Origin of the sequence: Glutamicibacter sp. (genome assembly GCF_035257265.1) — a bacterium.
Lineage (GTDB): Bacteria > Actinomycetota > Actinomycetes > Actinomycetales > Micrococcaceae > Glutamicibacter.
In genome coordinates this window covers 115343-173013 of record NZ_DATEXC010000038.1, presented here as the reverse complement: position 1 = coordinate 173013, position 57671 = coordinate 115343, and the positions used below count along the sequence as shown (strand labels likewise).

At 55.3% G+C, this 57671-nt stretch carries 57 protein-coding genes (2 of these 57 running past the window's edge); 39 read left to right on the top strand and 18 right to left on the bottom strand.

The genetic code is table 11. From position 1 onward, the window contains the following. The 5 genes from VJ369_RS09540 to VJ369_RS09520 form a co-directional block, all read left to right on the top strand. A protein-coding gene (locus VJ369_RS09540) for an ABC transporter family substrate-binding protein (RefSeq protein ID WP_324091840.1) crosses the window boundary here: on the top strand, window positions 1-1240 show its 3' portion. The gene continues 566 nt to the left of window position 1, outside the view; 1240 of the gene's 1806 nt are visible here — the last part of the coding sequence; its start codon lies beyond the left edge, outside the window; its stop codon occupies window positions 1238-1240. A gap of 164 nt (window positions 1241-1404) precedes the next feature. Next, entirely contained in the window at window positions 1405-2922 is a 1518-nt protein-coding gene (locus VJ369_RS09535; RefSeq protein WP_324091839.1) for an ABC transporter permease, read from the top strand. A 50-nt stretch (window positions 2923-2972) separates the two neighbouring features. After that, entirely contained in the window at window positions 2973-4028 is a 1056-nt protein-coding gene (locus VJ369_RS09530; RefSeq protein WP_324091838.1) for an ABC transporter permease, read from the top strand. Continuing rightward, window positions 4025-5701 (top strand): ABC transporter ATP-binding protein, encoded by a 1677-nt coding sequence (locus VJ369_RS09525; RefSeq protein WP_324091837.1) that lies wholly within the window; start codon window positions 4025-4027, stop codon window positions 5699-5701. Before VJ369_RS09530 ends, VJ369_RS09525 begins: the two co-directional genes overlap by 4 nt. A 151-nt stretch (window positions 5702-5852) precedes the next feature. Next, window positions 5853-6332, top strand: coding sequence for a hemerythrin domain-containing protein (locus VJ369_RS09520; RefSeq protein ID WP_324091836.1), 480 nt, complete (start codon window positions 5853-5855; stop codon window positions 6330-6332). A 187-nt stretch (window positions 6333-6519) separates the two neighbouring features. Here the strand turns inward: VJ369_RS09520 and VJ369_RS09515 are convergent, their stop codons facing one another. Then, window positions 6520-6774, bottom strand: coding sequence for a type II toxin-antitoxin system RelE/ParE family toxin (locus VJ369_RS09515; protein WP_324091835.1), 255 nt, complete (start codon window positions 6772-6774; stop codon window positions 6520-6522). Window positions 6775-7160: 386 nt separating this feature from the next. Between VJ369_RS09515 and VJ369_RS09510 the strand changes: the two genes are divergently transcribed. After that, a complete protein-coding gene (locus VJ369_RS09510; RefSeq protein ID WP_324091834.1) occupies window positions 7161-7310 on the top strand; it encodes a hypothetical protein in 150 nt (49 codons plus the stop codon). A gap of 160 nt (window positions 7311-7470) precedes the next feature. Here the strand turns inward: VJ369_RS09510 and VJ369_RS09505 are convergent, their stop codons facing one another. The 5 genes from VJ369_RS09505 to VJ369_RS09485 form a co-directional block, all read right to left on the bottom strand. Continuing rightward, a complete protein-coding gene (locus VJ369_RS09505) occupies window positions 7471-7944 on the bottom strand; it encodes a hypothetical protein (RefSeq protein ID WP_324091833.1) in 474 nt (157 codons plus the stop codon). A gap of 302 nt (window positions 7945-8246) precedes the next feature. Further along, a complete protein-coding gene (locus tag VJ369_RS09500) occupies window positions 8247-8588 on the bottom strand; it encodes a hypothetical protein (protein ID WP_324091832.1) in 342 nt (113 codons plus the stop codon). Window positions 8589-8591: 3 nt separating this feature from the next. Next, window positions 8592-9047, bottom strand: a complete 456-nt coding sequence (locus VJ369_RS09495) for a prevent-host-death protein (protein WP_324091831.1) — start codon at window positions 9045-9047, stop codon at window positions 8592-8594. A 329-nt stretch (window positions 9048-9376) separates the two neighbouring features. Next, the gene (locus VJ369_RS09490; RefSeq protein ID WP_324091830.1) at window positions 9377-9841 is read right to left on the bottom strand and encodes a GNAT family N-acetyltransferase; all 465 of its coding nucleotides are present in this window, start codon (window positions 9839-9841) and stop codon (window positions 9377-9379) included. A gap of 72 nt (window positions 9842-9913) precedes the next feature. Beyond that, window positions 9914-10528 carry a TetR/AcrR family transcriptional regulator gene (locus VJ369_RS09485; RefSeq protein ID WP_324091829.1) on the bottom strand — a complete coding sequence of 205 codons (615 nt, stop codon included), beginning with the start codon at window positions 10526-10528 and terminating at the stop codon, window positions 9914-9916. 218 nt (window positions 10529-10746) lie between these two features. Here VJ369_RS09485 and VJ369_RS09480 point away from each other — a divergent pair, with 218 nt between their 5' ends. From VJ369_RS09480 to VJ369_RS09415, 14 genes are all read left to right on the top strand, one after another. Beyond that, window positions 10747-11901, top strand: a complete 1155-nt coding sequence (locus VJ369_RS09480; RefSeq protein ID WP_324091828.1) for an acyl-CoA dehydrogenase family protein — start codon at window positions 10747-10749, stop codon at window positions 11899-11901. A 119-nt stretch (window positions 11902-12020) separates the two neighbouring features. Further along, window positions 12021-13244: a 1-deoxy-D-xylulose-5-phosphate reductoisomerase gene (dxr, locus tag VJ369_RS09475; RefSeq protein ID WP_324091827.1), complete on the top strand. Its 1224-nt coding sequence runs from the start codon at window positions 12021-12023 to the stop codon at window positions 13242-13244. After that, the gene (locus VJ369_RS09470) at window positions 13241-14587 is read left to right on the top strand and encodes a M50 family metallopeptidase (protein ID WP_324091826.1); all 1347 of its coding nucleotides are present in this window, start codon (window positions 13241-13243) and stop codon (window positions 14585-14587) included. Before dxr ends, VJ369_RS09470 begins: the two co-directional genes overlap by 4 nt. Before the next feature lie 24 nt (window positions 14588-14611). Beyond that, on the top strand, window positions 14612-14911 hold the full coding sequence (locus tag VJ369_RS09465; RefSeq protein ID WP_324091825.1) for a YciI family protein: 300 nt from the start codon (window positions 14612-14614) through the stop codon (window positions 14909-14911). 216 nt (window positions 14912-15127) lie between these two features. Next, window positions 15128-15682: an NAD(P)H-dependent oxidoreductase gene (locus VJ369_RS09460; protein ID WP_324091824.1), complete on the top strand. Its 555-nt coding sequence runs from the start codon at window positions 15128-15130 to the stop codon at window positions 15680-15682. Window positions 15683-15810: 128 nt separating this feature from the next. Beyond that, complete coding sequence (gene ispG / locus VJ369_RS09455) at window positions 15811-16977, top strand: flavodoxin-dependent (E)-4-hydroxy-3-methylbut-2-enyl-diphosphate synthase (protein WP_324091823.1); 1167 nt, start codon at window positions 15811-15813, stop codon at window positions 16975-16977. 28 nt (window positions 16978-17005) lie between these two features. Next, window positions 17006-17818, top strand: a complete 813-nt coding sequence (locus tag VJ369_RS09450; RefSeq protein ID WP_324091822.1) for a GNAT family N-acetyltransferase — start codon at window positions 17006-17008, stop codon at window positions 17816-17818. An 88-nt stretch (window positions 17819-17906) separates the two neighbouring features. Next, a complete protein-coding gene (locus VJ369_RS09445) occupies window positions 17907-18608 on the top strand; it encodes a hypothetical protein (protein ID WP_324091821.1) in 702 nt (233 codons plus the stop codon). 72 nt (window positions 18609-18680) lie between these two features. Continuing rightward, the gene (locus VJ369_RS09440; protein WP_324091820.1) at window positions 18681-19415 is read left to right on the top strand and encodes a hypothetical protein; all 735 of its coding nucleotides are present in this window, start codon (window positions 18681-18683) and stop codon (window positions 19413-19415) included. Window positions 19416-19709: 294 nt separating this feature from the next. Beyond that, window positions 19710-20444, top strand: a complete 735-nt coding sequence (locus VJ369_RS09435) for a hypothetical protein (RefSeq protein ID WP_324091819.1) — start codon at window positions 19710-19712, stop codon at window positions 20442-20444. A 177-nt stretch (window positions 20445-20621) separates the two neighbouring features. Beyond that, entirely contained in the window at window positions 20622-21794 is a 1173-nt protein-coding gene (locus VJ369_RS09430) for a helix-turn-helix domain-containing protein (protein WP_324091818.1), read from the top strand. A gap of 141 nt (window positions 21795-21935) precedes the next feature. Beyond that, the gene (locus tag VJ369_RS09425) at window positions 21936-23705 is read left to right on the top strand and encodes an NAD(P)/FAD-dependent oxidoreductase (protein WP_324091817.1); all 1770 of its coding nucleotides are present in this window, start codon (window positions 21936-21938) and stop codon (window positions 23703-23705) included. 627 nt (window positions 23706-24332) lie between these two features. Beyond that, window positions 24333-26120 carry a proline--tRNA ligase gene (locus VJ369_RS09420; RefSeq protein WP_324091816.1) on the top strand — a complete coding sequence of 596 codons (1788 nt, stop codon included), beginning with the start codon at window positions 24333-24335 and terminating at the stop codon, window positions 26118-26120. A gap of 25 nt (window positions 26121-26145) precedes the next feature. After that, window positions 26146-26973 carry a sulfite exporter TauE/SafE family protein gene (locus VJ369_RS09415; RefSeq protein WP_324091815.1) on the top strand — a complete coding sequence of 276 codons (828 nt, stop codon included), beginning with the start codon at window positions 26146-26148 and terminating at the stop codon, window positions 26971-26973. A gap of 469 nt (window positions 26974-27442) precedes the next feature. On the opposite strand, the gene VJ369_RS09410 is transcribed toward VJ369_RS09415, so the two are convergent. From VJ369_RS09410 to VJ369_RS09400, 3 genes are all read right to left on the bottom strand, one after another. Continuing rightward, complete coding sequence (locus tag VJ369_RS09410) at window positions 27443-28168, bottom strand: response regulator transcription factor (protein ID WP_324091814.1); 726 nt, start codon at window positions 28166-28168, stop codon at window positions 27443-27445. 16 nt (window positions 28169-28184) lie between these two features. After that, complete coding sequence (locus VJ369_RS09405) at window positions 28185-29366, bottom strand: sensor histidine kinase (RefSeq protein WP_324091813.1); 1182 nt, start codon at window positions 29364-29366, stop codon at window positions 28185-28187. Between the two features lie 309 nt (window positions 29367-29675). Further along, window positions 29676-30737, bottom strand: coding sequence for a hypothetical protein (locus VJ369_RS09400; RefSeq protein ID WP_324091812.1), 1062 nt, complete (start codon window positions 30735-30737; stop codon window positions 29676-29678). 164 nt (window positions 30738-30901) lie between these two features. On the opposite strand from VJ369_RS09400, the gene rimP reads away from it, so the two are divergent. The 7 genes from rimP (at window position 30902) to VJ369_RS09370 (ending at window position 37809) form a co-directional block, all read left to right on the top strand. Continuing rightward, complete coding sequence (gene rimP, locus VJ369_RS09395) at window positions 30902-31468, top strand: ribosome maturation factor RimP (RefSeq protein WP_324091811.1); 567 nt, start codon at window positions 30902-30904, stop codon at window positions 31466-31468. Window positions 31469-31470: 2 nt separating this feature from the next. Next, window positions 31471-32454: a transcription termination factor NusA gene (gene nusA, locus VJ369_RS09390; RefSeq protein ID WP_105678643.1), complete on the top strand. Its 984-nt coding sequence runs from the start codon at window positions 31471-31473 to the stop codon at window positions 32452-32454. A 172-nt stretch (window positions 32455-32626) separates the two neighbouring features. Further along, window positions 32627-32947, top strand: a complete 321-nt coding sequence (locus VJ369_RS19170) for a YlxR family protein (RefSeq protein ID WP_096257859.1) — start codon at window positions 32627-32629, stop codon at window positions 32945-32947. A 167-nt stretch (window positions 32948-33114) separates the two neighbouring features. Then, window positions 33115-36105: a translation initiation factor IF-2 gene (gene infB / locus VJ369_RS09385; protein WP_324091810.1), complete on the top strand. Its 2991-nt coding sequence runs from the start codon at window positions 33115-33117 to the stop codon at window positions 36103-36105. Between the two features lie 96 nt (window positions 36106-36201). Then, the gene (gene rbfA / locus VJ369_RS09380; protein ID WP_324091809.1) at window positions 36202-36636 is read left to right on the top strand and encodes a 30S ribosome-binding factor RbfA; all 435 of its coding nucleotides are present in this window, start codon (window positions 36202-36204) and stop codon (window positions 36634-36636) included. Window positions 36637-36836: 200 nt separating this feature from the next. After that, complete coding sequence (locus VJ369_RS09375) at window positions 36837-37283, top strand: YdeI/OmpD-associated family protein (RefSeq protein WP_324091808.1); 447 nt, start codon at window positions 36837-36839, stop codon at window positions 37281-37283. Between the two features lie 28 nt (window positions 37284-37311). After that, entirely contained in the window at window positions 37312-37809 is a 498-nt protein-coding gene (locus VJ369_RS09370; protein ID WP_324091807.1) for a GNAT family N-acetyltransferase, read from the top strand. A gap of 71 nt (window positions 37810-37880) precedes the next feature. On the opposite strand, the gene VJ369_RS09365 is transcribed toward VJ369_RS09370, so the two are convergent. The 3 genes from VJ369_RS09365 to VJ369_RS09355 all read right to left on the bottom strand — a co-directional run bounded on the left by VJ369_RS09365 (window position 37881) and on the right by VJ369_RS09355 (window position 41594). Continuing rightward, window positions 37881-39674 (bottom strand): cytochrome b/b6 domain-containing protein, encoded by a 1794-nt coding sequence (locus VJ369_RS09365; RefSeq protein WP_324091806.1) that lies wholly within the window; start codon window positions 39672-39674, stop codon window positions 37881-37883. 79 nt (window positions 39675-39753) lie between these two features. Further along, entirely contained in the window at window positions 39754-40746 is a 993-nt protein-coding gene (locus VJ369_RS09360; RefSeq protein ID WP_324091805.1) for an electron transfer flavoprotein subunit alpha/FixB family protein, read from the bottom strand. Between the two features lie 68 nt (window positions 40747-40814). Further along, the gene (locus VJ369_RS09355) at window positions 40815-41594 is read right to left on the bottom strand and encodes an electron transfer flavoprotein subunit beta/FixA family protein (protein ID WP_324091804.1); all 780 of its coding nucleotides are present in this window, start codon (window positions 41592-41594) and stop codon (window positions 40815-40817) included. A 366-nt stretch (window positions 41595-41960) separates the two neighbouring features. On the opposite strand from VJ369_RS09355, the gene VJ369_RS09350 reads away from it, so the two are divergent. Continuing rightward, entirely contained in the window at window positions 41961-42557 is a 597-nt protein-coding gene (locus tag VJ369_RS09350; protein WP_324091803.1) for a class I SAM-dependent methyltransferase, read from the top strand. A 99-nt stretch (window positions 42558-42656) separates the two neighbouring features. Here the strand turns inward: VJ369_RS09350 and VJ369_RS09345 are convergent, their stop codons facing one another. Next, window positions 42657-43040, bottom strand: a complete 384-nt coding sequence (locus tag VJ369_RS09345) for a hypothetical protein (RefSeq protein WP_324091802.1) — start codon at window positions 43038-43040, stop codon at window positions 42657-42659. 215 nt (window positions 43041-43255) lie between these two features. On the opposite strand from VJ369_RS09345, the gene truB reads away from it, so the two are divergent. The 9 genes from truB (at window position 43256) to VJ369_RS09300 (ending at window position 50768) form a co-directional block, all read left to right on the top strand. Next, entirely contained in the window at window positions 43256-44233 is a 978-nt protein-coding gene (gene truB / locus VJ369_RS09340; protein ID WP_324091801.1) for a tRNA pseudouridine(55) synthase TruB, read from the top strand. A 36-nt stretch (window positions 44234-44269) separates the two neighbouring features. Further along, the gene (locus tag VJ369_RS09335; RefSeq protein ID WP_324091800.1) at window positions 44270-44647 is read left to right on the top strand and encodes a hypothetical protein; all 378 of its coding nucleotides are present in this window, start codon (window positions 44270-44272) and stop codon (window positions 44645-44647) included. Beyond that, window positions 44644-45114 (top strand): hypothetical protein, encoded by a 471-nt coding sequence (locus VJ369_RS09330; protein WP_324091799.1) that lies wholly within the window; start codon window positions 44644-44646, stop codon window positions 45112-45114. The genes VJ369_RS09335 and VJ369_RS09330 overlap by 4 nt, the downstream gene beginning before the upstream one ends. 62 nt (window positions 45115-45176) lie before the next feature. Continuing rightward, window positions 45177-46130, top strand: a complete 954-nt coding sequence (locus tag VJ369_RS09325; protein WP_324091798.1) for a bifunctional riboflavin kinase/FAD synthetase — start codon at window positions 45177-45179, stop codon at window positions 46128-46130. 3 nt (window positions 46131-46133) lie between these two features. Beyond that, complete coding sequence (locus VJ369_RS09320) at window positions 46134-46922, top strand: class I SAM-dependent methyltransferase (RefSeq protein WP_324091797.1); 789 nt, start codon at window positions 46134-46136, stop codon at window positions 46920-46922. A 107-nt stretch (window positions 46923-47029) separates the two neighbouring features. After that, window positions 47030-47299, top strand: coding sequence for a 30S ribosomal protein S15 (rpsO, locus tag VJ369_RS09315; RefSeq protein ID WP_096257846.1), 270 nt, complete (start codon window positions 47030-47032; stop codon window positions 47297-47299). A 253-nt stretch (window positions 47300-47552) separates the two neighbouring features. Next, window positions 47553-48650: an alanine--glyoxylate aminotransferase family protein gene (locus VJ369_RS09310; protein WP_324091796.1), complete on the top strand. Its 1098-nt coding sequence runs from the start codon at window positions 47553-47555 to the stop codon at window positions 48648-48650. Window positions 48651-48726: 76 nt separating this feature from the next. Beyond that, a complete protein-coding gene (locus VJ369_RS09305) occupies window positions 48727-50112 on the top strand; it encodes a plasmid pRiA4b ORF-3 family protein (RefSeq protein ID WP_324091795.1) in 1386 nt (461 codons plus the stop codon). Between the two features lie 215 nt (window positions 50113-50327). Continuing rightward, window positions 50328-50768, top strand: coding sequence for a DUF4282 domain-containing protein (locus VJ369_RS09300; protein WP_324091794.1), 441 nt, complete (start codon window positions 50328-50330; stop codon window positions 50766-50768). An 84-nt stretch (window positions 50769-50852) separates the two neighbouring features. Here VJ369_RS09300 and VJ369_RS09295 read toward each other — a convergent pair whose 3' ends face one another. Genes VJ369_RS09295 through VJ369_RS09280 form a run of 4 tightly spaced genes read right to left on the bottom strand, consistent with a single transcriptional unit; the run spans window position 50853 to window position 54393 of the window. Then, a complete protein-coding gene (locus VJ369_RS09295) occupies window positions 50853-51254 on the bottom strand; it encodes a universal stress protein (RefSeq protein WP_105678628.1) in 402 nt (133 codons plus the stop codon). Further along, window positions 51251-52873 carry a tripartite tricarboxylate transporter permease gene (locus tag VJ369_RS09290; protein WP_324091793.1) on the bottom strand — a complete coding sequence of 541 codons (1623 nt, stop codon included), beginning with the start codon at window positions 52871-52873 and terminating at the stop codon, window positions 51251-51253. The genes VJ369_RS09295 and VJ369_RS09290 overlap by 4 nt, the downstream gene beginning before the upstream one ends. Then, window positions 52874-53377: a tripartite tricarboxylate transporter TctB family protein gene (locus VJ369_RS09285; RefSeq protein ID WP_096257836.1), complete on the bottom strand. Its 504-nt coding sequence runs from the start codon at window positions 53375-53377 to the stop codon at window positions 52874-52876. Further along, on the bottom strand, window positions 53374-54393 hold the full coding sequence (locus VJ369_RS09280) for a tripartite tricarboxylate transporter substrate binding protein (protein ID WP_324091792.1): 1020 nt from the start codon (window positions 54391-54393) through the stop codon (window positions 53374-53376). The genes VJ369_RS09285 and VJ369_RS09280 overlap by 4 nt, the downstream gene beginning before the upstream one ends. 249 nt (window positions 54394-54642) lie before the next feature. On the opposite strand from VJ369_RS09280, the gene VJ369_RS09275 reads away from it, so the two are divergent. Next, window positions 54643-56220, top strand: a complete 1578-nt coding sequence (locus tag VJ369_RS09275) for a sensor histidine kinase (protein WP_324091791.1) — start codon at window positions 54643-54645, stop codon at window positions 56218-56220. A 10-nt stretch (window positions 56221-56230) separates the two neighbouring features. Beyond that, window positions 56231-56902 carry a response regulator gene (locus tag VJ369_RS09270; protein WP_324091790.1) on the top strand — a complete coding sequence of 224 codons (672 nt, stop codon included), beginning with the start codon at window positions 56231-56233 and terminating at the stop codon, window positions 56900-56902. A 149-nt stretch (window positions 56903-57051) separates the two neighbouring features. Here the strand turns inward: VJ369_RS09270 and VJ369_RS09265 are convergent, their stop codons facing one another. Beyond that, window positions 57052-57671, bottom strand: the end of a protein-coding gene (locus tag VJ369_RS09265) for an NAD(P)/FAD-dependent oxidoreductase (RefSeq protein WP_324091789.1). The gene runs 781 nt beyond the window's last position; only the last 620 of its 1401 coding nucleotides appear in the window; the start codon falls outside the window, past its right edge; it ends in the stop codon at window positions 57052-57054.

Below are 57671 nucleotides of genomic sequence, written 5' to 3'. Positions count from 1 at the left end.
TATCGCTGGCAAGGAATTCACCGTTGAATTCTCGGCTCCGGATCCAGACTGGGCCCTGCAGTCCTGGCTACTGCAGCCAGCACACGTGGTAGCTAAGGAAGCAGGCATGAGCACCGAAGAACTGGCTAACGCCATCCTCGCCGGTGAATCAGACAAGCTCAAGAAGGCCGCCAAGTTCTGGAACGAAGGCTGGAACACTAACCCGGGCACTCTTCCAAAGGAAGAAATCATGCCAGTCTCCGGGCCATATAAGCTCGGCTCATGGAAAGCCGGCGAATCGGTGACCATCGTAGCAAATGAGAACTACTACGGTACCCCAGCTGCTACCAAGCAGCTGAACTTCCGCTTTGTTGAAGACGCAGCCATGGTCCAGGCACTGCAGAACAAGGATATCGATGTCATTGGCCCACAGCCAACGGTCGATACCTTGGCTCAGCTTGAGGCACTTGGCGATCAGGTGGCCATCCAGCAGGGTGACACCTTGACCTGGGAGCACTTGGACTTCAACTTCCGAGGAAAGAATGCTTTCAAGAACTTGGAACTGCGCAAGGCATTTGCCATGTGTGTTCCACGTCAGAACATCGTCGACAACTTGGTTAAGCCTCTGAACCCAGAAGCAGTGGTCATGAATGCTCGCGAAGTATTCCCATTCCAGGACAACTATGAAGATGTTGTCTCAGCTTCCTATGACGGACGCTACGATCAGGTTGACCTCGAAGGCGCAAAGAAGATCCTCGAAGCCGAGGATGCAGTGGGAACCAAGGTACGCATTGGTTACTCCGCTCCAAACGAGCGTCGCACCAACGAAGTTGCTGCCATCAAGTCTTCCTGTGATGAAGCCGGCTTCAAGGTCGAAGACGCTGGAGATCCGAAGTTCTTCGCGCCAGGCGGAACCCAGGAACGCGGCGACTACGACGTAGCACTGTTTGCTTGGGCAGGTTCGGGCCAGATCTCTTCGGGCCAGAACATCTACGCAACCGGTAAGCCACAGAACTACGGCCAGTACTCCAACAAGCAGGTTGACGCCGAGTGGAAGACCTTGGCAAGTTCACTGGACCCAGCGGTACACCAGGAGCAGATCAAGAAGATCGAGAAGCTCTTGTGGGATGACCTGTACGGCATCCCAGTATTTGCCCACCCAGGGCTGAGTGCCTCGGGTTCAGATATCCAGAATGTCCGCCACACTGCGACGCAGAACGGAATCGTCTGGAACGCCGAACAGTGGGTACGTGCAGAGTAATTGCCGCTAGGCACTGAGCTCAATCACCGTGAGTGAACGACTGCGGGGCCCGATAAACCGTCGGGCCCCGCAGTGTGTCCACCACACCCCACAATGATTCGATCACACCACCACCCCAGGTGAACGAATCCTCCGGTGAGAAACGAAAGTAGGACAAAAACGCCGTGTTGAAATTCATCGCCAAACGACTTGGATCGGCCATCGGTGTGCTGTTTGCAGCCTCGTTGCTGCTGTACATCCTGGTCATTAATTCGGGTGACCCGCTGAAGGACCTGCGTGAAAGTAACGCAGATAACCGCGAATACCTGATGGCACAGCGTATCGATTACATGGAGCTAGACCAGCCCTGGTACCTTCGCTACTGGGACTGGCTGACCGGCGTTTCCAAGTGCTTCGTTGGACAGTGCGACTTAGGCCGTAATATCAACGGCGTGGAAGTCTCCGGCCTGCTTGCCAATGCTGCCGCCTCGACCTTGCGCCTGGTGCTCATCGCCACGGTGATCGCCGCAATCCTCGGTATTGCCATCGGCGTGCTCACCGCGGTGCGTCAGTACTCCGGACTTGACTACATCGTCACCTTCCTGACCTTCCTCTTCTTCTCACTTCCAGTCTTCTGGGCAGCGGTATTGCTGAAGGAATACCTGGCCATTGGTTTTAACGACTGGATAGCCTCGCCAGACATATCCTTGGGTACCTCCATACTCATCGGCATAGTCCTGGGCCTGATTATGCAGATGTTCTTAGGCGGCTCGCTCAAACGCCGTGCTCTGACCTTCGTCGCAGTAGCGATCTTTGTGCCCTTGGTCTTGCAATACTCGCTCTGGCTGAACTTCTACCGTTTCCCGCAAATGGGCCCGGCAATCGTGGTCATCTTGACCTTGCTGGTGGCACTCTCCGCCACCGCGATGACAGCTGGCCTGAAGGAAAAACGTGTGCTTTATCCGGCACTGATCACCGTGGTACTCGTGCTTGCCGCCTACTACGCGACCTTCTATCTGATGTCCGAACCGAACACCTGGATCCTTCTGGGCGGGCTGATCCTCGCCGTAGCGATCCCGGCCCTGGTTGGACGCCTTATGGGTGGACGACTGCGTAAGAACGCAGCCAGCGTAGCCATGGTGACAGGTTTTGTCGGCGCGGCGCTCACCGTTATCGACCATATATTCCGTGCTTGGCCAGGCTTCCTGGACAACAAGGGCCGCCCAATTTCCACCATTGGATCCTCTACCGCTAACTTTGAGGGCGGTTATTGGGATCACTTCTTGGATAACGGCACCCAGTTGCTGCTGCCCACCATTTTGCTGGCAATCATTTCGCTGGCAAGCTACTCACGCTACACCCGCTCCTCAATGCTGGAAGTACAGCAGCAGGATTACATTCGTACCGCCCGCTCTAAGGGACTAAGCGAACGTACGGTGATTTTCCGTCACGCATTCCGCAACGCGATGATCCCCATCGCCACTATCGCGGCCTTCGACTTCGCGGGGCTCATCGGTGGTGCGGTGATTACCGAGCGCGTCTTCGGTTGGAAAGGCATGGGCGAAATGTTCGCCACCGGCCTGGACCATGTGGACGCTAACCCGGTCATGGCCTTCTTCCTGGTCACCGGTACCGCAGCGATCATTTTCAACCTGCTGGCAGACATTGTCTACGCCATGCTCGACCCACGCATTCGCGTCTAGGCGGCCATGACAATCATCAGCAATCGTGTCTGGGACATTAAGGACAAACGATGAGTAACACCAACGACAATCTGCCGCAGAACCTCACCTCCATAGCCGAGGTCGAGGACGCGAAGCTGGCGCGCCAGTCCGAAGATTCAAAAAGCCAAGGCCGCATCGTTATCGGACGGTTCGTCAAGCACAAGCTAGCCATGACCTCCAGCGTGATCCTAGTTTTTATCACCATTTTTGCTTTCAGCTCCGTAGGGTGGGGAGTAATCCCCGGATGGTGGGACAAGTCCTATCTAGACGCTGGCGCGGTCATCAATGGTGGCAAGCCAACGCTGAGCCTGGTACCTACCTGGTTGGGTGGGGAAGGAATCCGCTGGGGAGAAAATCCATTCGGCCAGGATTCCATCGGCAAAGATTACTTTGCCCTGGTGATGACCGGAACACAGAAGTCCATCATCATCGGCGTGGTAGTCGGAACCGTGGCTACATTCCTCGGAGCAATTATCGGCGCGGTTGCCGGTTACTTCCGCGGTTGGGTTGATGAAGTACTGATGCGCATCACCGACCTGTTCATCGTCATCCCGCTGTTGGTGCTGGCCGCTGTGTTAGGCCAGATCGCCGGTGCGAGCTCAGGCTCGATTATCACCTTGGCCTTCGTCTTGGGTCTGGTTACCTGGACGGGCTTGGCCCGTCTGGTTCGCGGCGAGATTCTCTCGCTGCGTGAACGCGAATACGTGGCGGCAGCTCAAGCCATGGGCTCCAAGACCTCGCGTGTAATTTTTAAGCACTTGCTGCCTAACACCATCGGCGTGATTGTGGTCAACGCGACCTTCGCCATCGCTGGCGCGATCCTGCTGGAATCTTCGCTGTCCTACCTGGGCTTCGGCGTCCAGCCACCTGAATCCTCACTGGGCCTGCTCATTAGCCAGTACCAGAATGCGTTCACCTCTCGTCCGTGGCTCTTCTGGTGGCCAGGCATGATCATCGTTGCCATCGCGCTGAGCGTGAACTTCCTCGGCGATGGCCTGCGTGATGCTTTTGACCCACGTCACACCGGCAAGAAGCGCCGCCGAGCCGGGCTCTTCGCCCTGCCAACTCGTAAGGAGAAGCCATGAGCACCGAAGCAGCAGAAAATTATGCACTGAGCTTCACCGACCTGAAGGTCACCTTTGAAACCGCCGGACCTGACGTGCATGCGGTTAAGGGTTTATCCCTGGCTGTACGCCCTGGCGAAGTTGTTGCCTTGGTGGGCGAGTCCGGTTCGGGTAAGTCCGTCACCTCCACCGCTGCCATGGGATTACTTCCGGAGAACGCGTACATCACTGGCGAAGCCAGAGTTGGCAACGTAAACGTGGTGGGCTTGGACCAAGGGAAGATGCGCAAGATGCGCGCTACCGACATCGCCATGGTGTTCCAAGAGCCCATGACGGCATTGAACCCGGTACTGACCATTGAACGCCAGCTCACCGAAGCACTAGAGCTGCACGACGTGGCATACGGTAAGGAAGCTACCGACAGGGCAATCGAGCTGCTGACCCTGGTGGGCATCCCGGATCCAGCCAAGCGGATTAAGCAATACCCACACCAGTTTTCCGGTGGTCAGCGTCAGCGCATCGTGATCGCCATGGCGATCTCCTGCGATCCGAAGGTCATTATCGCCGATGAGCCAACCACCGCGTTGGACGTCACCGTGCAGGCAGAAATTCTTGACCTGCTGCGTGAGCTCAAAGACCGGCTGAACACCGGTATCCTGCTGATTACCCACAATATGGGTGTCGTGGCAGATATGGCAGACCAGGTCGCGGTGATGTTCCAGGGAAACTTGGTGGAAACCGGCGACGTTCAACAAGTGTTGCTACACCCGCAACACGAATACACGCAGCGTCTGCTTTCCTCGGTACCCCGGCTTTCCCCGGTGATCATCGATGAGAACGCCCCACGCAGTGAACCGACCACCCCGGTGGAACGGGAGCTGGTGCTGGAAGCCAAAGATCTAGTGCTGGAATACAACATGCGTGGCAAGATCTTCCGTGCGGTGGAGAACGTTAGCTTCGACGTCGCTAAAGGCGAGGTGCTGGGCATCGTGGGCGAATCCGGCTCTGGTAAGTCGACCATTGCCAAGGCGGTACTCGGGCTGCTTCCGGTCGCTTCGGGAACACTCGCGGTCAAGGGACACAACCTGCCTAAGCTCTCGACGCGTCAGGCACGCGCTGTGCGCAAGGACATCGGTGTGATCTTCCAGGATCCTGCCGCGTCATTAAATCCGCGTTTCCCTATTGGCGACTGCATTACCGAACCAATGGTGGTGCACAAGGTCGGAAATAAGGCCTCTCGAACGAAGCGCGCCTTGGAGCTGCTGGATGCGGTCAAGCTGCCACGCAACGTGATCAACCGTTACCCGCATGAGCTTTCCGGGGGTCAGCGCCAGCGTATTTGCATCGCTCGTGCGCTGACTATGAATCCAGAATTGCTCATAGCTGACGAGCCAACCAGCGCGTTGGACGTATCTGTTCAGGCAGTTGTGCTGGAAATGCTCCAAGATTTGCAGCGCGACTTCAATTTTGCGTGCCTTTTCGTCAGCCATGACCTGGCCGTGGTGGATATGCTCGCCGATTCAGTGGTCGTCATGCAAAATGGCAAGGCCGTAGAACAGGGGCGTGTTGATACCGTATTGCACGCACCTACCCACGATTACACTCGTCGCTTGTTGGCCGCCGCTCCGGTGCCGGACCCAATCGAGCAGGCCGTACGTCGTGATGCGTGGAGAATTTTGAACAGCACCAAGTAGCCAAAGAGCGCTGCATAGATAAGGGGCTGGTTTGCCGAGAAATTACTTGGCAGGCCAGTCCCTTTCGTATTTGTCTATCCCTGCCTAGAGTGGAATCAGAATCTGCTGGCCCCCAGCGAGATACCGAAGCGAGGTTGTTTTGCCTGTAAATATGTCGAGTGTCCCCGACGGGTCTTTAGCGGAAGCCTTTGCTAAAGAACATCATGAAATTGACGCGGCGATTGAAAAATACATGGCCTCGACTGATGAGCACCCAGAACTGCGGGCCAAGATGCTGCTGGAAGCGGTTAGCGCGTTGCGGCGGCATATTTTTCTTGAAGAGGAGGTCGTATTCCCACATCTAACTCGGGCCACCCTGATGATGCCGTTGATGGTGATGGACCGGGAACACGGTGAACTGTGGCGTCGGATGGATGCCCTAGAAGTATCATTGCAAAGCGGAAGCGCTGATGAACAGTTGGCGACTGACTGCCAAGAATTGTTGTCCTTGTTGGAAAACCATAATTCTAAAGAAGAACCGATCATCTATCCGCAGATGGACACCGCACTCAGTGTGCAGGAACAACAACAGGTCGCCCATCTGTTGGCTGGGGGAGTGCTTCCCGAAGACTGGATCTGCCAAGACGCCTAATTGGGTTGGGTCGCCATTAAAACCATCGTTTTTGGTGTCCGCCTTGCTCAGCTGGGCAAAGTGCGGTCAAGAACCAAGATAGATTTCTTCACCGATAAGCCTGCAGCAGGTTACGTCTGCGGGCTGTAGCTGGGGTGCGTGTAGTGGCACACCGAGAGCGTTTCCTTGAACAGCGAGGCCGTCGAGGTTACCTATGGATTTCGCGGCGAGGACCATCATCGACGATGATGACCCTCAGCACTGCGTCATCGATTCGATAAAGAACTCGATAGCCGCCGCGGCGTACTCGCCACTCCGGGCGCGCGGTGAGTTTCTTCGCCGATGGCGGTCGAGCGTTTTCGCTAAGAAGCTCGATCATCGCTTGCACGCGGCGTTGTGCTTCTGGGGGAATCTTTCGGATTGCTCGGGTTGCGAAGGGAAGGACCTGAACCGCGTATGTCACGATAGTCCGAGGTCGCGTTTCACGTCCTCCCAGGGAATGGGAGTCTCACCACCGCGCTCTGTTTCTTCCCACGCCGCATCGGCTGCCCGGATGTCCGCAAGTTCGTCGGCGTCTGCCAAAACAGTCTGTGCAGCTGGTCGTTGTCGATGATCGCGGCGACAGGACGCTTCCTGTGGGTTAGGTACACCCGTTCGCCCCTCGCGGTGTCGATGATCGACGCAAGGCGCCCGCGCGCATCCGTGATTGCTATTTAAGTCGTGACGGCAGTGTAGCGCAAAACTAACATAATGATCGGAATATTGCCCATCAGAGGTTCCCTATGTGGGTATCGACGGGGAACGCTGAACGATTTCGGTCTCATGTGTCGCAAACGATACCCTGAGCTGATGAATGATAATCAGAAGCTCATGCTCATTGCTGGCGTAGTGTTTGTGGTGTTTATTGTTGTCATGATGGTTCTGACATCTGGTGTATCGGCTTTCATCTTTGACCCGGAACCTGAAGCTACATTGCGGCAGATTTTCAGTACGGTTTAAGGCCCCTGTTGAAGAATGTTGATCTGTACTCCGGTACGCGATGGCTATGACACCAAATATGGAGACCGGATAGGGTTCCCATTGGGGCACTGTGAAACTAGCGAAACTTGGAATGGAAACGGGGTGCAGTCCCGGATGTTCCTAGGAACAGGGGTGCCCCTCAGCTTCGGCCGATAAGTTCGATGACTTCCTGGGCAGTCTTAGGCGTGAAATCCAGTAGCGTATGGCCGTCCTCGATCGTCTCCATGACTACGACAGCTGCCTCAATTTCGCCATCCACCTTAATAAGCAGACGTGCAGACTCTCCAGCTTTAGCAGCTTCCTCAGTGACTTCACGGAAGATCTTCGTCCCTGCATCGCTGAATATCACGTTGACTGTGTTCGGTCCCTGTTCTGCAGCGACAGTAGCATCATCAACGACGGCCCGTTCGAAAGTGGACGGCAGCACAAGCTGTTCACCGTCCAATGAAATACATTTCGAATCTGATTCCCTGGCACAAACGTGCGTGACCGCCAGCTCGATAACACCGACTGTGGTGCGCTCCGGCCCATTGCTACTGGCCTCGGCAGAGCAGGCACTCAGAGATAGAAGGAGTGCCGCGAATATAGACGTCTTGATGATTCGAGAAGTCACGGGGGAATTTCCTTCGTTGGTTTTTCTGGGTCACGCTGGTTCCTGAGTTTCAATCCTAGGTGAATGCTTAAACTATTTACAGTACTAAATAGTCACTCAAGAACCTGTGTTCTAGAAATGGATTGCCACAGTGGAGGGTTCGGCTTTCGGAACGATAGGGCTTCTTAGGTTTGTTACTCTCCTGCCGTGGGGTGGTTCTCCACTGAAAAGCTGTTGAACCGCTTTCTTCAGCCGGTATGCGGCGTCATGGAGAGGTGTTTGAGAGTTGGAACTTACGCCGGAGGTTTCCTCTACCCATGCCGTTATTTGGTCTTGTTGGGATGCTTGGCGTGGACCTGTTCCAGATAGATTACCGGGCCTTCGACGTAGAACCAGATGCGTGCATGGCCTTTGAGTGTCGGCTTGTGCTGCCATCGTTCATGGGTGGAGCCATTACGTGTAACGATGCCGCGCTCGCCACGCAAGTGGTAGTTAGTCGGAGTAACAACCAGTGGCGTCTTCGTCAGGAAGTCCCAGGCATCGGTCAAGGGACCCTTGATGGTGGCCTTTAGATTCATCCAGCCGCGCTGCGCATGGGTAGAAGCGAAGCGAATCTCATATTCGGAGTTCTTTGTTGGCCTCTCGACCTTCAGGTTCTTTGCCATCCCTTAGGGCCGCTCAACGACCAAAGAATCGTCGAGCCATTCCACTGGCTCCTGGCCGAGGCCGGCGGCCATTACCGTTGCTGTTTCGCGCCACGCGGTAAGTTCGGCAATGGCCAAGTGTGGCTGGTTGGTGGCAAACGACGCGCGAGCTGCAGTCAAGATATCGTTGGCGCAGGTCTGCTGGTCAGCCACGCTCAGCGCCAGCATCCAAGGGAACCGGGCAATCATGCGCGTGACGAGAGTTCCGTCGGTGTTCGTTGAGACTGCAACTAATTGGGCTGCCAGCTCCAGGAGGGCGGTGCGCGCTCGATCTGCGCTGTCGGACATGAGTACCAGGGATTCGCCATCGCGCCGAGTTACCTCAACAGGATGATCTGCTGCTGCCGCGAAGACCTCGGCTGAGGAACGGCTCAATTCAGAAGACCGGAATGCGGTTCGGGATCGTGCAAGTGTACTCATGCTCCGAGTCTAGTTCAGAACGTATTCAGAAGTCCACTGGTTTGATGGCCGCTATCCCCCAAAAAAGGTCCCGCAGAGGGTTCCCGTTACCCTTGCGCGACACTAGAACCATGGATTCTGGGAATTGTATTGCTTCTCGAGTCTTAGGGGATCAGGACGCAACTCCAACGGCTCGAAGCAATGCGAAGTGCAGACCGTTAACGTCTTGTACCAAGCACCTGAGAATTGTGGGCGATGAATGGGCTGCACTTTTCCGGAGGCAACTTAAAAAACTAGCCGTGGTTCACTCTTCATTGAGTGAACCACGGTTAGTTTGAAAGCTCCGAAAATTAGTCGTTGAGTTCTAAGACGATCTCGGTGACAACTGCGGCGCGTGCGTTGGAGAAAATCTGCTCCGTGCCAACCTGCTTAAATCCGCGACGCTCTAAGACCTTCAGTGAACCAAGATTGTCCTGAACAACGTGAGCGGTCAATGGACGCTTGGTGAATTCTGCCAGGAAGGCGTCTACCGCGCTGGTGGTGATTCCCTTCCCCCAGAACTTGGTGGAGGTCCAGAAATTGATTTCTGGCTTCGCGCCATCAAAAACCAAGATTGATCCGGCAACATCGCCCTCGTGTTCGATGGTGCGAACCAGCACCGATTCGTCGTTGAGGATGGAGCTCCAGTGATGATCAAATACCGCACGGTCTGACGGATTACGCGCCTGGTATGCGGCCATGAGGTTCGCCTCGGGCTCTTGCTGATGAGCAAAGAAGGCGTCCAAGTCGGAAGGGCGGACTTCACGTAGTTGCACGATAAAGACCTTTCTTTCGTGAGGTGGTACGCGCCCGATTGAACGCGCCCAAAGATGTGTGGGACTTAGGTTCTAGACTACCGGGGATGTTAGTGCCGCGAGTGCCATATTGGACAGTAACGGTTTTAACCCTGATTTTTTGGTACGTGGTGAGTGTGCGGAGTGCGCCGTCGAGTTCAACAGCCCGAACACCGCATGAGCCCTGAAACGGTGCGATTGCGGATTGCCGGTGGGGTGCATTTTGGCCAGCTGTTCGGTCCATAAAGAGATATAACTATTTTGAAGTTTACGGACTAAAGCGAGTTCCGACTTTGGTAATGACTTCAAATCTCGGTCCTGCACCTGAAGGATATCGGGCCGGGAGAGTGAAAAATCGGTGTGAAAATCTACTAAACGTGACAAGACCTGAAGCGGATCCCCACCGTTTTCAGCAGCTTCCAGCCCACCGGCGTAGATATCTTTCGACATGTCCACGAGCAAAGCAATGAGCAAAGCCTGCTTACCTGCGAAATGCCGATACACCGCAGGGCCAGAAATGCCGCAGGCAGCGCCTAGATCTTCTAGGGAAACTCCTGCGTATCCGTGCAACGCAAAAAGCCGGGTAGCTTCGCGTAGCAGCGCGTCACGGCGTTCTGCCTTGGCGCGCTCGCGATCTGTTGGCTCAGTGAGAGATTGATATCTACTCAATGCATTTACTCCTTAGGAACCCCGCCCACAACTGGACAACTATGATCTACGCCACTAATGTCAAAATGTAGGTAGAAAACACAGTTAATAAGAATTAACCATACGCGCCGGACAGTCAGCTTCCAAGGTATTGCGTCCGCGTTCCGTATAACCCGTCATCGCAGACGACATCACAAGGGTCATCTCGGTGAGGACAACCTCGAAAGAAGAGAGTGCCCGTGATTGATCTCGAACTCGACGAACTGTACCAAGACCTGGTCGATGTCGTGCGTGAATTTGCCCAGCAAGTCGTTGCTCCCGTTAGCGCCAAGCACGATGCGGAACATAGTTTCCCGTATGACGTGGTCGCACAAATGGGTGAATTGGGGCTATTTGGTCTTCCAATCTCCGAAGAGTATGGCGGATCTGGAGGTGACTACTTCGCTTTAGCCCTGGCACTAGAAGAACTCGGCCGAGTCGATCAATCAGTAGCGATTACGTTGGAAGCAGGTGTGTCCCTCGGCGCTATGCCGATCTACCGCTTCGGTAACGAAGAACAAAAACAGCTTTGGCTACCAGATCTAGCAGCTGGCAAAAAACTCGCAGGTTTCGGGCTGACCGAGCCTGGGGCAGGCTCTGATGCTTCGGCCTCACGGACCAGGGCGAAAATTGAGGATGGCCAATGGGTTATCGACGGTTCGAAGGAGTTCATCACGAACTCCGGCACAGATATTACCTCTCTAGTCACGGTTAGCGCGGTGACGGGGGTTGACGAATCCACCGGCAAAAAAGAAATCTCCACAATCATCGTTCCAACCGGGACCGAAGGATTTACCGCGGAACCTGCCTATAACAAGGTCGGTTGGCACGCCAGCGACACTCACCCGCTCAGCTTCAACGGGGCCCGAGTACCCGAAGAAAATCTGCTGGGGGAGCGCGGACGTGGCTACGCCTACTTCCTGGAGATCCTAGACGAGGGCCGCATTGCTATCGCAGCACTGGCAACCGGCGCTGCTCAGGGCTGCCTGGATGAGGCAGTGACCTACGCGAAGACCCGCCAAAGCTTCGGTGCAGCCATTGGTAAAAACCAGGCGATTTCATTCATGATTGCCCGCATGGCTTCACGGGTACACACTTCACGTCTGGCCTACTATGCGGCCGCCGCGAAAATGCTTGCAGGTAAGGACTTCAAGATCGAAGCCGCTCACGCAAAACTCGTGGCCAGCGAAGCTGCCATGGACAACGCACGTGATGCGACTCAGATCTTTGGCGGATACGGTTTCATCAATGATTCTTTGGTGGCACGCCACTACCGGGACTCGAAGATCCTAGAAATCGGTGAAGGCACTACCCAAGTGCAATTGATGCTGATTGCCCGCAGCCTCGGACTGTAAAAGTATCTAAATACTCGGACCGGTGAATAGCGCTTATCCGCGGTTATTCACCGGTCCGAACTTTTTATTGATGCTCCATTGGATTGTCACTTTGGGACCTCACAGTTAAAACGACCATAATGGATTGGGTGAGCACCCAATCTTCTTTTAAAACTGCGGATGGTCCCCGCCGTGTCACACTGATCGGTTCTACCGGATCAATTGGTACTCAGGGTCTAGACGTCATCCAGAATGCGCCGGAACAATTTAGCGTGGCAGCACTTAGCGGCGGTTACAACCTGGCGCTGTTGGCCGAGCAAGCAGTCACCTTCCGCCCCGAGGTGGTTGGCGCCGCAGTGGAGAATGTTGACGAATTGGCTACCGCGATTTCTTCAGCCGCGCGAACGGCGGGCGTGACCGGCTATGCTCCACAGCTGCTCAGTGGAGCCGATGCCGCGACGCAGATAGCTGGATACAACGAAGCCGACGTAGTTCTCAACGGTATTACCGGAGCGATTGGGTTGGAACCAACCATTGCGGCGCTTCAAGCCGGACACCTGCTGGCGCTGGCAAATAAAGAGTCGCTGATTATCGGTGGACAAGTCGTCAAGCAGATCGCGGCCCCCGGTCAGATTTCTCCGGTCGACTCCGAACATTCCGCGCTGGCTCAGGCACTGCGTTCTGGGACCCCGGAAGAAGTTTCCAAATTGATTGTCACCGCGTCAGGTGGCCCCTTCTTCGGTTGCAGCTATGAACAACTGCGTGAGGTGAGTCCAGCACAAGCATTGGCGCACCCAACGTGGGATATGGGACGCATGGTGACCACGAATTCGGCGACCATGGTCAACAAAGCATTGGAAGTTATCGAAGCCCACCTGCTCTTTGATGTGCCACTAGAACGCATCGAACCCCTAGTTCACCGCCAATCCATTGTGCATTCAATGGTTGAGTTCATTGACGGTTCGGTGATAGCTCAAGCGTCGCCGCCGGATATGCGTCTGGCAATTGCGCTGGGCATCAATTGGCCACACCGCGTCGCTGGCGCCGCAGAACCCTGTGATTTTTCCACCGCCTCCTCCTGGACCTTTGAACCATTGGATGAGTCAGTGTTTACCGCGGTGAAGTTGGCGAAACAGGCAGCTGCCGCCTCCGGGACCCACATGGCTGTGTACAACGCGGCAAATGAGGTCGCCGTTGAAGCCTTCCATGAAGGCCGGATTCGTTTCACAGATATCGTTGAAACCATTGACCGGGTACTTGAGGCTTATACGCCGGTGAACGCGGAGCTTTCGGCTGAAGTAGTTCTCCAGACAGATCAGTGGGCGCGTGCCCACGCCACCGCGATGCTGAAGGAAAAAGCATGAACGTACTAATGTTCCTTGGCGGCGTGCTCTTCATGGTCGTTGTCATTGCCTTGTCTATTGCTTTGCATGAGGTGGGCCACCTGATTCCTGCCAAAAAATTTGGATTGCGTGTTCCGCAATACATGATTGGCTTCGGCAAAACGATCTTCTCTTTCAAGCGAGGAGAAACCGAATACGGGCTCAAAGCGCTGCCCCTAGGCGGCTACATCTCTATGGTGGGTATGTATCCGCCACGCCCGGTCGCTGAAGCAGGGAAGCAGAAGAAGCCAGGATTCTTTAACAAGATTTTTGGCCAAATGGTGGACGACGCCCGCTCACAAGCCAACGAAAATGTTGAAAGCAGCGACGAGGGGCGGCTGTTCTACCAGCTGCCCATTTACAAGCGCGTGATAATCATGCTTGGCGGCCCATTTGTAAACCTCTTGCTGGGATTTTTGCTCATTGGCGTGGTGATTACCGGTTTTGGTGTTCCTACAACAACCACCACAGTTTCCGAGGTATACCAGTGCATTGCAAGCGCAGAAAATACGGATGCAACCGAATGCACGGCTAGTGACACTGAGGCTCCCGCCTACGCCGCTGGTTTACTCCCGGGGGACACTATCACTTCGGTCAATGGGACCGCCGTGGCTCACGACGCATGGTATGAGCTCACTGGTGTGATTCGCGATCATCCTGGCCAGAGCATCAGCCTGACTTATACCCGTGGAGGAGTGGAACACCAGACCACGCTCAAGCCACATTTGACCGACCGCCCGGTGCTAGATGACCAGGGTTACCCGGTTACTGATGAAAATGGCAACACGAAAACTGCGCAGGTAGGCTTCGTGGGGATGAGCTCGCAGGTTGAGAATATAGCTCAACCAGTCACCGAAGTTCCTAGCGTGGTGGGAAACCAGCTGCTGACGATTGGCAACGTTATTCTGCACCTACCGCAACGCATGGTTGACGTTGCGCAGGCTGCCTTCGGGACGGAAGAACGAGACCCCAACGGCCCAGTTTCTATCGTGGGTGTGGGCCGTATCGCCGGTGAAATCAATGCCCACGAAGGAATCGCGATCGGCGACAAGATTGCCTCGTTGCTTTCCCTAGCGGGCGGATTAAACCTCGCATTGTTCGCGTTTAACCTGATTCCACTGTTACCACTAGATGGTGGGCACGTGATTGGTGCCTTATATGAGGGCGTGAAGCGAACCGTGGCACGCATCTTCGGCCGCAAAAATGTGGCTCCGGTAGACACCATTAAATTGTTGCCACTGACCTACGTGGTGGCTGCCGCGATGTTGCTGATGGGCGGTCTCTTAATATACGCGGACATTTTCAAACCAATAAGCATCTTCTAGCCCTGAAGGAAATAGGCTGTAGCCATGACTGTTTTTGCTGTTGAATACGAGTATGCGCAGGACTCTACAGAACTGCGCAACGAGCACCGTCCGGCCCACCGGGCTTTCCTCACTGAGTACTTGGGCGAGGGTAGCGTTCGGCTGTTGGCTTCTGGTCCCACCCCGGTATTTGACGGTGCGTTGCTGATATTTGCCGCTGCGAGCGAAGCTGCGCTGGAAGAAGTACTAGCCGTTGATCCGTTCAACAAGGTCGGTGGCCTGGCTAAGACCACCATCACCGAATGGAATCCGGTTATTGGTTTGCTTTCCGAGTTCGCTTCCTAACCCACCCGTGTGGAAAACCCCAACGTTTGCTTCTGCAACGTTGGGTTTTTTCTTTGGAAAAGTTGCCGCGCCTCGCAAAAATGCAGTTACTGGTCTAGTCGGCACAGTGCTTCATGTCACGTAAGGTTTCGGAATTGAATTGCGGAAGTGCTCGTTGGAGTAGATGAAGCGTCAGCTTTATTTACTTTTCGATTCGTTAAATAGGAGCAACACAATATGGCTACTAAGGTCCTTACTCTGGTCGGTTCCCTTCGTGCAGGTTCGACAAATCTGCAGCTTGCTGAAGCAACCGCATTGAACTCACCAGAAGGCGTTGAAGTCAGTGTTTACTCGGGCCTTGACAGCCTGCCGTTTTACAACGAAGACCACGATGTTGAGGGATCTGTGCCAGCAGCTGCTCAGGCGCTTCGCGATGCAGCCGGTGAAGCTGACGCGCTCTTGCTGATTTCCCCTGAATACAACGGCACCATGCCAGCGGTACTCAAGAACGCCATCGACTGGCTGTCGCGTCCCTTCGGTACTGGTGCTGTGAAGGACAAGCCATCTGCGGTCATTGGTACCGCTTTTGGCCAGTACGGTGGCGTGTGGGCTCAGGATGAGGCTCGCAAGGCACTGACCATCGCCGGAGCAAACGTTTTGGAAGACGTGAAGCTTTCCATCCCTAATTCAGTTGTTCGTTTTGCTGAACTTCACCCCAAGGATGACGCCGAGGTTGTTGGGCAGGTTGCCGAAGTTCTGGCAAACATTCGCACGGTAGCCGAAGCTAACTAAGTTTTTATGCGTGAATTTGCGAGAAAAGCCCCGGCTTCGTCGTGGCTTTTCTCGCATCCTTACCACTAGCACGCCAGACGGTGCGATACTTGGTATAGAAAAACCTACAATCACTTCGGAGGCATCCATTGACTTCGGTCAAACTCGGCATGCCGGCGGCACCACCGCCGGTAATTACTCCACGTCGTAAGACTCGTCAGTTTAATGTCGGCAGTGTGGGCATCGGTTCGAACTCGCCAATCAGCGTACAGACGATGACCACCACTAAGACTTATGACATCAACGCAACATTGCAGCAGATCGCCGAGGTGACGGCCGCCGGTTGCGATATCGTGCGTGTCGCATGCCCGACCGATAAAGATGCCGAGGCGTTGCCGATTATTGCGATGAAATCGCAGATCCCGGTTATTGCTGACATCCACTTCCAGCCAAAGTATGTTTTTGCTGCGATCGAAGCCGGCTGCGGAGCTGTTCGTGTAAACCCAGGCAACATTCGCAAGTTTGATGACCAAGTCAAAGAAATCGCAGCTGCTGCGAAGGATCACGGTACGTCGATCCGTATCGGTGTCAACGGTGGATCGCTGCACCCGAAACTTCTGAAAAAGTATGGCAAGGCGACCCCAGAAGCATTGGTTGAATCAGCCATTTGGGAAGCTTCCCTCTTTGAAGAGCACGGGTTCCACGACTTTAAGATTTCGGTCAAGCACAGCGACCCGGTCATCATGGTTCGTGCCTACGAGCTTTTGGCCGAATCTGGAGATTGGCCATTGCACCTAGGCGTGACCGAAGCTGGTCCTGCCTTCCAGGGAACTATCAAGTCCTCTGTGGCTTTTGGTTCCTTGCTCTCGCGTGGCATTGGTGACACCATTCGTGTCTCGCTCTCGGCCCCTCCTGTCGAAGAGGTCAAGGTGGGCAACCAAATTCTTGAATCGTTGAACTTGCGCCCGCGTAAGCTCGACATTGTTTCTTGCCCTTCGTGTGGTCGTGCTCAGGTAGATGTTTACACCTTGGCTGAAAAGGTCACCGCTGGCCTGGAAGGCATGAAGGCTCCACTACGCGTCGCCGTGATGGGTTGTGTTGTCAACGGTCCAGGTGAGGCCCGTGACGCTGACCTTGGGGTAGCCTCCGGTAACGGTAAGGGACAGATCTTCGTCAAGGGAGAGGTCATCAAGACCGTGCCTGAAGACCAGATCGTCGAGACACTCATTGAAGAAGCTAATCGTTTAGCTGAACAAATGGATCTGGACAATGACGAGAATCCTACCTCGGGTTCTCCCGTGGTCTCCGTCAGCTAGACAGAGCCCACCAGGGGAAGTCCGAGTCTTGGGCCGCAGGGACACTGCGGCCCTACTCGCATTGCTTGATCAAGACCCAGTCGTTAATATCTTTACCCGTTCTCAGCTTGCCCTGCACCGTTCTGCCGTCCCGGATGGGTTCGCGCACTTGCTGGGCATTAACGGCGAGGACGGGTTGGAATCAGCCTGCTGGGTGGGTGCAAATATTGCGCCTACAGCCATGACTGATGAACATGCTCGTGCTTACGCCCAATATGCGTTAGACACCAGACAACGCTTCGCTTCGGTCTTCGGGCCAGCTCAAACCGTCTTGGCTATGCGTGAAGTACTTGCCACCGGCCCGCAAGATTTTTTTGACGTAAGAGAAAATCAACCAATGATGAGTATCCGCCGTCGCTCTGAAGCCGCGGCGATACGTTCCTTGCGTGTGGCTACCTTGCAGGACTTTGACCTCGTCTTACCGGCCAGCGCTGCCATGTTTGAAGAGGAGCTGGGATATTCTCCGCTGGAAAATGGCGGCGGGTACTACCGCAGCCGGGTACGCCAACTGATTCGCGAAGGCCATACGCTTATCGACACCGATGAGTACGGTGAGATCATCTTCAAAGCGGATCTGGGTACGGTCACCACGGCTGCAGTGCAGATCCAGGGAGTGTGGATCAGCCCCCGACATCGCGGTCAGGGCCTGTCCACTGGATATATGGCAGCCACAGTTGCTTACGCCCTACGATTTGCTCCAACCGTCAGTCTCTACGTCAACGACTTCAACCTACCTGCAATCAGGTCCTACGAACGAGTTGGTTTTGAGCAGGTTGGAACTTTTGCGACCATCCTCTTCTAACCCCTGAAGGCGGCCTTCTGCCACCTTCTATGGTCACAATCCACGATGAGCAGGCTCCTGTCTTCTAGACTCGAGGACAGTAACTATCGTGACGGGAATATCTGTGGCTCTTGCCAGACGCACCAAACTCTACTTTGCCTCGGGGCTTTGTCTTGCCGGTCTATTGCTTAGCGGATGCAGCACACCAGCTGAACCGAGCGAAGAAACTTCGGGCACCGCTTTGCAAATCAACGCAGACCAACTTGAAAGTCATTTGAAAGAATTCGTCAAAGATGATTCGAAGGCAAGGGTCATTTCTGATGCGAAATTACGAAAGAGCATCCCAGAAGCCCAAGCGTGGATTGAGGGGTTGAGCGTTTCGCCGAGTAAGTGCGGCGTCACCTTTGCCGCCCCGGTCACCGAACAGCTAGCAAAATCAAAAATGGCAGCGGTACAGTTTGATGACCGATATCTGACGGTCGCCGTCTATCAGGATGTCCAAGCATTAAAAAATCAGTGGGAAAGCGAAGCGAAAGCTAGTGGTGAATGCGCTAGATACTCGGTGACCATTGATGGAAAAACTCGTGCTTATCATTTGGCGAAACAGTCTTTGAAGACCAAAGGCGAGCTAAACGACGCATATGTGGTTACCAGCAGTGACGGATCGGCGACGCAACAGCAGCTGGTAATCCGTGCCGCTCGTGGCAACGTCATGATTGGTTTCCAGCAGGAAACCTCGGCGCAAAAAACTCAAGAACAACTTCAATATGGCGCAGAACGTATCGACGCGTTATTTGACGAACTCGAATAGCCTTTTGTTGGCTTCATGAAAACTTTTACTTCCAGCCCGGCGATAGACCGCGGCACATTCTAAGGATGCCCCATGACTAAACGTTCCCTTTGGATACTTCCTCTGGCCGCGATGCTGGCCCTAAGCAGTTGTTCCTCAAGCGGCGGTGACGATACAGTATCCACCGCACCGAGCTCCCCGTCATCGCAGCAACAAGAGACAACGTCAGGTAAGACGCTGTCAGCAGATCAGGTCAAAGACGTGGTCACTAAGCTGGTGGGGGATGACTCTTCAGCCCAGATCCTGGATAACGAGGTGATGAAACCCCAGTTGGAACAGGCCAAGAAGATGTCTGGTGCCAGTGGAATCAAACCCGAGAAATGTGCCGACGAACAGGAAAAATATAGCGTCACCGACCTGACAGGGACTGTAGCGGCTTCAGCCACAGTCCAAGGTGACGCTACTGGTAAAGTAATCCAGATTTTCTCGATCACCGATGATGCGACGCGCACAAAGATCTCCGAGGCCTTAAAGCTGCCAAACATAGATGGCTGCGAAACCATCACCGTGAGTGTTTCTGGGCAGGATGTCAGTGCGGACAGGCAGATCCTGAAGCTTGATTCCACGGCGAATCAGTCGCTGACCATGGCTACGCAGATGAAAGTCGGAGCAGACCAGCACTTGAATTCCGTCGCGGTTCAAGCCCTCGATGGAAACAACTTCGTACTGGTGACTTTTTCTAGCGGCACTGTAGAAGCGCCATTACTAGCCGGTGACGCAATGCAGCTAGCGGATCAAGCTTTTGAGGAAATCAAAGCACTGCAGTAAATGCGGAATGCTCTTTTATTTCTAGGTTATGTCCAAATGGAGAAGTTGGGCCGGTAACTCGTTAGACACTTTGAGCATGGAGAAATTGCTTTGGGACACTTCTGCTTGTCCGGTGCGTACTTATGGGGTTCTCAGGGAGTTTCAATCGTGTGTTTGCGTGAAGAGTTGTCGTGACCGCCTAAGTGAAGCGTTTGACGAAATCAAATTGGTGCAATAAACCCACGAATGACTTTTATTTCTAACCAATATTCTAATACAGTGGAACCGACAGCTACTCGACGTGAGGATTGAATCATGAAAAAACGCTCATTGTGGTTACTTCCACTTGCCGGCGCGCTCGCTCTAACTGGTTGTTCCGATGCGGGCACTGATGCTCCTGCAGCCTCGGGGGATGCGCAGCCTACCCAGGAAGCCGTGGCAGCAGAACCTTTGGACGCGGCTGCAGTCAAGACGATTGTCGAAAAACTTGTGGCTGATGAATCCGGCGCACAGGTCATCGATAGTGCCGCTATCGCTGAATCTCTGCCCCAGGCCAAAAAACTGGTCGAGAGCATGAAGATCGAACCAGCTGAATGTGCCGATCTGGTTGTTCAGCAGAGTTCTCTAGACATCACGGGCATTAACATGGCCACGGCCATCGTTGCCGGCGAAAAGCCTGGCGAATCAACCAGCTACAGCGTTGCTTCCTACGAGGATGACGCGAAGCTGGCGACGGCCAAGAAAGCAGCGGAAACCAAGGATCTTCAGGGGTGCGATAAGTTCTCCATGGAGATGCAGGGCATGAAGCTGAACGCCTCAGCCGAAATTCTGGATGCTACTTCGGATGCAGACCTGACTGTCGCCACCAAGTCGAATATCTCCATGGATGGCAAGGAAGTTCCCATGGGCAGCCTCACGCTACAGGGCTTCGTTGGCCCGAACATGGTCTCTGTTGCCTACTCTGGCGAGGTCGACGACGAGAAAACCAAGCTAGATGAACTAACCAAAGAATTGAACGTCGCTGTTGCCGAGCTGAATAAGACTCAGTAGCTACAAAGATTCTCATGAATGCCGTTTGTGCCCGTTGAAGGGCTCAAGCGGCATTTTTGGTCTCCGGAGAGCTAAACAGATAGCTGAAAGCAACGATTGCCACACAAAAGGCGGGCAGCAGAAGGTAATTTAGAGAAAATCCTTCTCATCCACTGCGTTGCATGGCATTCTCAATTAATGACTGTGAACCGCCGCCAACCCGAAGCGACATATCAAGCAGCGCTAACTGCCGGTGAAGATCCTATGGTCAAGGCGAGAGGTCTCAAAGCCTTGCATCAGCGGTGGGCAGAAGGAACACAGATTCCCTCAGTAGTTCGACCGGTAGTCGCACGTTCCTGGGGACGGGCTGGCGCGCAGGTCAACGACATCGTTCCTTTGGCGGCAGTCGCCTTGCAAGCGCGTAGGGAAGCAAACGATGAATTGAGCTCGCTCGTAGATCTTTTTAAAGATCGGCTCCTTCCGCTTGCTACACAGGCTGGCAATCAACTCGTGATTTCTGACAGCCAAGGCTATGTGCTCTGGGTACTTGGCCCCTCAATGGTACGCCGACGTAGTGACGGAATCGGATTTGTCGCCGGAGCAAGGTGGCGTGAAAGCGATGTGGGAACCAACGGTATTGGGGCAGCCATGGCGGAGCGGTCTCCAGTGCAGATCTTTGGACCAGAGCATGCCCGTGAAGAACAACATTCCTGGGTATGTACCTCGGCGCCACTGATTAATCCAGGAAACTCTTCTCTTGTAGGTGCGGTGACCTTGGCCGGATCATTTCGGACAGCACACCCACACTCCTTGGCACTGGTTTCTTCGGTGGCGCGTGAAGCACAATCGGTCCTACGCACCGAGCATCTGTTACGGATGCAACGTCTCGAATTAGCGACTTCACTGCCAGAAACTGAATACCTATTAGTGGATACTCAGGGCTCAGTGGCCACGTCTCGGGGCTATGACGTAGACGGAAGGATCTCGATCCCCGTCGGTATGGAGGAAGGGCGCCAATGGGTTGCTGGTGTAGGCGCCGTGGACGTGCAGCGTACCTTGGGCGGTTGGCTGTTGCAGCGCGCACAAGAAGAGATCACTTTGGAACTCAACGATTCGCTGATTCACCAGGCCGTTGTGCATAGCACCAGCGGATCAACGCGTATTGGGCTCAGCGCCAAGCATTGGCAAATTGTGCAACTTTTAGCCGCGTGCCCAGCGGGTGTAAGTTCTGTGACCTTGCAGGAACTGTGGCCGGCAGGCACCGCTAGCGTCACGATACGGGCGGAACTTTCGCGGTTGCGCGCAAAGCTGCCCGGATTGATCGCATCTAGACCTTACCGGTTGGCAGTTCCAGTTATCCGGGGAGTCTAATTTTTGTTGGTTGCAACCTATTGCAACACTTTCTTTTTGTGACCCAGCTCATAGTCTTACTTCAGCGCGGCAATGTTGCCGCACCATTTCCCGGACTCCCGAAGAATTGAAGTGATGAGAATGGCGAACAACGAACCGCTAATGCAAGCTCAACAGTGGTGCCAAGAGTTGCAGCGAGCACTTGACGCAGGTGATGTTCAAGAAGCCGTGAAACTGTTTGGTAAAGAATGCTACTGGCGAGATCTCACTTCGTTGACCTGGAACCTGCACACCAGCGAAGGACGGGAAGACATTGCGAAGATGCTGCTCGGTGTCGAACGCGGTGCCTGGCCACGAAATCTGGAGATCACCAGTGCTGCGCATGCTGACGGGGTTATTGAAGCCTGGTTTACCTTTCACAACGATACCTTCGAAGGCCTTGGTCTCCTTCGCTTACGCGATGGTCGCTGCTGGACCTTGCTCAGCACCGCGCAATCACTGCGTGAGTATCCCGAACCTGCCGGTACCCGCCGTGAACTGGGGGCAGAGCACGGTTCGAGCATGAGCAAAGAAAATTGGTTGGACCGCCGTCTCGCCGAACAGCAATCGCTGGGAATCACCGAGCAGCCCTACACGCTTATCATCGGTGGTGGACAAGGTGGTATTGGTTTGGCCGCTCGGCTCAAAAGGATGGGTGTGCCAGCACTGGTTATCGACAAGCTGGCTCGGCCAGGAGACCAATGGCGCTCACGGTACCATTCGCTGGCCCTGCATGATCCAGTCTGGTACGACCATATGCCTTACATCCAGTTCCCTGATCACTGGCCAGTATTCACTCCCAAAGATAAAATGGGCGACTGGCTGGAAAGCTACACAAAGCTCATGGAACTGAATTACTGGTCACTGACCGAAGCAACTAGCGCCAAGCAAGATCCAGAAGGAGAAGGGTGGATTGTAGAGGTCGAACGTGATGGCGTGCCCCTGACCTTACGCCCCACTCAGTTAGTCATCGCGACAGGTATGTCGGGTATTCCTAACGTCCCGCAATATCCTGGAGCTGAGAAATTTACAGGCGAGCAGAACCATTCATCACAACACTCCGGCGGTGAACGTTTTGCAGGTAAAAACGTCGTGGTGATTGGTGCTAATAATTCCGCGCATGACATCTGCGCAGATCTAGTTCAAAACGGTGCGCACCCCACCATGGTGCAACGATCGAGCACGCACATTGTGCGTTCAGAGTCGCTGATGAACAACGTACTCGGTCCACTATATTCTGAGGAAGCTTTAGCTGCGGGAATTGATCATAATCAAGCAGACCTCATCTTTGCCTCAATCCCATACAGGGTTCTTCCCGAGTTCCATAAGCCAGCCTTCGCCCAGATTCGTGAGCAAGACGCAGATTTCTACCAATCCCTAGAAGACGCAGGGTTTGACCTCGACTTCGGTGATGACGACTCGGGACTCTTTTTGAAGTACTTACGTCGTGGCTCTGGCTATTACATCAATATCGGTGCCAGCGAGCTGGTTGCCGACGGCTCTATTGCACTGGCCAAAGGGGAAGTGTCCCATCTAACGGAAAATAGTGTCGTGCTGGTCGACGGAACTGAACTGCCAGCTGATGCTGTTGTTTACGCCACCGGTTATGGTTCGATGAACGGTTGGGCAGCACGGCTGATCTCGCAAGAAGTAGCTGACGAAGTCGGCAAATGCTGGGGCCTGGGCTCAGATACTGCTAAAGACCCCGGACCTTGGCAGGGAGAACTGCGCAATATGTGGAAACCCACCAAGGTTAAAAACTTGTGGTTCCACGGTGGGAATCTGCATCAGTCACGGCACTACTCCAAATATTTGGGCCTGCAACTCAAGGCTAGATACGAGGGGATATCCACCCCGGTTTATGCGCTCGCCGAGACCTATCACCGATCCTGAGATCTACTCCCATTGAACCTAGGTTCAGGCGGGCCCGGAGAAAGTACGAACTACGTACTTTCTCCGGGCCCGCTGTGCATGTGCTGAATTCGTGCCGAGGGTCTTTCTCCTGAATTTCATTTGAAATAGGGTGGTCTGAATACTATTTTCAGAATCGATTCAATATGTCGTCAAAGTGGTGCTAGCTGGACGGAGCGTGAGCTCTTTTCAAGGTAATGGGATCTTAGGCAACTTAAAGTAGCTGCAAGTAGTTTTCCAGAGAATTAAGGCTGTTGAATTCCTCTCACCTAAGGACTCCGGGAATTTGCCATCCGAGCATTGAAGTTTCTTCCGGAGCACACCAAAAGTGACCGAAAAAACGCTAAAACGGGTTCGAGTAGCAAGGATCAAGACGATGGAACCAGAGAATGAGGTTAATAGCATGTAGAAAATGGCTCCGCCGAGGTCTTTTGCAGGCCGTTGTCGGCGAAACCCGACCTCTCGTATCCCTTGAATTTATTGGCAAGTGGCGGGAAGCGGTAGGATTGAAGATGGTCGAGATTGTGGCCGAAACCCATTTGATTTTGCATAGCTGGTCGGCACCCGAAAACGCCTCGGGAGTCGACGGACGGAAAAGGACGCCCCCGCGTGGTTTTGAAGCTTTCCACCCTGTTCCTGCGCACCTTGCGCGAAGATCCCGTTGAAGCAGAAGTAGACAGCCATAAGCTGCTAGTTCGTGCCGGGTACATTCGCCGCGCAGCACCGGGCATTTACACCTGGCTGCCACTGGGCTTGAAGGTGCTTGCTCGGGTAGAGGCCATTGTTCGTGAAGAAATGAATGCCATTGGCGCCCAAGAAGTTCACTTCCCGGCATTGTTACCGCGTGAACCTTATGAGCAGACCGGTCGCTGGACTGAATATGGCGAAGGCCTGTTCCGTCTGAAGGACCGTAAGGGAGCCGATTACCTACTGGCACCGACCCATGAGGAAATGTTCACCTTATTGGTCAAGGACTTGTACTCCTCATACAAGGACCTTCCGGCGTACCTGTACCAGATTCAGAACAAGTACCGAGATGAAGCCCGTCCACGTGCGGGTCTGTTGCGTGGTCGCGAATTCATCATGAAGGATTCTTACTCCTTCAACATTGATGATGAGGGCCTGGACGAAGCTTATGTTGCGCACCGAGGCGCCTACGTGCGAATCTTCGAACGTTTGGGTCTTGAAGTTGTTCCTGTGTTCGCGCAGGCCGGTGCCATGGGCGGGTCTAAGTCTGAAGAGTTCTTGCACCCAACAGCGGTAGGCGAAGATACCTTTGTGCGTTCGCCAGGCGGTTATGCCGCGAACGTCGAAGCAGTGACGACAGTGGTCCCTGACGCAATTGATTTCAGCGACGCTGCGCCTTTCGAAGTACTGGACACCCCAGATACCCCGACCATCGAGACCTTGGTTGAGGTGGCTAATCAGCTGCGCCCGCGCGCCGAAGGCCAATGGACCGCAGCTGACACCCTGAAAAACGTCGTTGTTGCGGTTATTGATCCAGAAGGCAACCGTCACGTGGTTGTTATCGGTATCCCAGGTGACCGTCAGGTCGACCTGAAGCGTGCCGAAGCAACCATCGGCCTTGCGTTGGAAATCAACGGTGAAGTAGCTGTCGAAGCGGCTAACGCCGAAGACCTTGCAAAGCACCCGGAACTGATCGCAGGTTACATTGGCCCAGGCAACGGACTGGATCAGCAAGTACTCGGGACCGAAGCATCCAGTGGCATCATCTACCTAGTAGATCCACGCATTGTTTCCGGAACCAGCTGGATTACCGGTGCCAATGAAAAGGGCAAGCACGTCTTCGGGCTTGTGGCTGAACGTGATTTCTCATTTGACGGCACCATCGAGTCAGTCAAGGTCCGCGAAGGCGACCCAGCGCCGGACGGTTCGGGACCGCTACGCACCGAGCGCGGTATCGAAATGGGACATATCTTCCAGCTCGGCCGTAAGTACGCTGCGTCCTTGGACCTGAAGGTTCTGGACAAGAACGGCAAGCTTTCCGTAGTCACCATGGGTTCCTACGGAATCGGTGTCACCCGTGCGGTGGCGGCGCTGGCCGAGGCTTATCATGATGAGAATGGTCTGGCCTGGCCTAAGCAAGTTGCTCCGGCGGACATCCACATTGTGGTGACAGGCAAGGGCGAAGAGCTTTTGGCAGCAGCCGACAATCTCGCCAAGGAATTCGAAGCCAAGGGCATGGAGGTTATCTTTGATGACCGTCCGAAGGTCTCCGCTGGCGTGAAGTTCTCCGATGCAGAGCTCATCGGTGTGCCAACCATCGTGGTAGTTGGCCGCGGACTTGCCGACGGAGTTGTTGAGGTCAAGGACCGTGCGACCGGCGAACGCCGCGACGTGGCAGTGACCGATGTCGTGGAGGAATTGACCGCGTAACACCGGTGCATTTCATCAGAAATAAATGAATAGAGGTAGCAGCGCGGTGCCGGAGATTCTTTCCTTTTTGTCACTTGACGGTCTTGAATTCAGCTGGCCGTCGCTGATCCTGCTTTTGCTAGCAGGATTCGCGGCGGGCTGGATTGATGCGGTTGTCGGTGGTGGGGGATTGATCCAGTTGCCCGCGCTGCTGCTTTTTCCTGGAATGAGTCCGGTGCAGGCCTTAGCTACAAATAAGTTAGGCTCCATTTTTGGCACAACAACCAGCGCCATTACGTATTACCGGCGAACTAGTCCGGATCTAAAGACCGCTATTCCCATGGCGTTGATGGCGATGCTTGGTGCCTTCGGGGGAGCGGCCATTGCGACGGTCCTTCCAGAACAGTGGATCCAGCCGATTATTATTGCTGCTCTCGTCGCGGTGTTGGCCTTTACAATCTTTAAACCCGCTGCCGGAGAGCTAAGCAAACTACGGTATCAAGGTAGCGGTCATTACCTGCGTGCAATTCTGATCGGTCTGATTATTGGTGGTTATGACGGCATGATTGGTCCCGGCACCGGATCATTCTTGATCATCGCCATGGTCACGGTGCTCGGCTACAACTTCTTGCAGTCTTCGGCCAAAGCAAAAATCGTCAATCTTGCCACCAACTTTGGCGCGCTGGTTTTATTCATCCCCGCTGGGCACGTTGTCTTCGGGCTCGGCTTGGCTATGGGCGTGATGAATATGGCCGGTGGCTACCTCGGCGCTCGCATGGCAATATCCAAGGGCAGCAAGTTCATTCGGATCATTTTCGTAATCGTGGTGTGCGCCTTGATTCTTAAACTCGGTTCCGACATGTTATTCGCCTAGTCGAGCTACAACTCATCCGACTCTGGTGCGCAGCCCGGATTTAGCGGAACTGGGACGTGGAATCCATAAAGACATAAATGTCTCTAAGCAATTTTGCGGGAGTGCCGAAAACCGTTCATTCGTTTAACCAAAAACTGCCGGTTCGCTCAAAAACGAACCGACAATCTCTGGAGGCAATGTCCCCATATTGCCTTACCTAGAATCAACATCAACCAGCCCCGGCCCATCCCCATAGGCCGGTGCGGCTTGAAGAGCCGAATCGGTTGTATTGCCACAACCAATCCTTCTCCCTATTTGCAGGTGCCCGCGAAAGCTGACCGTCTTCTAGGACGTTTTTTGTTGGTAACAACAGTTTCCGCTGTGCCAGAGAATTCCCTACTTTGAGCGGATCAATCTGACGTTCACTTAAGAATCTCAAAACTATGAGTCAGCCGCGTCATACCAGCACGGTATCTTTCACGGGGAACACTCAGCTTCGTTTGGGAACCGGGTCATTTGGCAGGGTGAAACCCGAACGATAAGCCAACGCGACCGCCGACGCTCGATCCCGTGAACCAGTTTTGAAAAGAATCCGGGCAACATGTGTTTTTACCGTTGCCTCGCTCAGGACCAGCAAATCTCGGATTTCGTGGTTAGACATTCCGGCGGCCACTAACCGCAGAACTTCCTGTTCACGTCGGGTCAATAAAGTTGAGACATCGGGAAGGTCTGTGGAGCTTGTCCGAATCCGGTTAACGAGTCGGGTTGCGGCCGTGGCATCCAACCACGTTTCACCGGCCGCCACACGCCGAATCGCGACGGAAATTTCGGTAGGCAAGGCATGTTTGAGCAGATAGCCGCTGGCGCCGGCCTGCAAAGCTTGAGCTACGATTTCTTCGTCGTCAAAGGTCGTCATGATCAGCACCTGGACCAGATGATCACTGGACTCACGTGTTTCTTGAACAAGTTTTCTTGTCGTTTGGACACCGTCAATGCCAGGCATGCGGACATCCATGAGCACCACATCGACGGCGTATTCCCGAGCCATTGATAGCGCTTCGATACCTGATCCAGCCTCAGCAACAACTTCAATGTCAGGCTCTGCCGAAAGCAGCATGGAAATGCCAGCCCGGACCATGTGCTGATCGTCCACGATTAGCACGCGCGTTTTAGCCTTGAGATGCGCCGGAAGAATTCTGGAATTTTCGGTATTCACTTCGTCGACTTACCTTTCACCCAGCATCGTCTATTGGGGCTTGCTCGCGTGAACCCTGATCACTCTTGGCCGGTAAGACTGCCTTGACCAAGAAACCGTCATTAGTTGGTTCAGCGACTAAAGAGCCACCACTGATGGTGACGCGTTCGCGCAATCCCAAGAGCCCGAATCCTCCGGAGAGGCCCGGAGTTTTAACCGCACCAGAAACTGAGCGGACAACAATTGTTAATGACAGCGGATCCCAGTGTATTTCAACTGCTGCCTTGGCGCCTTGCCCCGCATGGCGCATGACATTGGACAGGCTTTCCTGCACCACCCGGTAGCCTGCGTGGCCAATACTTGGATCAATGGGGCACTCGATGCCTGTAACTTTCTTTGAAATCTCTACGCCTGAAGCCCGAGCCGCGTCGATGAGCTCTGCGATATCACTTAGCTCGCGCGGTAACGACCCAGGATCTTTAGCGTCTTCGCTGCGCAGCATTCCCAGCAGACGGTGGAGTTCCCGGATACTTTGCTCTGCGGTTTCTTGAACGTCCGCCAACGCGGCGTCCAAATCCACCATCCGGGACTTGGTGCGTTGCACGGTGCGCAAGCCCGCGGTTTGCAACACGATGGCGGTCAGCGAATGCGCCACACTGTCGTGCAGATCGCGGCTGATCCGCAGACGCTCCATGATTGTGGCTTCTTCGCGAACCTGGGTGGCCCACGCACGTTCGGTACGCAAAGCGTGTTCATAACGCGACAAGGCCACAGCGGAGAACCACACTGAGAGTACCAACAGGGTCATCACAAAGAAGCTGGGAAGCGCCGAGGTGAGATTACCCAATAGCTGTAGCTTCGTGGAGGCGAACGAGGCAGTGAGAATCGGGATAATCGCGGCTGGCAGAGCCAGATAGGCGCGCGGCGGTGGGAGATGCCTAGCGAGAAAAAAGAGCGCTATCAGGAATCCGGCCATCATGGTCGGGGCACCGGGCACGAATAGGCAAACGGTACTCAACGCCATCATCGTCAGATAGGCAGGTATAAAGGAGCGTGAATACACCAGTGTGCAATATCCCAGGAAAGAAACCCCTGCGATGATCCACACAGAAACAGAACCGCTAAATTCCCTAGGATTACGCGCGTACCAGATGTACATTTCGAGGATAAAGCCGGCAAGAGCAATGATTGAGCGCTGCCACGTGACGGTCCGGCTCAAGGCCTTCACCCGATCAAGCATGGAACGACTGGCATTGAAGCGAATTGGAGATCCCGGGGAGTTTTGGGTGGGACCTGAACCCGGCGGAGCAACCATGGCAACGACTTTCTAGGGTCTTGTGGGTGCAGTGAAGGCAGCCAGTGAACGCGAACACAGCGCAGAGCAGTCAGCGTCGCCGAGGAATATAGCCACTGACCCTCCTGAAATATTCATGCAGTTAACAGCATCTTGTCATAGCGCAGCAGATGCGGACATCATTCTGAGCAGGTAAGTTCACTGCATTGCGTCGAGCGCCGTCGGTGCTGCGAGTTACTTAACCGGATCCAGCAGCTGCAGGTTTAGTCCGCGTTTGCGCTGGTCCAGCAGGACCTGCCAGGCGGTCTTCGCCAAGGTGTCCTGGGCGCGGTCTGCGGACGCACCAGAGGCCAGCACCAGCTGGGTGGCAAAGTCTTTTTCCGCGGCGGTAGTTACCGAGCTGAGATCTTTGAGACCATCTTGCGGTAAGACATAGGCCGGTTGTCGCAGATCTGCACAGTTATCGGGCAAGACCGAACGAACGGAGCGAATTTCATCGTTGAGTTTTGCGCGGCGTTCTTCGATTTTGGGTGCTTGGTCAGTGGAGCCGCGGGCAGCCTGTAATTGCAAGGTGTAGTCCAACGCATAACCACGGTCTAACGCCCGGGCCACCAACACGTCATCGGTTAACGCCGGATCAATGATTTCGGAAGTGGTGGGTAACAGGGTCAGGTCCGTCAGACAGCCAACCGGCTCTCCTGCGGTATCACCGGCGCCGACAATCAGCGGGGTAGGAAGCTGAATAACTTTCTTTTGCGACTGCACCGTGAGCAGCGCGCTGCGCGCCTGAAGATTTGATTGGTATGCCAAGTCGGTCAGTGCTCCGCCCAAGTGGCTTTGGTCAGCTGGCAGAGTTGGAAGTTCGGTACTCAGTTGTGCGACTTTCGCAGTGAGTTCCACGAGCGCTGCCGGCGTGAAAGCTTGAGCCAATTCAACCTCGGGTTGATCATCGAACCTCAATTCTCCGGTCAACTGCGCGCCATGACTCAGGGTGGAACTTAGCTCGTTCAGTGCCGGGGTGGTTTTTTCATCTGCCACCGAGGCCAGAGCTTTAGCTTGCGCACCGAGATCTGCCAGCGTCGAGCCGTACTGCCATAACTGCCGTTGTTCGGCGGAACTGCCACGGATCTCTTCGGGCAAGCCACGATTTTCCAGACTTCCGCGGAATACGCTCATTCCTATGCCCCAGGTGAGCCCGATACAGAGCACTGCGGCAATCATCGGCGCAATCCACCCCGGAGCACGTTTGACTCGTGTACTGCGGTTAGCTGCTGGCGGCGTGGAATTCTCAGTCATGGCGTATCGATCATGCCACGAAACACGGCGCAGACCCCGGCTCAAACTCGCGTTAGGTGCGAATTGGGCGTGAGTTCTTTCACCTGAGGCCATTAAGCAGTTCTCATCTTGCGCGGGTGCATATACCCTTAAAGAACAACATCGAATAATGTGGGAGGATATCCATGACCGCTAAGCCGGCCGATACCGAACAAGAAGCGCTACGGTTGACGACTGTGCTTCAGAAGGAAGTGGAATCCCACGGGCTGGTCCTGGAAGAAGTCTCTGTACGCCCCTCGGGCAAGCAACTTCTTGTACAGGTCCTCGTCGACAAAGCCAACGGCACCGAATCGGTGATCTTGGACGAACTGGGCGAAGTTACCACCACCATTTCAAATGCACTGGACAAGGACGCCAAATTTGCGTCCGCAGATCCTTATGAACTCGAAGTAAGCTCCCCAGGTCTTTCCCGTCCGCTGAGCCTGAACCGCCACTGGGTTCGTGCGAAGAACCGGATGGTGAAATTCACCTTGAGCGATGGCACCAAGCTGCGCGGCCGACTGACCGAGGTAACAGACACCGAAGTCGTGATTTCCGTACACCACGAGCCTGCTAAGAAGGGTATGAAGGTCAAGATTGATGATCCTAAGACCTTTGCCCTGTCTGACATCCGCAAGGCAGTCGTAGACCCGGAAATTAATTTCGACGACGCGCTGTTTGAAAATATTAATAACGAAGATTTGGAGGGCTAAGCGTGGATATAGATCTCGATGCGCTGCGCATCCTGGAAAAAGACCGCGACATCCCTATGGATGTGCTGATCCCTACCATTGAGTCGGCACTGCTGCTGGCTTACAACAAGACCGATGGCGCCATGCCGGGCGCTCGCGCTCACATCGAGCCAAGCACCGGACACGTAGCGATCCTCGTAGAGGACCGCGACAACGCCGGCGTGCTATTGGGCGAATTTGACGACACCCCGCACGGTTTTGGCCGCATTGCAGCCTCCACCGCACGCCAGGTCATCATGCAGCGTCTGCGCGAAGCCGAAGACGCAGTAGTTGTCGGGGAGTACTCTTCCCGCGTCGGCACCCTGATTTCCGGTGTGATCCAGCAAGGCCATTCCTCACATATGGTGCAGGTCAAAATCGGTGACGTCGAAGCACTGCTGCCACCGGTAGAACAGGCTCCTGGCGAGCGTTACGTCCACGGTGCGCGACTGCGCTCCTACGTAGTGTCCGCCGAACGCGGTACCAAGGGTCCGGCAATCACGTTGTCCCGTTCGCACCCAAACCTGGTTCGACTGCTCTTCGAAATGGAAGTTCCAGAAATCGCAGACGGCACCGTTGTTGTCGAGGCGCTGGCTCGCGAAGCCGGACACCGCACCAAGATCGCAGTGCACGCCACTCAAGCCGGAGTGAACGCCAAGGGCGCTTGCATCGGTGAAATGGGTACCCGCGTGCGCTCGGTGATGAACGAACTTAATGACGAAAAGATCGACATCGTTGACTACAACGAAGATCCAGCACGATTCATCGCGGCTGCGCTGTCGCCATCGAAGGTCGTCTCGGTAGAGATCCTCGATGAAGATGAGCGTCGTGCCCGTGTTGTGGTTCCGGATAGTCAGTTGTCTCTAGCCATCGGCAAGGAAGGTCAGAACGCGCGTCTGGCCGCCAAGCTCACCGGCTGGCGCATCGACATCATTGCCGTCTCCGGTGGCAAGGAACCACAGCTGTAGATAGCTGCTCTTCCGGGCGGTAGAGAATGCTGCTTGGAAGAAAGATTTGCCTAGCACGTTTTTCAGCTTCGGTGTGCCTGTGATCTGAACCTCACGCACGCACCGAGGCTCAAACGCGCTAGACTAGTAGTTGGCTCGTTGACAAGTTGTGGAAGGTGAGGATGGCGCTCGCATGAAACTGCATCAGCAACGTACGTGCATTGGCTGTCGAACCATCACATCTCAAGATGAGCTACTCCGTTGGGTATTAAACCAGGAAGCGCCGCTACGCGGTGTGCAACTGGATCTTTCGGCCGCCGCCTCAGGGCGGGGAGCCTGGACCCATGGAACAGAAAAGTGTGTGCAGCATGCTGTGCGACGCAAGGCGTTTTCCCGAGCTTTTAGAAGCTCGGTGAATGATTCCTGCGTGGCACAGCAGTTCGCTGCATACGAAGATCAGTCGGCAAAAGGCCGGCTATCTGGCAATCATGATGAAAGCGGGTCAGAAATCTGATGGCAACCCGATGAGTCCGCTAAGTTGAGCGCACAACGATGAACAATCAGTTTTGCGTGATTAACCGTGCGACGGAAGAATTTCACGAATTACAACGTTGATCAGCCAGAACACCCAAGTCTTATTGAACCCGGGGTTCTAGCCGATCACATCGATACAGGAGAGATGTGGCTAAACCCCGCGTTCACGAGCTCGCTAAAGAGCTCGGAATTACTTCAAAAGAAGCATTGACTAAATTACAGGATATGGGCGAATTCGTTCGCTCGGCATCCTCAACGGTCGAGCCTCCGGTAGCGCGCAAACTGCGCGAAGCCTTCCCAGGTTCGGCACCGGCTGCAAAGCCAGCAGGCGCAACGCCAGCACCACGCACCGGTGGCCCAAAGCCAGGTATGAAGCCAGCTCCGAAGGCTGCAGCGGCACCTGCTGCCAAGGCACCAGTTGCTCCGGCTGCGCCAGCAGCTCCGGCCGCTCCAGCGACCCCAGCCGCTAAGGCTCCAGAGGCAGCAGCCTCCGAAGCCCCTGCAGCGAAGGCTCCTTCGGCTCCGGCTCCAGGCGGTCCACGCCCCGGTCCAAAGCCAGCACCTAAGCCAGCAGGCACCCCACGTCCGGGCAACAGCCCATTCTCCTCACAGCAGGGAATGCGCTCAGCCGGCGACGAACGCCGTGGAAACCGCGAAGGCGGCAACCGTGCACCACGCCCACAGGGCGCCGGAGCCGGTGGCCCACGTCCAGGCGGTCCACGTCCGGGCAACTCGCCATTCTCTGCTCAGCAGGGCATGCGCGGCGAAGGCGGAACCGGCGGACCACGCCCACCACGTGATGGTGGCGCGCCAGGTCGCGGCCCACGTCCACAGGGCGCAGGCGGTCAGGGTGCCGGCGGTCCACGTCCACCACGTGATGGTGGCGCACCAGGTCGCGGCCCACGCCCACAGGGTGCCGGCGGACAACGTCCAGCCGGTGCCGGCGCGGGCGGTCCACGCCCAGCAGGCGCGGGAGCACCTCGTCCAGCAGGCGCTGGCGCAGGTGGCCCACGTCCGGGTGCCGCAGCAGGCGGCGCAACCCCACGCATGATGCCTAACCGTACCGATCGTCCGGCTCCAGCAGCCGGCGGCCGTCCGGGTGCCGGCGGACGCGGTCGCCCAGGCGGCGGCGGTCCAGGCGGTACCGGTGGCGCACCAGGTGCCGGTGGCGGATTCCGTCCGGGCGCACCACGCGGCCGTGGCGGCGTTGGCGGTGCCTTCGGTAAGGGCGGCGCAGGACGCGGCAAGCAGCGCAAGTCCAAGCGCGCTAAGCGCCAGGAATTGGAGCAGATGAGTGCTCCGTCGCTGGGCGGCGTAAACGTTCCACGCGGCAACGGAGCAACCGAGATCCGGATGCGCCGTGGCGCATCGATCACCGACTTCGCAGACAAGATTGGTGCCAACCCGGCAGCGCTTGTCACCGTACTGTTCCACCTTGGTGAAATGGCTACCGCCACCCAGTCACTGGACGAGGCAACCTTTGAGGTCCTCGGCGCAGAGCTGGGCTACCAGGTTGCAGTGGTCTCCCCAGAGGATGAAGACAAGGAACTGCTCGAAGGCTTCGGCCTTGACCTTGACGCCGAACTTGAGGCTGAAGGCGAGGACGAGCTCGAAGAGCGCGCTCCGGTCATCACCATCATGGGTCACGTAGACCACGGTAAGACCCGTCTGCTTGACGCGATCCGCCAGTCCAATGTGATCGAGGGCGAGCATGGTGGTATCACCCAGCACATCGGTGCATACCAGATCGTTCACGAGCACGAGGACCGCGAGCGCGCGATGACCTTCATTGATACCCCGGGCCACGAGGCGTTCACCGCCATGCGTGCTCGTGGTGCCAAGGTCACCGACGTTGCCGTACTGGTTGTCGCAGCAGATGACGGTGTCATGCCGCAGACCGTTGAGGCGCTGAACCACGCACAGTCCGCTGGCGTGCCAATCATCGTCGCGGTCAACAAGATCGATAAGCCAGCTGCAAACCCTGACAAGGTCAAGGGCCAGCTCGCCGAATACGGTCTGGTTCCCGAAGAATACGGTGGCGACACCATGTTCATCCACGTCTCCGCGCTTCAGCGTGAAGGTATCAACGAACTGCTTGACGCGGTGCTGTTGACCTCTGACGTGCTCGAACTGCAGGCAAACCCTGACAAGTCAGCCCGCGGTGTGGCTATTGAAGCGAACCTGGATAAGGGCCGCGGTTCGGTTGTCACCGTGCTGGTTCAGTCCGGTACCTTGGCAGTTGGCGACACCATGGTGGTGGGCACCGCCCACGGCCGTGTGCGTGCAATGTTCAACGAAAACGGCGAGAACCTCGACGTGGCCTTGCCTTCGCGCCCGGTCCAGGTCTTGGGCATGTCCTCGGTGCCTCGTGCCGGCGACGGCTTCTTGATCACCGATGACGAGCGCACCGCCCGCCAGATCGCTGACAAGCGCGAGACCGCTGAGCGTAACGCAATGCTGGCCAAGCGCCGCAAGCGCATCACCCTGGAAGACTTCGACCAGGCTGTGGCTGACGGCAAGATCGATACGCTGAACCTGATCCTCAAGGGCGATGCCTCCGGTGCTGTTGAAGCACTGGAAGACTCGTTGATGAAGATTGACGTGGGCGATGACGTGCAGCTGCGCGTGATCCACCGCGGCGTCGGCGCGATCACCCAGAACGACGTCAACCTGGCAACCGTTGATAACGCCATCATCATTGGCTTCAACGTGCGTCCGGCAGAGCGCGTGGCAGACCTGGCCGACAAGGAAGGCGTCGACATGCGCTTCTACTCGGTCATCTACTCCGCAATCGACGACATCGAGGCAGCCCTCACCGGCATGCTGAAGCCAGAATACGAGGAAGTTGCCCTGGGCAGCGCCGAGATTCGCATGGTCTTCCGCTCCTCGAAGTTCGGCAACATCGCAGGTTCGATCATCCGCTCCGGCACCATCAAGCGAAACACCAAGGCACGCCTGGTTCGCGATGGCAAGGTCGTAGGAGACAACCTGAATATCGATTCGCTGCGCCGCGAAAAGGACGATGTCACCGAGGTCCGCGAGGGCTTCGAATGTGGTATCGGCCTGGGCTCGTTCAACGACGTCAAGGAAGGCGACATCATCGAAACCTTCGAGATGCGCGAAAAGCCACGAGCTTAATCCTTAACTAAGTATTACGTGGGCGCTAGCCGGTCAGCTGACCGGCTGGCGCCCACGTTGCTCAGCTTCACCACAATTTTTCATTAGGAGAGAACCATGGCTGATTCAGCCCGCGCGGCCCGACTGGCCAAGCGCGTGCAGGTCCTCATGGCCCAGTCGCTGCGCACCGTCATCAAAGATGAGCGCATCGACAACGTGACCGTGACCGACGCACGCGTCACCAACGACCTGCAGCACGCCACCGTGTACTACACGGTGTTCGGCGAGGGCGAGATCAAGGCAGAAATTGCCGAGATCCTGGCCAAGCGAACCGGCGCACTGCGCAAGGAACTTGGACGTAACCTGACCATCCGGTTGACCCCCACCCTGACCTTCGTGGCAGATGAGATTCCAGAGAACGCTTCGCAGCTGGATGAACTGCTGGCCGTGGCCCGGGAAAAGGACGCCGAGGTCGCTTCGCTGCGTGAAGGCAAGTCCTTTGCCGGCGACGCAGATCCATACAAGAAGGACGAAGGCGACGAAGAAGCCTAAAGGCTTGTGAACGTTGTCTCTGAACACCAACGCCTCGGGCGGTGCGCACAATGTGCGTGCTGCCCGGGGCGTTTGTTGGTTTCACCAGGTACGCGAATTACACTCACAGCGAAGCTGAATTTGTTGTTTACCACTAGTCACCTCTCAGGTCCTGGGATAGCGTGGGCTCACACCGTAGGCTCCGATCAAAGGTAAAGCTCATGCCAGAATTCACTACGACCCTCGTAGCAGCTAGCGGTAACAACGTGGGAATCGTTGTGCCCGACGACATCGTGTTTGGATTTGGCCGCGGCAAACGCGTCCCGGTGACGGTGCAGATCAATGGGGACTATACCTACCGAAATACCATTGCCTCCATGGCAGGGCAGTTTCTGATCTCTTTCAACTCAGAGACCCGCGAAGCTACGGGCAAAGGTGCAGGAGACGAGATTACGGTGCAGTTGGAGCTTGACGAAGAACCACGCACCGTTGAGGTACCCGAGCCGCTGGCCGTGCTGCTCTCGGCTGAACCCGAGCTCGCCGATGCCTGGAACGGGCTCTCCTACAGCAAGCAGCGCGGCCACGTGGATCCGATTATCGCCGCGCGCGGCGAAGATACCCGGACCCGCCGGGTAGAAAAAGTCATCAAGGCGCTGCGCAGCGAATAATTTCCTTGAGTCACAGGCAAGTCTGGAGGTGAGTGGAATCAATGCCGCAAGCAATGACCGGCGACGGTTTGAACTACGCCAGGCAGAAGAGGCCGACTTTGAGCCGATTGCCGAACTATGCCGGGCCGGCGGACTGCTTCCCTGGGCACCAGCATCATTAGCGTCCAATGAAGCCAAGACCGTCCAGGTGGCCGTGCACAATTCGCAGATTGTTGGCTTAGCCAAAACCCATTGGCATGCGCAGGCGGACGGGATTGCGCCGGCAGGACACTACCTTGGAGGCATTATTGTGCATCCGAGCTGGCGGCGGCAGGGGATAGGGGCGCAGCTAACGGCCGCACGGCTTCGGTGGATAGGCCAACGCGCCAAGAACGCGTACTACTTCACCAACGAGCAGAATCAGGCCTCCAGAGCGCTGCACGCAAGCCTCGGATTTGAACGGCTCGCAGAAGCGGAGGAAATCCGTTCAGTACGCGCGGATGACGGGGCATCCAAGCTTTTGCTGTTCGAAGCGGAACTTGGCTAGCTAGCAGAAAAACCGAAGGCGCCTGCCGGACTTTCAAGAGAAAGTCCGGCAGGCGCCCTGGGTAGTGGAACTTAGTTTTTGGAAACCTTGCCCGTCGCTGAGGCTACCGGCAACAAGAACATTGGCTTCATGAAGATCCACGCAGCGGCGATAACCGCTACGGAAACTAAGAAGATCACCAGTCCCCACGCATCGGTCGCATCACGCGAGCTGTACATGTGATTCAGATTCTTCAAAGCACCGGTGGTCAGTACCAGGAACACGTGGACCACGATGAACGCCGAAAAGAAGAGCATGACCGGGAAGTGAATCCTGCGTGCCACTTCAACCGGGTAGAACTTATTCAGTGCCTTCGGCTGTGTGGGCCACCAGCTGGACATGCGCACGCCGGTCAGGATTGCCAGCGGTGCGGCAATGTAGATCACCAAGAAGTAGGAGACCATTTGCAAGGCGTTGTAGTGGATCCAGCCGTCCTCCACAGGCCAATTGAGCGAAGCGTACTGCAACGCACCTGAAAGCATATTTGGGAAAATATCCCAACTGGTTGGGACCACACGCATCCACTGACCGGTGGCGGCCAATAGAATCACGAAGATCACGCCGTTCGCTACCCACAACACATCCAACACCTGGTGGGTCCAGATGCTCAGTGAGTATTTCTTTGGACTATTACCCTTTGGAGAGAACCACGAGTTGGGCTTCGGGGTCCACATGGCTGCCGGACGTTTTTCATGACGCACCTGCAAGCCTGTGCGGATGATCAGCACTATAAAGAACATATTCAGGAAGTGCTGCCAACCGAGCCATCCGGGAATACCGGTGGGCGCAGAATCAGGCAAGGTCGAGTGACCGTCATAAGTGCCGATGAAATCCTGAACTGGACCAAGCAGGCGCAGGCCACGAGCCGCCAGTACCACTAGCAGTGCAGCCAGCACCGCACCGAAGATGAGCACCGCAGGCTTAACCCAAGGCTTCATCTTGATCGATGAAACTTCCTGCTTTGCTCCGGTCCCCGGCGCTGTTGCCGGCTTGGCAGCAGCTGGGGACTCGGAGTGCGTAACTGGTGCTGCGGTGTTCGCAGCCTTGTCCGGTATCTGGGGCGCAGGAGCTTCTTCTGCCACCGGTTCGGCAACAGGTTTCACTGCCGTGGCCTCTTGCGAGGTCTCCGGCTGTTCGGTGTCCGTCGATGCAACGGCTGCTGGTTTGGACACCGATTCTGCGGCCTGCGGAGTCCGGGAGGATTCTTCGGTGGCAAGGTCCGCAGCGGCAGCCGCAGACTCAGTTGCGCTATCGGGCGCACGTAATGGTGTGTAGCCCTTCATCCTGTTCGCGGGAATTGCCGGAGCCTTAGCCACGGGAGTTGCCGTCACCGCGGCCGCCGGTGCACTTTCCGAGTCACTGGATGCAGTCGCCGGCGCGTGCACGGACGCAGGAGCTGCCTCAGCGGTTGCCGCCTCGGCAGGAACCGATGTTGTAGTGGCTGCAGCAGCTCCCACCAGTGTTGTTGCCGCGACGTTCGAGGCGACCCCGTCGCGCAGCCGCAACGGGGTGTAACCGGCCATGCGCTGACGTGTTGAGGTTGAGCCGGTCTCCGGGGGTGAAACCTCCCTCGCCGCTGCGGCGGGCTTGGTTTCCGCGGCGGGTGCTGCGGGAACTACTGGCGCAGGCGCTTCTGCAGGCACAGCCTTCTGTACCGGTTCAGCTACCGCAGCTGGTGTGGCCTGCACTGGTGCGACGGGAGCCTCGGTCGGCTCGGCGGCCACCGGTTGCGTCGTGTGTGTTTCTTTGGCACTGGCAGGTGCTTCGGGTTGCACACCGCCCTTGGTACGCAGGGGAGTGTAGCCTGCCATCCGTTGCTTGGTCATGATCGTTGAACCTCATCGCGTCGTCGTATCCGGCGGATCTTGCGGGGCCGGAACCTACCTGAGTGGACAATGCCCACGATTATCCTTTGCGGCTGCGGATTTCTTCGAGCAACTGCGGCACGACGGTGAACAGATCGCCCACCACACCAAAATCGGCGTGGTCAAAGATTGGAGCGTTTTCGTCCTTATCAATGGCGACGATGGTTTTGGCGGTCTGCATGCCTGCACGGTGCTGAATAGCTCCGGAGATACCCAGGGAAATGTAGAGCTCGGGAGAGACAATAACACCGGTCTGGCCCACCTGTAGCTTCGGCGAAACATAGCCGGAATCTACCGCTGCACGTGATGCTCCGACGGCTGCACCGAAGTGATCGGCGAGCTGTTCGACAATCTCAAACTTCTCGGCCGAACCCACGCCGCGTCCACCGGAAACGACAATCTTGGCGCTTCGCAGGTCTGGACGGCTGGCATCGGTCTGTACCGACTCGACCGTGCGGATCTGCGCACCTTTAGAAACCTTAGGCAGTGCAGAAGGTTCTATGACGGTGATCTTCGGGGAGGCGACTGCTTCCGCCTTGAGATCGGAGGCACCTGGACGGATGGTAATAATCCGTGGTCCGCCTTCTACGGTGGACTCCGAGGTGACATCGCCGCCAAAGATTGAGTGCGAAGCGATTGGCTCATCATCGGCCCAACGCACAGATACCGCATCAACGCATACTGCGCCTTCAACACGGATCGCCAAACGACCTGCAATGGTGCGTCCAATGGCGGTATTGGAGATGAGAACGGCCGCAGGTGAAGTCTTCTTGATGACTGAGGCCAACGCGGCGACATCTGCGGAGCCAAGTGCGAGGGCATCTAAATCGATGGGCAGGACCTGTACTTCGGCAGCGCCCAGTTCGCCCAGCTTGGCCGCTAGCTGCTGTTCTTGCCCGGTGGCACAGACAGCAACGGCTACCGGACTGCCGAACTGAGCCGCGGTGCCAAGCAGGCCCGCGGTGGTGTTTAGAGGTGTTCCATCGGCTGCGACCTGAACGTGGACAACAACCGGCTGATTATTTTCTGACATGGGGTGAATTCTCCTGAGCAAAGATAAGTCGTGGGGGACTAAAGATGACGGAAAGCTGAGACGAGGACTTAGATAAAGTGCTTCTCAGCCAAGAAATCGGCCAGCTGCTTTGCTGCCGTCCCGTCATCGGTAATCTTTGGACCAGCCACGCGCTCCGGACGGTCTTCGGCGGACACCATCACCGAACGGTAATACGCGGATTCTGGTCCCGCTTCGATGCCTAGATCTGCCAGAGACCAGGTTTCCAAAGGCTTGGTTTTTGCTGCGCGGATGCCTTTGAAGTTCGGGAAGCGGGGCTCCGCTGACTTCTCGGTTACGGAGACTACCGCAGGATAAGCCACGCTGAGTTTCATGGTCGCCTCGGAGAGCTGGCTTGAACCAGTCACCTCGGTTGCACTGATCTCAAGCTCGTCTGCGTAGGGCAGGAACGGGCGGTCCATTAGCTCAGCGATCATCGCTGGAACCATGCCGCCCTTGCCGTCGGTGGATTCATTTCCGGCCAACACCAGATCAACATCGAGTTTTTCAAGGGCTGCTGCCAAAACTCGGGCGGTGGAGATCATGTCTGAGCCAGCAAGAGCCGGGTCAGAGATATGCACCGCAGAGTGGGCACCCATGGACAGCAATCGGCGCAGTGCAAGGGCCGCTTTATCTCCGCCCATGGCTACCGCGATAACCTCAACCTCGCCCAGTGACTTTTCTGCTTGTAAAGCCACTTCGCAGGCACGCTCACAGATCTCGTCGGCAACTAGGTCCGCCGCTGCGCGGTCTAGCATTCCGGTTTGCAGGTCCAAGCGACGGCTCGACCACGTATCAGGTACCTGTTTGGTCAGGACGGCGATTTTCACGCTGGTCTCCTTCTGAGGGGTTCTGGTGATTGCCAAAATAATTCGGAGATTGTCCGCTGTTTTGGCGCAACGCTTTAAATGAAATTTTCTCGCATGGTGGGTGCACTTAAGCAACGTCACCGACTAGGAAAAACTCTACATGTCTATCGTGCTCTCGTGGGGCGGGGCTCACATAGAAGGAGGAAATCGGTAGCAAAGTCGGAGGTACCGGGGATTTCTCTGCCGGGGACGTGGAATTTCTTAATCCAGCCAGCTCAAGACAATTTGGGAAGGAGCGCTTGGCGGAGTTTGAAGATGGAGCGTTGACTCTAGGTAGCAAGCTGATTTTATCAATGCCAAGTCTTCCCGAGCGTTTAGAGTGAGGCCATGACCTTTGAATCAGTGAGGTTGGCCTACGGCGCCAAGGCTCGTGAATACGTAGACGCAGTTGGCAGGCGAGAACATATCGCGGACACGGATCTAGCTTTGGTAACTGATTGGGCTAGCAAGCTCAAAGGAAAAGTGATCGACGTCGGCAGCGGTCCGGGTCAGTGGACGCAGCTCCTTACTAGCTTGGGAGCTGAAGTCGAAGGAATCGAGCCGGTTCCCGAATTCCTCGCTATCGCTAAAGAGACTTACCCGAACGTGAAATTTCGTCAAGGTCGTGCTGAGATGCTGGACGTTCCAGCGCAAAGTTTAGGTGGGGTGCTCGCCTGGTACTCCCTGATTCATACCAAACCTGAAAATCTGCATAAACCACTTACTGAATTTGCCCGCTCATTACGTCCTGGCGGGGGTTTGGCCCTCGGATTCTTTACTGGCCCCAAACTAGTTGCTTTTGACCATGCCGTCACCATTGCGTACTGCTGGCCCCTGGACCAATTAGTCGCCCATATTGAGGATGCCGGCTTCGCGGTGGCCCATGTAGAAAGTCGAATAATGAGTCCTACGCGCACTCACGGTGAATTATTGGCAACTCGATAGTTCACGGACGATACGTGTATCGGCGCGCGAACCTTCAGCTGTAGTTCTCCAGCGACGTCGTCAGCCAGCATCCTGGAATTGAGTTTGTATCTGAGATCGTTAGGAAATACGAGGCAATTTCCTATTCAACTTGTTGATTAGCGGTGCGAAAAGCAGATACAGCACGAGTGCAACGCCCGCGCTGGTTAGGGCTAATTTATAGGTGTCCATCACCAGATTGAAAAGCAGCACTAGCACCACAAAACTCAAGAGTGACTGCAGAATCTCGATTCCCCATTTACCGGAGCCCTTGAACGTGCGAAGAACCAGTCGGTCGGTGATCTCACCGACTAGGAGCATGGTCAGCGTGAACACGACGGTGAGTAACGGAACCCAGCCCCACAATCCTGCTTTGAGGTCGCCTAGGACCGGTAGTGCCAGAGGAGTTAGGAAACCAAGGGCAACAGGCAGACCTGCAAAAAATACGCATCCTAAGAGAAGCAAGTATGAAGATGAGCAATTCGTGTGTTTTTAACTTGTTGTCTTGCAAATTGTCCCAAGCAGTCGGAGGGGAATGGACAATCCGAACCTATCGAGACGATGTTCAGGGGTCAACCGACTTACCCCATTAACAGATTAGCCGGGACAACTTCGAATATTCGGAAGCCATCCGCCGCGAAGTAAAGCTGAGTTATCCACGGATTGCACGCGAGAACTGCATGACACGCATCACCGCAGGCACCGTCTATATAACGCCTATACTGGTAGGCGTGAGTAAAGCCGGACAGAACACCGAAGAGCAGGCCTCAGGCCTCGTATTAGTCGACAAAGATCAGGGGATGACCTCCCATGATGTGGTGGGCCGTATCCGCCGCCTCGCGGGAACCCGCAAGGTGGGCCATGCCGGCACCCTTGATCCAATGGCCACCGGCGTACTGGTGATCGGGGTTAACAAAGCCACACGCTTACTCACCTATATCGTGGGACACAACAAAACTTATACCGCCACCATCCGTCTGGGACAGAACACCGTCACCGACGATGCCGAAGGCGACATCATCTCCGAGCGCATCGCCGCTGCGGTCACCGATGAAGATATTGAACGCGAGATTTCGAAGCTGCGCGGAGATATCGAACAAATCCCGAGCCAGGTTTCCGCCATCAAGGTAGACGGTAAGCGCTCCTACGCCCGTGTTCGCGCTGGTGAGCAGGTAGAGCTGAAGGCACGCCCGGTGACCATTTCACGCTTTGACATCCACAAGATCCGCCGCGAAGTAGGTGGCAAGGTTCTAGACGTTGACGTAACCGTCTCCTGCACCTCAGGAACCTACATCCGTGCTCTGGCCCGGGACCTCGGCGAAGCACTGCACGTCGGCGGGCACCTGACTGCCTTGCGCCGCACCGAAGTGGGACCGTACTCCATCGAAAAATCTAAGCGACTCGAAGAGCTCGCCGAAGAGTTCGAGGTACTTCCCTTGGAAAAAGCAGCCGGAGCGCTTTTTGCCAACCGCCAACTGACCGAAGAGGAAGCAGTCGAGCTGTCCTTCGGGCGAACCATCACCGCATCCAAGAACGTCATGGAGGAACCGGCAGATGACCTCGTCGCGGCTTTCGCGCCAGACGGTGCCTTGGTTGCTCTCATTGCCGATAAGGGCGAAAAGGCCCGAGGGCAAATAGTCTTCACCGGAAAGCAGTAACTCACTTTTATTTGAGACTTTCAGAAAGGCTCAGCCTTGTTTGCCCTAAACGGCTTTTTCATTGCCGGCACAATTATTTGTGCGCTCGCCGTACTACTTGGCCTCATCGCTACCGTCATCCGGCGATACCCGGATGATTGGGCATTAGTAGCCACCGCGGGTACCGAGTTATTCCTGATTGTCTACGCGGTAGCCGCCGGAATACGTCAGGTCGGGGGAGAAGCGATTCTCGGTGAGCCTTGGGAATTCTGGGGTTACCTGTTGACCGCATTGATCATGCCACCCATTGCTTTCTTCTGGGCGGTTAGCGACAAGAGCCGTTGGGCAAACACCGTCTTAGCCGTTTCGGGAGCCATCACCTTTGTGATGCTGTTCCGCATGGAACAAATCTGGCATGTAGGAGTCATCTCATGAGCGACAAACCACGTAATTCACGTATCGTCCAGGCTGCGCAGGCTCGTGGCGCAAATAAGGCTCCACGCCCTGCGCGTACCTCCGGGTTAGGCCGCATTATTATTGCGGTTTACGGGGTATTGGCGCTATCGGCGACCGTCCGAGCGCTCTATCAAATGTTCTTTCGAGATTTTTCTGAAGCGCCGTTAGCCTACACGCTGTCATTGCTATCTGGGCTGGTCTATATCTTGGCCACGTTCACCCTGGCTTCGAAGAAACCAGGGGCATGGAAAGTTTCAGTATTTGCCGTTGGCTTTGAACTTCTAGGTGTACTTGTAGTCGGCTTGCTGTCCTTCACCATGCCAGCTCATTTTGGTCATGACTCCGTGTGGAGCTACTTTGGCAAGGGCTACGGTTACATTCCGTTGTTGCTGCCGTTAGTCGGCCTGTGGTGGCTCTTCCGTAATCGTAATGAGCGTCACGCCTAAAGACGTGCAAGAATTACATCGGTAAACAATTTAACTTTCGTTGCAGAGTCAAAAGGAGCAAAGTGCACTATTGGAAGGGCCTCGACTCAGTCCCCGCGGACATGGCTCCCACTGTTGTCACCATCGGCAACTTCGACGGCGTCCACTTGGGGCACTGCGAAGTCCTCGACTCGGCAATCACTCAGGCTAAAAAACGTTCGGCTAAATCGGTTGCCATCTCCTTCGACCCGCACCCGGCTCAGGTACACCGCCCGGGTTCTGCACCCGAACTCATCATGGGGATCGCAGACCGTGTGGATACGCTGGCCAGTGTTGGCTTAGACGCCACACTGATGATCCACTACACACTTGAATTTGCGGACCAGAGCGCCGAAGAATTCGTACGTTCAATCATCGTGGAGAAGCTCCATGCAGTAGCCGTGGTAGTTGGCCACGACGTACGTTTCGGCAAAGACAACTCCGGCGATTTTGACTACATGTGTGAACTTGGAACCAAATACGGCTTTGAAGTGATCGGTGTACAAGACGTGGGCGACAAACGACGCTTATCTTCCACCTGGGTCCGTGAAGAACTTGCTGCCGGCAACGTAGAAGCCGCCGCGGCAATTCTCGGTCGTCCGCATCGGATGCGTGGCGAAGTGGTGCACGGCGCTGCCCGCGGACGCGAGCTGGGATTCCCTACCGCTAATCTTGCTCCGGACGCAGCTGGAATAATCCCCGCCGACGGGGTGTACGCCGGATGGGTTATTGACGAGGCCGGTGTGCGCTGGCCAGCTGCTATCTCCGTGGGTTCCAACCCAACCTTCGAGGGTGTCTCTCGCGTGGTTGAATCCCACGTCATTGACCGCCCGGAAGAAGGCTTTGAAGACTTTGACCTTTACGGTCAGCAGATTGTTGTGGAGTTCACCGCGCACCTGCGCCCGATGGTTGCCTACCGTGGTATCGAAGCACTGGTTGAGCAGATGAATGATGACGTAACGCAGGCGCGAAGCCTATTGGCCACCGAGTCCCACTAGGTTATGCCAGAAATTCCTGCATTACCCAAGCGTGCATTCACCATGAAGGCCGAGCGTCGCACTGATCTAGCTTCCGCGTATGAAGCAGGAGCTAAAGACTACGACAGCATTCGTCCGGCGTACCCGCACGAAGCGCTCGAATTCTCTTTGGCCGGGCGTACGGCCAAACTGGCCATCGATATAGGTTGCGGCTCGGGGATTTTTACCGCCCAACTAGTCGACGCTGGGCTTGCAGTATGGGCCGTGGACCCATCAGCCGACATGTTGAGCGTGCTCAAAGAACGCATCCCTCAAGTACACACCGTATGCGCTTCGGGGGAGTCGACCGGGTTGCCTGAAGATAGTGCAGATCTCATCACCTACGCTCAAGCTTGGCACTGGGTGGATCCGCCGCTCGCAAGCGCCGAGGCCGCACGCTTGCTTCATGATGAGGGCTCGTTGGTGCTGCTCTGGAATCAATTAGATGTGCAGGTTCCTTGGGTTCACCGGTTAGCGCGCATCATGCACGCCGGCGATGTGCACCGCCCTGAGCTGGCTCCACCGCTGGGTAAAGACTTCAGCACCCCAGAATCCGGGGTTTGGCATTGGTTCATGGAACTAGACCTTCACCGAATATTGAAGCTGACCCGTTCGCGAAGCTACTATCGTCGCTCTAAAGAAGAAACCCGGACCAAGGTGGAAGAGAATCTTCGCTGGTATTGGTGCGAGTACTTGGGCTACGCGGCCGAACAAATTGTCGAGGTGCCCTATCTCACCCATGCATGGAGGGCGCGCCGGCGGGTACGTCGGTGATATGATTGACGATGGTTCACGCTGCAGTCCGCGGTTGCGAAGAACCACCGTGAACGCCCCGGCGTCCACACTGACTTATTAACGCGGTCCAACTCCAGGAGTTTGTTATGGCATTAGATGCCGCAGTAAAGAATGAAATCATCAAGGCTTACGCCACCCACGAGGGTGACACCGGTTCGCCTGAGGTTCAGGTTGCAGTCATGTCCCGTCGTATCAAGGACCTGACTGAGCACCTGAAGGAGCACAAGCATGACCACCACACCCGCCGTGGCCTGATGGCTCTGGTTGGTCGTCGTCGTCGTATGCTCGGCTACCTCAAGAACACCGACATCGAGCGCTACCGTGCGCTGATCGAGCGTTTGGGCCTACGCAAGTAGTCTCACGCTTCGGTGTGAAAATCCCCGTTTCCCTTCATTGGGAGACGGGGATTTTTTGGGTCTATTGGGCAAAACTGTTGCAACGCCAAGGGCATAGGAACTGCGGCTTATGCGGATTCCAGAAGTGCGGGCAATGATTTTTCCTATCCTCGAAAGACAAATAATTCTGCTGTGTGAAATTCTACTTTCGTTTTTATCCGAATTGGCGATAGGCTGAAGGAGATTTCAGTACCTACAAGGAGAGCGAGTAGTCATGAGCGCGACTGTTCTGCAACGTCATTTGTTCGGCCCTGGTCCATGTAACCCTTATCCAGAAGCAACTGCTGCGCTGGGCCTGCCTCTGCTAGGACACCTGGACCCGGAATTTATCGCACGCATGGACCGTGTAGGCGACGGGCTGCGAACCTTGTGGGGCACCAAGAATTCACGCACCTTGCCGCTCAGCGCTACCGGTTCCGCCGGTATGGAAGCCGCATTCGTCAACACCATTAATCCCGGTGACGTCGCGGTGATCGCCATCAATGGACTGTTTGGCGAGCGGATGTGCGAGGTGGCCTCGCGCGTCGGTGCCGAAGTTGTTCGTGTGGATCATGAATACGGAACTCCAATTGACGCCGAGCGCGTAGCTGCGGCGCACCCAAACCCAACGGTTATTGCCGGCGTGCACGCGGAGACCAGCACCGGTGTTGTTTCTGATATTGCTGCTCTGGGCGCTATCAAGGGTGACGCGTTACTGATCACTGACGCTGTGACCTCCATTGGAGGTATGCCGGTGTTGGCCGATGAGTGGGGCATTGACATTGGTTATGCCGGAACACAGAAATGCATTGGCGTGGCCCCGGGCCTTGCACCATTCACCATTTCGGACCGTGCATTTGATCGCCGTGTGCAGAAACCGCAGTCCTGGTATCTAGATCTTGGACTACTCGGCGGCTATGCCACCGGTAACACCGGTGGCGGACGAACCTATCACCACACCGCACCAGTGGCCATGGTGGCTTCGCTTGAAGCCGGTATCGATCGGATCCTCGCCGAAGGCTTGGATGCGGTCACCAAGCGTCACCAAGAAGCGGGCAAATCCTTGCAGGACGGTATCGAGGCGATGGGCCTGGAGCTGTTTGCCGCCGAAGGTTACCGACTGCCGCAGCTGACTACAGTGAAGGTTCCAGAAGGTGTGGACTCGGCGAAGGTCCGCGCTTACTTGCTGGAGCGTTTTAATATCGAAATCGGTGGGGGAGTTGGACAGTACGCGAACACCGTATGGCGTATCGGTCTAATGGGACCAAACGCTAATCCTTCCTCGGTGGCACTGATCCTTGCGTCATTGAAGGAAGCGATCGATAGGGCCTAAGCAGGTCAAATTGTAGATTCTAGAGGTCATGGCGAGTACCTAAGTTTTAGACCGCCATGGCCTCTAGACTCATTTCATGAGTAATGTTCTTACCCTTCACAAAATATTGACCCTTCGAATTGAGCTGCTCGGCTCAGAGCCAGTGATTTGGCGCAGACTTGAGCTCGAAGACAGTGTCGCACTCGATGAAGCCGGATTAGCGGTGCAAATTGCTATGGGGTGGGAGCATGCTCATATGCAGGCTTTTACGAACCTCAATCCATACGCTGACCCTGGTTCGAGTTCGGTCATCAAATGGTATGACGAGCAAATGCGCGCTGAGAGCGGCGACGGAGAATCTTTAGAAGATACCACACTCGGTCAGGCGCTTCGGATCGCAAATGATGAACTCTATTTTGAGTACGATTTTGGCGATGGCTGGATCCATCGAATCAGTGTTGAGTCTCGACGCGAGCTGAATCCGGAAGATTCTAAGTATAAAGTCCTGGATGGTCAGTTACGCGCTCCATTGGAAGACAGTGGCGGAGTCGGCGGTTGGTCTAACAAGCTAGAGATATATCGCTCCACAGCACGTAGTAACGAAGACGAAGCAACCGTGGAGTGGATGAAGTGGCGCGGGGGACCTTGGAAAGCGTTTGATCCAGATACCTTCGACATTGATTTTGCCAACGCGCGCCTGAAAATTCTCGCGGACGGTTTCAGCGGCGCTAACGCGGCGGGGCAATGGGCCGCCCGATTTCACGAGGGAATTCGGCAGTACCTGTCCTTAGTCTTTGCACACTGCCACATCAGGCTTGAGCCTACCGGCGAAGAAATCCCGGAATGGTTTGTCGAGCTTCTCCAGCCTTTTACTGCCCTGGTTGAACTGTGCACGGATCAAGGAATCACCCTGACCAAAGCCGGTTGGATGCCACCAGCAATGATTGCCGAGTTGATGACTCGTTGCGATTTGAACGGGATCGACTACGAACGGGGCAAGGTTAAACGGGAAGTTGATCTGCCCACCATTTCAATCATGCGCGACGTCGTTACCAAGCTTCGGCTGATCCGAAAGTACAAAGGCAAACTCATCGCTACAAAGCTTGGCTCTTCACTGCTCCAAGATCCACTAACGATGGTTCGCTATATCCTCAAGGAACTGCGCTCTGTGGTAACGAAGGACGTAGAAGTTGATGCGACATTTTCGGAGTGGGTGCTCTGCGCTGGTGGCTACAACTTGGACAGATATGGGAAGGCTACAACGGTGGCGAAAGAGTTCGTTCATGTATCCGAGGTTCTTGAAAACTTTGGCTACTGGGACCCGAACCTTCGCGCCCCCATTTCCACGGACAGCTATATCCCTAGAACGGAAATGTGGCATCTGATCGAACTGCTCATGGACTTCAAGTACTCGAACTCCGTTAATCGTCAGGTGATTTACGAAAAGCGTCAGGAAATTTCGCGATTCATTCTGGAAGCCTAGTTTCTCCAGCATGCAATGCTTTCGTGATGCGCCAAGTTTTCATGGGTCCTGTGATCTGCGAAGATGATCATTCCGACGATTCGTTGAGCCTTGTCGTTAAGTTTCTGTTCACCTATCTCAACTGAAAATAGTTTGTCATGTTTCAGGACATTCTCTCTGGTTAACGGTAGCCTCGAACAGGTCAGTCGCATCCCCAAGAGAAAGGTGATTGAACATTGAAAGCACTATTCGATTTTGGTTTCCGCAAATTTGTCACGCCGTCCATCATCAAGATTATCTACGTCCTGATTATGATCATGTTGGCAGTGGGATACATTGCCTTCACCGTCGTGGCCTTTGCGAACGACGTCATGTTTGGCATCTTGGTGCTACTTATTCTTGGCCCATTATTTACGCTGATTTACCTCGCGTTGGCACGTGCAAGCCTGGAATCACTTATCGCGCAGATCCGAACTGCAGAGAACACCTCAGAGCTCGTGCGTTTGGCTGGTGGCACTCCTCCGAGCGAACAACAATTCGGCGAAGTCCCTCCGCACCCAGCCGGACCAACGAACCCACAGGTTCGTCCCGCCGTTCAGACGGACCCGACACGTCCGGTAAATCGTCAGAATCCAGAAGGCGGCCACACTCCACCTGAGAATCCTTACAAGCAATAGCGCTAAGCGGTATTTAGCGATAAAAAAGTGAAGCCGGGTGTGCAAGAGAATTTCTTGCACAACCGGCTTCACTTTTAATTATCTCTACCAGGCGCCGTCGGCCTTCACCGAGAGGACCGGACAACCTGCCTGCATCAGGATGCGTTGCGCGGTGCTGCCCATGATGAATTTTCCGACAGTGGTTCGTTTTCGCAAACCGATCACGATGAGCTGGGCTCGTTGCGCTTGGGCAACTCGCAATACCTCATCTGCGGCATCGTGACCTTGTGCGGAGCGTTCGATCCAGAAATCCAACCCCGCCGAGGTAAGTCGTTCTTCGAGGAGATGAAATTCTCGGGCATCAATCAGTCGATCATCGACCAATGCGTCGCCCTTGGAGGAGTTCACCACCACAAGCTTCACCTTGGCACGCTGCGCCTCGACGATTGCCTGTTCTAGCGCCGCTTCTCCTTGTGGAGTGGGCAGATATCCAACAACAACTGTCATGGCTTATCCTTTCCATCCAGATCGTCTTCGGCCGAATGGCGTCCGCTCGATGTCTGCTGAGATTCGACTTTATCCAGTTCGTCTTCACTAATCATTCCACCTGCTGCGAGGCCTGCGGTGAGCTCTGAAGAACCACCACGTGATTTGCGAAGGATCGAGAGGACCAATGGGACGAGCAACAGAATAGCAATGATGATGTACACCGTGACTGCTACTGGTTCACTCCACAGACCTGAAATCTCGCCGGCACTAAGCTGGAATGATTTACGCAGTTGTTGCTCGGCCATTGGACCAATAATCACACCGAGGATCAGTGGAAGAATCGGCAGACCGAAACGGCGAAGTGCAAAGCCGAGAATACCGATCAACAACAACAGCCATAGGTCTGCAGTCTGCATGTTGACAGAGAACGCGCCCAAGGTGGCGAAGAACAAGATTCCTGCATACAAGAATGGACGTGGGATTTTCAACAGCTTGGCCCAGACTGGCGCCAAAGGCAGGTTGATCAGCAATAGCAAGGTGTTGCCAATAAACAGGCTGGCAATCAAGGTCCAAACCAAGGCCGGCTCATTTTCAAAGAGCAATGGACCTGGCTGGATCCCCTTCATAGTCAGGAAGGCCAGCATGACCGCAGCAGTGGCATTGGTCGGTAGACCAAGTGCAAGCATCGGAGTGAGCGTACCGGCAGCTGATGCATTGTTGGCAGCTTCAGGACCTGCGACTCCTTCGATAGCACCATGACCGAATTCTTCGGGATGCTTTGAAAGCTTCTTTTCCGTCACATAGGACAAGAAGGTCGGTACCTCAGCGCCACCTGCAGGAAGTGCGCCGAACGGGAATCCATACGCGGTGCCGCGCAACCAAGGCTTCCACGAACGCTTCCAGTCTTCCTTGCCCATCCACGGACGGCCTACCGGAATGGTGCGTGATGGATTGCTGCGTAGATGAGCTGCAATCCAAAGTGCCTCACCGATGGCAAAAATAGCTACGGCGACCACTACGATATCTAAACCATCAACCAAAGGAGCAAAGCCGAAGGTCAGACGGCTCTGTCCGGAAACCGGATCCATGCCAACCAAACCAATGGCCAGACCAAGACCCAAGGCTGCGAAGCCACGAATCTTTGAGGACCCTAGGACTGCAGTCACGGTGATCAATGCGAGGACCATGATGGCGAAGTAACTTGGTGCGCCAAGGCTGACCGCAAACTTCACCACGATCGGTGCGAAACCGACCAGCAGAGCGGTGCCGATGGTGCCTGCAACGAATGAACCAATGGCTGCGGTAGCGAGCGCCTGGGCTGCACGACCGTTCTTTGCCATCTTGTGTCCCTCAATGGCAGTGATAACCGTTGAAGACTCACCCGGAGTGTTGAGCAGGATCGAGGTGGTCGAGCCACCGTACATGCCGCCGTAGTAAATACCCGCGAACATGATCAAGGCACTGGAAGTTTCCATGCCGTAGGTGACAGGAAGCAACAGCGCAACTGCCATAGCCGGCCCAATACCTGGCAAGACACCCACCGCGGTACCGAGGATCACTCCAACGAGCGCGAACAACAAGTTGATAGGTGTTAATGCTGAGGCGAAGCCATCCATGAGGAGACTTAGAGTTTCCATTTACAGCACCCCCGAGAGAATTCCGGCTGGAAGTTTGATTCCCAAACCTAGATAGAAGCCGTAGAACGTGCCAAAAGCCATCGCTATGGAGATGAGAGCTGTCAGTACATATCGGCGACTTCCCAATGCCACTGCGGAGCCAAAGAACAAGATCGTTCCCGAGATAACCCAGCCAGCGGTATTGATCAGTAAAATGTTGATCACGAAGGCCGCCAACAGCGGTAGAAGAACCTTCCAGTCTGAGGGCTGGCTCAGATCAACGTCTTCGCCTTCTTCGCCCTCCGCCAGGTTTCCGCGGAGAACGGTGATGGCCAGGGCAATAGATGACAGAACCAGAATCCCAGAGACCGCGTAGGGCAGAGCCTTAGGGCCCACCACATCGGCTTGGGAGTACGTCACATGAAGTTGCGACGCATCAACGAACACAATGATTCCCACCAGAAAAAGAAACGCGGCGAACAGGAGTTCGACGCGCTTCTTCTTCACTGTGGTTACTTCGCTCACGCCAGACCCAGGGTCTTGAGTACGCTGGCTACGCGCTCATCCTGCTCGGTAAGGAATGCTGAGAAATCGTCACCGGTCATGAAGGCATCGGTCCAACCGTTGGTCTTCAATGCTTCCTTCCAACCTTCAGACTCGTGCATCTTAGTAATGGCATCGGTCCACTTGGCCTTATCCGCATCTGAGATCTCCGGTGGGGCTACTAGTCCGCGCCAGTTGGAGAAGACTAGATCAATGTTGGATTCCTTCAGGGTTGGAGAATCCACACCTTCGAGACGCTTTTCGCCGCTGGTAGCCAGCACACGAACCGAGCCCTCTTCGATCTGCTGCATGTATTCACCAGCGCCGGAGGCTGCGAATGCGAGCTTGTTGCCCAAGATGGCTGGAAGAAGATCGCCACCGCCGTCGTAGGAAACGAAGTTCACCTTCTTGGGATCGATGCCCACTGCTTCTGCTAGCTGCATTGGCAACAGGTGATCCGGACCGCCTGGTGAGGAGCCGCCGCCGACCGAGAGCTTTCCTGGATCTTTCTTCCAAGCTGCGACTAGGTCGTCAATGGTCTTGTATGGGGAATCCTTGGAGACCATGATGGCGCCTGGCTCTTCGATGAGCTTGGCAATCGGGGTGGTCTCGGTGAGTTTGGCATCTGATTCATTGGTGTAGCTAGCGCCCACTACGCCAAGCCCCATCAACATGGCCAGATCTCCATTGCCCTTTTCATTGACTAGTCGTGCAAGACCTACGGTGCCGCCAGCACCGGCAAGGTTGAAGACTTCCAGGTTTGCTGCGATGTCAGCATCGTCCATGACCTTGGCTGCCACACGAGCGGTGGTGTCGTAACCGCCGCCGGGAGTATTAGGAACCATGATGCGCAGATCCTTCAGCGGGCCGCTCTCGGCGCTGGGGGAAGTGCTGGAATCGGAGCCGGAACCGGAGCTTGTGACGCCACAGCCGGTTAGGGCCAGCGCTGCTGCAGCGGCAACTGCTGCCATGACACGCATGGATTTGAAGGTTTTCATTGATTCAGCCTCTTTGCTTTCATCGGGTGCGAATAGTTCAACTCTAAGCACAAGGGTGAAGCAGGTCACTCTTGCGTACGCAAAGAAAATACTGTTCATTGTGTAACCAAAAATTGTGATCTGCTTCATGATATTTATCGGTAAAGTTGCCAGTTGCACGGGTAAACCCGTGAGACTGGAATGTCCGGTGAAAACAAAACGTAGGCGGGAGGTGGGGCAGTGCGGACGATCAAGGTATGGTTCGGCAAAATGTTGCCCAACCGAATCTCACTGGCAGCGCAGTACCTCGTCCTACAGCTGCTGATCATTGCCGTGGTACTTACCGGTGTCGTAGTGGTTTCCACAACTCAGGCAACAAATAATTTTGAGCAAGAAGAAGGTAGACGCAGTCTTGCAGCAGCCGAATCGCTCGCTGCTAACCCGCTGATGCGCGTTCTTCTTCCGGGAGCCGAACCAGAAATGGGCTCAGCGTTACCAGCCATGGCGGAATCGGTACGAAGCACCTCTGGACTGCAATTCGTCACAGTCGCTAACCCGCAAGGCGATGTCATCACCTCCAGCTTCCCGGATGAGGTAGGAACCTCGATTCTTCATCAGCAATCGCAGGTAGTAGAGGGTCGAGGGTGGACCGGAGACATTTGGCGCAATGGAAATCATGTGCTGATCGCGCAAGTGCCGGTTCTAGACGATGAGGGGAAAATGGTGGGCATCGTCAGCGCCGGACAAAAATATCCTTCAACGCAAGCGGTTATCCGTGAGATCGCACCCAGCGCTTTATTTACGCTCTTGGTTTCCGTGCTTTTGGGAACGGTCGGCTCGGTGCTTCTCTCCAGAAGAGTTAAACATCAAACTCGTGGCATGGAACCCCGGGAAATCTCAGAACTCTTCGAACACCGCGAAGCCCTGCTCCATGGGGTCAAAGAAGGAATCGTCTCCATCTCCCCAGACCAGCGAGTGATGCTGGCCAACGACATTGCTATTGCGCTGCTTCAGCTGCCCAGTGACTGTGTAGGACAGACACTGGAACAGCTAAAAGTCGCACCTCAAGTGACCCGGGCACTGACCACCAAACAGAACCACCCCGATCGTCAATTTCTCGTTGCCGAGAAAGTCCTTGTCTTCAACAGAATGCCGGTGGCTGTCGCCGGGCGCGACCTCGGATCAGTCACGACCTTTCGCGACCGAACCGAGTTGACCCTCCTGGAACAGGAATTAGGCGACAGTAAAGCAACATCGGATATGTTGCGGGCACAGACCCACGAATTCGCCAACCAGCTGCATGCCATCTCGGGGCTGATCCAACTAGGTGAATATGACGAAGTAGTGGGTTTCATTGATGGGGTGAGCTTCAGCCGAAGCAAGCTCTTTGAAGACGTTGCGGCCAGGATTAACGAGCCGACTATTGCTGCACTATTGATCGCGAAGGCCAGTGTCGCCACCGAGAGGGGGATCAAGCTAAACGTCGCAGAAAATTCACATCTTGGGCGTAATGATGAGCAACTAGCACGAGACCTCACCACGGTTATCGGCAATCTCGTGGATAACGCGATGGATGCGGTAGCAGAAGTAACTCAACCTCAAATCGGGCTACGCATAGAAGAGTCCGAAACTCACGTAATCGTTCAGGTAAGCGATAATGGATCCGGGATAGATGACGCGGCAATTAATGAGATCTTTACTCAAGGATTCTCAACCAAAGACACCACAGTATCCGGCGGAAGAGGCTTTGGGCTGGCACTAACCAGGCTAGTCTGCCGGCGGCGCGCAGGGGATGTGCAAGCCATCAACGCTGATGGCGCACAATTCACCGCCACACTCAGGAAGTAGGAAACAACTCGTGATCAAAGTACTGGTGATTGATGATGACTTCATGGTCGCCAAGGTTCACTCCGGCTTCGTTAACAACGAGCCAGGATTCTCCGTGGTGGGGGTAGCCCACTCGGCCAAAGATGCACTGATAGCAGCCACTGCGTTGTCACCGGACCTCGTCTTGCTCGATATCCACCTGCCCGACATGAACGGCCTAGACCTGTTGCAACGCTTGCGCGACATTCAGCCAGACCTCGACGTGCTAGTCATCAGCGCGGCACGCGAAATGGACACCGTGCGACGGGCGCTTCGTGGCGGAATCGTGCACTACCTGATGAAGCCGTTCTCCCGGGAAGACTTACACGAACGGCTCGAACACTATCTGAAAACCTACCAGCCACTGCATCAAGCCGATCAAGAACTGCAACAAGCAGACGTCAATCGGCTTTTTGGACTCAGCGGACAAAATCGCCGGCCATTGCCTAAGGGATGCAGCGCCGAAACTATGACACTGGTAGAAAACATCGTCAAGGAGGCGGCGCAACCCATTTCCGCCACCGAAACTGCAGAAAAACTCGGTACTTCACGGGTGAGCGCTCGCCGGTATCTGGAGTATTTGGCCGAAGAAAATCTGGCACAGGTAAATCTGCGTTATGGGGGAGTGGGCCGGCCCGAACGCCGGTACTCGTGGAATATATAGCCGTTAAAACGTGGCATCAGATTTGAAGCAGGCTCGAAGGATCTGAGTCGAGTAAAGATCTAGATATGGCTGTGGCCTTGCACCAGGTACTCGGTGCAAGGCCACCATGCGCTCAAGGGTAGTGTTGCAAGTTCAAGGTCAAGATCTAGCTAAGCCTTGCTCGACTTGGAATGCTCGTGTAAGGCGAGATCTTCGAGTTTTTCTCGCGGGGCAGCGGAAATGTAGCGTTCCATGCTGTCATCCAGTTCGCTGAGCCATGGAGTGTGGTGCTTGTCCGCCATCGTACCGGTCATCACTGAACGATAAACCTTATCGCGGTAGGTAAGGATATTTTTCTTTTTATCCGTTTTCCAAGCCATGAAGGTTCGGGTGACTTCATCCAAATCAAACATTGGGTAGTCCGTCTGTTCAATGAGGTCCCGGATGTAGTCGGCCTGGAATTTCACTTCGTCTTCTGCTGTTTCGATAGCGTTAAAACGTTCAAGCCATGCAGCGATGCTTTCGCGTTGTTCGCTCGGAGAAGGCACAGTTAGCTCGCCCAAAATTAGATCGCGAACGTACCAAGCCTGGGCATCAAACATGTTAAAGGTGAACCATTGATCCTGGGCACCAAGGTAGTACAGGCTGTCGTTATTTTCAGAAACAACACCGCGGTACAAGGTATCTGGGTAAACATTGTTTGGTGAATTCAACGCAAGTTCTGAGGGCAAGAATGGATAGTGGTGCAAGTATCCGGTACACAGAATGACCGTATCAAATGAGCGGGATA

Excerpts from the sequence above, each read along its gene's own strand:
- VJ369_RS09440 (WP_324091820.1), top strand. The coding sequence starts at position 18,681 with ATGACTAAACGTTCCCTTTGGATACTTCCTCTGGCCGCGATGCTGGCC.
- VJ369_RS09310 (WP_324091796.1), top strand. The coding sequence starts at position 47,553 with ATGAGCGCGACTGTTCTGCAACGTCATTTGTTCGGCCCTGGTCCATGT.
- VJ369_RS09275 (WP_324091791.1), top strand. The coding sequence starts at position 54,643 with ATGTTGCCCAACCGAATCTCACTGGCAGCGCAGTACCTCGTCCTACAG.
- VJ369_RS09360 (WP_324091805.1), bottom strand. The coding sequence starts at position 40,746 with ATGTCAGAAAATAATCAGCCGGTTGTTGTCCACGTTCAGGTCGCAGCC.
- VJ369_RS09295 (WP_105678628.1), bottom strand. The coding sequence starts at position 51,254 with ATGACAGTTGTTGTTGGATATCTGCCCACTCCACAAGGAGAAGCGGCG.
- VJ369_RS09290 (WP_324091793.1), bottom strand. The coding sequence starts at position 52,873 with ATGGAAACTCTAAGTCTCCTCATGGATGGCTTCGCCTCAGCATTAACA.
- VJ369_RS09280 (WP_324091792.1), bottom strand. The coding sequence starts at position 54,393 with ATGAAAACCTTCAAATCCATGCGTGTCATGGCAGCAGTTGCCGCTGCA.
- VJ369_RS09330 (WP_324091799.1), top strand. The coding sequence starts at position 44,644 with ATGAGCGACAAACCACGTAATTCACGTATCGTCCAGGCTGCGCAGGCT.
- VJ369_RS09460 (WP_324091824.1), top strand. The coding sequence starts at position 15,128 with ATGGCTACTAAGGTCCTTACTCTGGTCGGTTCCCTTCGTGCAGGTTCG.
- rbfA (WP_324091809.1), top strand. The coding sequence starts at position 36,202 with ATGGCTGATTCAGCCCGCGCGGCCCGACTGGCCAAGCGCGTGCAGGTC.
- rimP (WP_324091811.1), top strand. The coding sequence starts at position 30,902 with ATGACCGCTAAGCCGGCCGATACCGAACAAGAAGCGCTACGGTTGACG.
- rpsO (WP_096257846.1), top strand. The coding sequence starts at position 47,030 with ATGGCATTAGATGCCGCAGTAAAGAATGAAATCATCAAGGCTTACGCC.
- VJ369_RS19170 (WP_096257859.1), top strand. The coding sequence starts at position 32,627 with ATGAAACTGCATCAGCAACGTACGTGCATTGGCTGTCGAACCATCACA.
- VJ369_RS09465 (WP_324091825.1), top strand. The coding sequence starts at position 14,612 with ATGACTGTTTTTGCTGTTGAATACGAGTATGCGCAGGACTCTACAGAA.
- VJ369_RS09435 (WP_324091819.1), top strand. The coding sequence starts at position 19,710 with ATGAAAAAACGCTCATTGTGGTTACTTCCACTTGCCGGCGCGCTCGCT.
- VJ369_RS09415 (WP_324091815.1), top strand. The coding sequence starts at position 26,146 with ATGAATAGAGGTAGCAGCGCGGTGCCGGAGATTCTTTCCTTTTTGTCA.
- VJ369_RS09430 (WP_324091818.1), top strand. The coding sequence starts at position 20,622 with ATGACTGTGAACCGCCGCCAACCCGAAGCGACATATCAAGCAGCGCTA.
- VJ369_RS09495 (WP_324091831.1), bottom strand. The coding sequence starts at position 9,047 with ATGAGTACACTTGCACGATCCCGAACCGCATTCCGGTCTTCTGAATTG.
- VJ369_RS09320 (WP_324091797.1), top strand. The coding sequence starts at position 46,134 with ATGCCAGAAATTCCTGCATTACCCAAGCGTGCATTCACCATGAAGGCC.
- VJ369_RS09365 (WP_324091806.1), bottom strand. The coding sequence starts at position 39,674 with ATGACCAAGCAACGGATGGCAGGCTACACTCCCCTGCGTACCAAGGGC.
- truB (WP_324091801.1), top strand. The coding sequence starts at position 43,256 with ATGACACGCATCACCGCAGGCACCGTCTATATAACGCCTATACTGGTA.
- VJ369_RS09375 (WP_324091808.1), top strand. The coding sequence starts at position 36,837 with ATGCCAGAATTCACTACGACCCTCGTAGCAGCTAGCGGTAACAACGTG.
- VJ369_RS09525 (WP_324091837.1), top strand. The coding sequence starts at position 4,025 with ATGAGCACCGAAGCAGCAGAAAATTATGCACTGAGCTTCACCGACCTG.
- VJ369_RS09520 (WP_324091836.1), top strand. The coding sequence starts at position 5,853 with ATGTCGAGTGTCCCCGACGGGTCTTTAGCGGAAGCCTTTGCTAAAGAA.
- VJ369_RS09470 (WP_324091826.1), top strand. The coding sequence starts at position 13,241 with ATGAACGTACTAATGTTCCTTGGCGGCGTGCTCTTCATGGTCGTTGTC.
- VJ369_RS09510 (WP_324091834.1), top strand. The coding sequence starts at position 7,161 with ATGAATGATAATCAGAAGCTCATGCTCATTGCTGGCGTAGTGTTTGTG.
- VJ369_RS09400 (WP_324091812.1), bottom strand. The coding sequence starts at position 30,737 with ATGACTGAGAATTCCACGCCGCCAGCAGCTAACCGCAGTACACGAGTC.
- VJ369_RS09500 (WP_324091832.1), bottom strand. The coding sequence starts at position 8,588 with ATGGCAAAGAACCTGAAGGTCGAGAGGCCAACAAAGAACTCCGAATAT.
- VJ369_RS09350 (WP_324091803.1), top strand. The coding sequence starts at position 41,961 with ATGACCTTTGAATCAGTGAGGTTGGCCTACGGCGCCAAGGCTCGTGAA.
- dxr (WP_324091827.1), top strand. The coding sequence starts at position 12,021 with ATGGATTGGGTGAGCACCCAATCTTCTTTTAAAACTGCGGATGGTCCC.
- VJ369_RS09305 (WP_324091795.1), top strand. The coding sequence starts at position 48,727 with ATGAGTAATGTTCTTACCCTTCACAAAATATTGACCCTTCGAATTGAG.
- VJ369_RS09530 (WP_324091838.1), top strand. The coding sequence starts at position 2,973 with ATGAGTAACACCAACGACAATCTGCCGCAGAACCTCACCTCCATAGCC.
- VJ369_RS09425 (WP_324091817.1), top strand. The coding sequence starts at position 21,936 with ATGCAAGCTCAACAGTGGTGCCAAGAGTTGCAGCGAGCACTTGACGCA.